The 46,170-nt window shown below is 65.8% G+C and carries 41 protein-coding genes, 1 pseudogene and 1 riboswitch; of the genes and pseudogenes, 21 read left to right on the top strand and 21 right to left on the bottom strand.

Annotated elements, in window-relative coordinates; all coding sequences use genetic code 11:
* The first annotated feature begins 121 nt into the window (after nt 1-121).
* The gene (locus ACWIVK_RS05675) at nt 122-319 is read left to right on the top strand and encodes a hypothetical protein (protein ID WP_448575606.1); all 198 of its coding nucleotides are present in this window, start codon (nt 122-124) and stop codon (nt 317-319) included.
* Nucleotides 320-562: 243 nt separating this feature from the next.
* Here the strand turns inward: ACWIVK_RS05675 and ACWIVK_RS05670 are convergent, their stop codons facing one another.
* Nucleotides 563-1,606: a TIGR03557 family F420-dependent LLM class oxidoreductase gene (locus ACWIVK_RS05670; RefSeq protein ID WP_448575605.1), complete on the bottom strand. Its 1,044-nt coding sequence runs from the start codon at nt 1,604-1,606 to the stop codon at nt 563-565.
* Nucleotides 1,607-1,700: 94 nt separating this feature from the next.
* Between ACWIVK_RS05670 and ACWIVK_RS05665 the strand changes: the two genes are divergently transcribed.
* Nucleotides 1,701-2,894, top strand: coding sequence for a trans-sulfuration enzyme family protein (locus ACWIVK_RS05665; protein WP_448575604.1), 1,194 nt, complete (start codon nt 1,701-1,703; stop codon nt 2,892-2,894).
* A gap of 4 nt (nt 2,895-2,898) precedes the next feature.
* Here the strand turns inward: ACWIVK_RS05665 and ACWIVK_RS05660 are convergent, their stop codons facing one another.
* From ACWIVK_RS05660 to ACWIVK_RS05635, 6 genes are all read right to left on the bottom strand, one after another.
* On the bottom strand, nt 2,899-4,311 hold the full coding sequence (locus ACWIVK_RS05660) for a DUF4129 domain-containing protein (protein WP_448575603.1): 1,413 nt from the start codon (nt 4,309-4,311) through the stop codon (nt 2,899-2,901).
* Nucleotides 4,295-5,533 carry a DUF58 domain-containing protein gene (locus ACWIVK_RS05655; RefSeq protein WP_448575602.1) on the bottom strand — a complete coding sequence of 413 codons (1,239 nt, stop codon included), beginning with the start codon at nt 5,531-5,533 and terminating at the stop codon, nt 4,295-4,297. Before ACWIVK_RS05655 ends, ACWIVK_RS05660 begins: the two co-directional genes overlap by 17 nt.
* Nucleotides 5,534-5,535: 2 nt before the next feature.
* Nucleotides 5,536-6,540 carry an AAA family ATPase gene (locus ACWIVK_RS05650; protein WP_448575601.1) on the bottom strand — a complete coding sequence of 335 codons (1,005 nt, stop codon included), beginning with the start codon at nt 6,538-6,540 and terminating at the stop codon, nt 5,536-5,538.
* Complete coding sequence (locus ACWIVK_RS05645) at nt 6,512-6,949, bottom strand: HEAT repeat domain-containing protein (RefSeq protein WP_448575600.1); 438 nt, start codon at nt 6,947-6,949, stop codon at nt 6,512-6,514. Before ACWIVK_RS05645 ends, ACWIVK_RS05650 begins: the two co-directional genes overlap by 29 nt.
* 10 nt (nt 6,950-6,959) lie before the next feature.
* On the bottom strand, nt 6,960-7,949 hold the full coding sequence (locus tag ACWIVK_RS05640) for a hypothetical protein (protein WP_448575599.1): 990 nt from the start codon (nt 7,947-7,949) through the stop codon (nt 6,960-6,962).
* A 40-nt stretch (nt 7,950-7,989) separates the two neighbouring features.
* Nucleotides 7,990-8,067, bottom strand: a riboswitch (Fluoride riboswitch).
* 313 nt (nt 8,068-8,380) lie between these two features.
* On the bottom strand, nt 8,381-9,277 hold the full coding sequence (locus ACWIVK_RS05635; RefSeq protein ID WP_448575598.1) for an amidohydrolase family protein: 897 nt from the start codon (nt 9,275-9,277) through the stop codon (nt 8,381-8,383).
* 470 nt (nt 9,278-9,747) lie between these two features.
* On the opposite strand from ACWIVK_RS05635, the gene ACWIVK_RS05630 reads away from it, so the two are divergent.
* Entirely contained in the window at nt 9,748-10,005 is a 258-nt protein-coding gene (locus tag ACWIVK_RS05630; protein ID WP_448575597.1) for a hypothetical protein, read from the top strand.
* Here ACWIVK_RS05630 and ACWIVK_RS05625 read toward each other — a convergent pair.
* The 4 genes and pseudogenes from ACWIVK_RS05625 to ACWIVK_RS05610 all read right to left on the bottom strand — a co-directional run.
* Complete coding sequence (locus tag ACWIVK_RS05625) at nt 9,978-10,649, bottom strand: hypothetical protein (protein ID WP_448575596.1); 672 nt, start codon at nt 10,647-10,649, stop codon at nt 9,978-9,980. The genes ACWIVK_RS05630 and ACWIVK_RS05625 overlap by 28 nt on opposite strands.
* Nucleotides 10,650-10,652: 3 nt before the next feature.
* Nucleotides 10,653-12,893 carry an amylo-alpha-1,6-glucosidase gene (locus tag ACWIVK_RS05620; RefSeq protein ID WP_448575595.1) on the bottom strand — a complete coding sequence of 747 codons (2,241 nt, stop codon included), beginning with the start codon at nt 12,891-12,893 and terminating at the stop codon, nt 10,653-10,655.
* Between the two features lie 63 nt (nt 12,894-12,956).
* The gene (locus tag ACWIVK_RS05615; RefSeq protein WP_448575594.1) at nt 12,957-14,306 is read right to left on the bottom strand and encodes a glutamine synthetase family protein; all 1,350 of its coding nucleotides are present in this window, start codon (nt 14,304-14,306) and stop codon (nt 12,957-12,959) included.
* A gap of 445 nt (nt 14,307-14,751) precedes the next feature.
* Nucleotides 14,752-15,168, bottom strand: a pseudogene (locus ACWIVK_RS05610) (DedA family protein); the annotation flags it as partial.
* Nucleotides 15,169-15,518: 350 nt separating this feature from the next.
* Here ACWIVK_RS05610 and ACWIVK_RS05605 point away from each other — a divergent pair.
* A complete protein-coding gene (locus tag ACWIVK_RS05605) occupies nt 15,519-15,977 on the top strand; it encodes a RidA family protein (RefSeq protein WP_448575593.1) in 459 nt (152 codons plus the stop codon).
* A gap of 6 nt (nt 15,978-15,983) precedes the next feature.
* Here ACWIVK_RS05605 and ACWIVK_RS05600 read toward each other — a convergent pair whose 3' ends face one another.
* From ACWIVK_RS05600 to ACWIVK_RS05590, 3 genes are read right to left on the bottom strand one after another with little or no spacing between them, the layout of a single operon-like run.
* Complete coding sequence (locus ACWIVK_RS05600) at nt 15,984-16,337, bottom strand: hypothetical protein (protein WP_448575592.1); 354 nt, start codon at nt 16,335-16,337, stop codon at nt 15,984-15,986.
* Nucleotides 16,338-16,339: 2 nt separating this feature from the next.
* The gene (locus ACWIVK_RS05595; protein WP_448575591.1) at nt 16,340-18,148 is read right to left on the bottom strand and encodes an aldehyde ferredoxin oxidoreductase family protein; all 1,809 of its coding nucleotides are present in this window, start codon (nt 18,146-18,148) and stop codon (nt 16,340-16,342) included.
* A gap of 3 nt (nt 18,149-18,151) precedes the next feature.
* Nucleotides 18,152-18,433 carry a MoaD/ThiS family protein gene (locus ACWIVK_RS05590; protein WP_448575590.1) on the bottom strand — a complete coding sequence of 94 codons (282 nt, stop codon included), beginning with the start codon at nt 18,431-18,433 and terminating at the stop codon, nt 18,152-18,154.
* A 237-nt stretch (nt 18,434-18,670) separates the two neighbouring features.
* On the opposite strand from ACWIVK_RS05590, the gene ACWIVK_RS05585 reads away from it, so the two are divergent.
* Entirely contained in the window at nt 18,671-19,603 is a 933-nt protein-coding gene (locus tag ACWIVK_RS05585; protein WP_448575589.1) for a DMT family transporter, read from the top strand.
* A 163-nt stretch (nt 19,604-19,766) separates the two neighbouring features.
* On the opposite strand, the gene ACWIVK_RS05580 is transcribed toward ACWIVK_RS05585, so the two are convergent.
* Both ACWIVK_RS05580 and ACWIVK_RS05575 read right to left on the bottom strand, forming a co-directional pair.
* Nucleotides 19,767-21,050: a PQQ-dependent sugar dehydrogenase gene (locus tag ACWIVK_RS05580; protein ID WP_448575588.1), complete on the bottom strand. Its 1,284-nt coding sequence runs from the start codon at nt 21,048-21,050 to the stop codon at nt 19,767-19,769.
* Nucleotides 21,051-21,065: 15 nt separating this feature from the next.
* Nucleotides 21,066-22,328, bottom strand: coding sequence for a M20 metallopeptidase family protein (locus ACWIVK_RS05575; protein ID WP_448575587.1), 1,263 nt, complete (start codon nt 22,326-22,328; stop codon nt 21,066-21,068).
* A 1,190-nt stretch (nt 22,329-23,518) separates the two neighbouring features.
* Between ACWIVK_RS05575 and ACWIVK_RS05570 the strand changes: the two genes are divergently transcribed.
* From ACWIVK_RS05570 to ACWIVK_RS05495, 16 genes are all read left to right on the top strand, one after another.
* Nucleotides 23,519-23,824: a hypothetical protein gene (locus ACWIVK_RS05570; RefSeq protein WP_448575586.1), complete on the top strand. Its 306-nt coding sequence runs from the start codon at nt 23,519-23,521 to the stop codon at nt 23,822-23,824.
* 370 nt (nt 23,825-24,194) lie between these two features.
* Nucleotides 24,195-24,650 (top strand): flagellar basal body rod protein FlgC, encoded by a 456-nt coding sequence (gene flgC, locus ACWIVK_RS05565; RefSeq protein ID WP_448575585.1) that lies wholly within the window; start codon nt 24,195-24,197, stop codon nt 24,648-24,650.
* A 30-nt stretch (nt 24,651-24,680) separates the two neighbouring features.
* Nucleotides 24,681-24,980, top strand: coding sequence for a flagellar hook-basal body complex protein FliE (gene fliE, locus ACWIVK_RS05560; protein WP_448575584.1), 300 nt, complete (start codon nt 24,681-24,683; stop codon nt 24,978-24,980).
* A 26-nt stretch (nt 24,981-25,006) separates the two neighbouring features.
* The gene (gene fliF / locus ACWIVK_RS05555) at nt 25,007-26,599 is read left to right on the top strand and encodes a flagellar basal-body MS-ring/collar protein FliF (RefSeq protein WP_448575583.1); all 1,593 of its coding nucleotides are present in this window, start codon (nt 25,007-25,009) and stop codon (nt 26,597-26,599) included.
* 7 nt (nt 26,600-26,606) lie between these two features.
* Nucleotides 26,607-27,641 carry a flagellar motor switch protein FliG gene (gene fliG, locus ACWIVK_RS05550; protein ID WP_287416019.1) on the top strand — a complete coding sequence of 345 codons (1,035 nt, stop codon included), beginning with the start codon at nt 26,607-26,609 and terminating at the stop codon, nt 27,639-27,641.
* Nucleotides 27,634-28,329, top strand: coding sequence for a FliH/SctL family protein (locus ACWIVK_RS05545; protein ID WP_448575582.1), 696 nt, complete (start codon nt 27,634-27,636; stop codon nt 28,327-28,329). The genes fliG and ACWIVK_RS05545 overlap by 8 nt, the downstream gene beginning before the upstream one ends.
* A complete protein-coding gene (locus ACWIVK_RS05540) occupies nt 28,319-29,671 on the top strand; it encodes a FliI/YscN family ATPase (protein ID WP_448575581.1) in 1,353 nt (450 codons plus the stop codon). Before ACWIVK_RS05545 ends, ACWIVK_RS05540 begins: the two co-directional genes overlap by 11 nt.
* A gap of 47 nt (nt 29,672-29,718) precedes the next feature.
* A complete protein-coding gene (locus tag ACWIVK_RS05535; protein ID WP_448575580.1) occupies nt 29,719-30,162 on the top strand; it encodes a flagellar FliJ family protein in 444 nt (147 codons plus the stop codon).
* A 10-nt stretch (nt 30,163-30,172) separates the two neighbouring features.
* The gene (locus tag ACWIVK_RS05530) at nt 30,173-31,156 is read left to right on the top strand and encodes a peptidoglycan DD-metalloendopeptidase family protein (protein WP_448575579.1); all 984 of its coding nucleotides are present in this window, start codon (nt 30,173-30,175) and stop codon (nt 31,154-31,156) included.
* A gap of 10 nt (nt 31,157-31,166) precedes the next feature.
* The gene (gene flgB / locus ACWIVK_RS05525; RefSeq protein ID WP_448575578.1) at nt 31,167-31,583 is read left to right on the top strand and encodes a flagellar basal body rod protein FlgB; all 417 of its coding nucleotides are present in this window, start codon (nt 31,167-31,169) and stop codon (nt 31,581-31,583) included.
* Between the two features lie 25 nt (nt 31,584-31,608).
* The gene (locus ACWIVK_RS05520; protein ID WP_448575577.1) at nt 31,609-33,015 is read left to right on the top strand and encodes a flagellar hook-length control protein FliK; all 1,407 of its coding nucleotides are present in this window, start codon (nt 31,609-31,611) and stop codon (nt 33,013-33,015) included.
* A 16-nt stretch (nt 33,016-33,031) separates the two neighbouring features.
* Complete coding sequence (locus ACWIVK_RS05515) at nt 33,032-33,487, top strand: flagellar hook capping FlgD N-terminal domain-containing protein (protein ID WP_448575576.1); 456 nt, start codon at nt 33,032-33,034, stop codon at nt 33,485-33,487.
* A 92-nt stretch (nt 33,488-33,579) separates the two neighbouring features.
* Nucleotides 33,580-34,851 carry a flagellar hook protein FlgE gene (locus ACWIVK_RS05510; RefSeq protein WP_448575575.1) on the top strand — a complete coding sequence of 424 codons (1,272 nt, stop codon included), beginning with the start codon at nt 33,580-33,582 and terminating at the stop codon, nt 34,849-34,851.
* 86 nt (nt 34,852-34,937) lie between these two features.
* Nucleotides 34,938-37,634: a right-handed parallel beta-helix repeat-containing protein gene (locus ACWIVK_RS05505; protein ID WP_448575574.1), complete on the top strand. Its 2,697-nt coding sequence runs from the start codon at nt 34,938-34,940 to the stop codon at nt 37,632-37,634.
* Nucleotides 37,635-37,637: 3 nt separating this feature from the next.
* Complete coding sequence (locus ACWIVK_RS05500; RefSeq protein ID WP_448575573.1) at nt 37,638-38,300, top strand: class F sortase; 663 nt, start codon at nt 37,638-37,640, stop codon at nt 38,298-38,300.
* 531 nt (nt 38,301-38,831) lie between these two features.
* Nucleotides 38,832-39,764 carry an NAD(P)-dependent oxidoreductase gene (locus ACWIVK_RS05495; RefSeq protein WP_448575572.1) on the top strand — a complete coding sequence of 311 codons (933 nt, stop codon included), beginning with the start codon at nt 38,832-38,834 and terminating at the stop codon, nt 39,762-39,764.
* A 3-nt stretch (nt 39,765-39,767) separates the two neighbouring features.
* On the opposite strand, the gene ACWIVK_RS05490 is transcribed toward ACWIVK_RS05495, so the two are convergent.
* From ACWIVK_RS05490 to ACWIVK_RS05470, 5 genes are all read right to left on the bottom strand, one after another.
* Nucleotides 39,768-40,481, bottom strand: coding sequence for an ABC transporter ATP-binding protein (locus ACWIVK_RS05490; protein ID WP_012643207.1), 714 nt, complete (start codon nt 40,479-40,481; stop codon nt 39,768-39,770).
* Nucleotides 40,468-41,295 carry an ABC transporter ATP-binding protein gene (locus ACWIVK_RS05485; protein WP_448575571.1) on the bottom strand — a complete coding sequence of 276 codons (828 nt, stop codon included), beginning with the start codon at nt 41,293-41,295 and terminating at the stop codon, nt 40,468-40,470. The genes ACWIVK_RS05490 and ACWIVK_RS05485 overlap by 14 nt, the downstream gene beginning before the upstream one ends.
* Before the next feature lie 12 nt (nt 41,296-41,307).
* Nucleotides 41,308-42,981 carry a branched-chain amino acid ABC transporter permease gene (locus tag ACWIVK_RS05480; protein ID WP_448575570.1) on the bottom strand — a complete coding sequence of 558 codons (1,674 nt, stop codon included), beginning with the start codon at nt 42,979-42,981 and terminating at the stop codon, nt 41,308-41,310.
* On the bottom strand, nt 42,978-44,048 hold the full coding sequence (locus ACWIVK_RS05475) for a branched-chain amino acid ABC transporter permease (RefSeq protein WP_448575569.1): 1,071 nt from the start codon (nt 44,046-44,048) through the stop codon (nt 42,978-42,980). The genes ACWIVK_RS05480 and ACWIVK_RS05475 overlap by 4 nt, the downstream gene beginning before the upstream one ends.
* Nucleotides 44,049-44,137: 89 nt before the next feature.
* A complete protein-coding gene (locus ACWIVK_RS05470) occupies nt 44,138-45,469 on the bottom strand; it encodes a branched-chain amino acid ABC transporter substrate-binding protein (protein WP_448575568.1) in 1,332 nt (443 codons plus the stop codon).
* Nucleotides 45,470-46,170 lie beyond the last annotated feature (701 nt).

Here is a 46,170-nt window from a genome sequence, read left to right as displayed (position 1 = left end):
GCGGGCCGTCCGGGTCGGAGGAAGACGCCGCGTAAGGTTGCGCACGGCACCTCCGCGCCCCCGGCCGGTCCGGGGGCGGCCGGTCAGGGAGCACCAGACCGGACGGAAAGGGGGTGAACCGATGCGCACGCTGATCCGCTACACGATTCTCAATCAGGATGGCCAGCCGGTGATCCGCGCAGTGCGGGTGGTCTATCCGACGACGGCGCGGGTGGCGCCTGTTCCCCAGGAGATCGGCCAGCAGAGGGAGACCGGTCAGTCGGGCGAGCACGCGCGGCGGATCGAGGCTGCTGAAGAGCGCCGCCCGAACGGTGCCTGATTGCCCAAGCCCGATCGATCGTCATCGCCGACCCCCGCGGGAGCGAGACCCGGCGGGGGTCGCTCGTTTTGGCGGGTAGCCGACGTCGGCCCAGTCTCATCCGGACAAGTGGAGAGCCAGTCCGCACGCTCCTGCATGAGACAGGGGCAAGCGGGTTCCCGCGTGGCGCGTGGGAACCCGTGCTGGAACGAGTGCCCGAGCAGCCTCGCCCGGGCGGTCGGGCCGGTCGCGCGGCGTTCTCTGCTAAAGGCCAGTTCGATCCAGAGACGGACTGGTAGCCTGGGCGACCGGGGCATCGGCTGGCCAGCGCAGGTGGGGGATCACGAACCGCCCGTAGGCGCGAATGAATTCCTCCTGGTTACGCCCGACATTGTGCACGTAGATCTCGGTGAACCCGAGATCGATGAGGTGTTGGAGGTACTCGCCGTGGCGATCCAGGTCGGACGCGATGAGGACGCGGCCCTGGAAGTGTTCCGGTCGGACCAACCGCGCCATCGCTTGGAAGTCTTCGGGGTTGCGAATGTCCCCCTTGGGGAAGGCCATGCCGCCATTGGGCCATTCGCGGAGGGCGTTTTCGATCGCTTGCTCATCGGTCTCGGCCCAGGAGACGTGGACTTGGATCATGCGAGGCATGCGCTTGGGATCCTTGCCGGCAGCGCGCGCTCCTTCCTCGAAGCGACTCAGGAGGAGGCGAAGCTTCTCGTCATTGGCTCCGGGAGTCAAGAGACCGTCGCAGAGCTGACCGGTCTTTTTGGCCATGTAGGGTCCAGCGGTACCCACGATGATCGGTGGCGGGACGTCGGGTCTCGTGTAGAGCTTGGCGCTTTCGACTTTGAAATAGGTTCCCTCGTGCCGAACGACGTTGCCAGTGAACAATTTTTGGATGACCTCGATGGCCTCGATCAACATGCGAATCCGCTCGGCCGGTTCCGGCCAGTAGCGGCCGACGATGTGCTCGTTGAGCGCCTCGCCAGCTCCGAGCCCGAGCCAGAAGCGCCCCGGAAACATCGCCTCGAGCGTGGCCGCAGCCTGCGCGACGATCGCCGGGTGGTACCGGAAGCCGATCGGCGGCGTGACACCGGTACCGAAGCGGAGGCGCGTCGTCACGCCGAGCGCACCGAGCCAGGCCCAGACGAAGCCGCTCTGGCCTTGCTCGGGTGTCCAGGGGTGAAAGTGGTCGGCAGCGAGGACGCTATCGAAACCCTCCTGTTCAGCGAGTTGGCACCAGCGCAGGAGATCGGAAGGGTGGAACTGCTCGAAACTGGCTGAGTACCCGAGGCGGCTCATCGAGTTCCCTCGCTTTCCGTTTCGCATCTACGATCCCAGCGGCAAAAGTATGCTGCGCCTCGGTGTTGGAAGCGAGAGCGAGAGGAGGCCGGCCATGCCTGAGCGGAAACCGGTAACCAGACCAGAAACGGTCTGCGCGCAGGCGGGACTGCACCAGCTGGAGAGCCGGACGGTACCGCTCGCGCCACCGATCTGGCAGACGAGCGCGTTTGCCTATCCGGATATGGAGACGATGGAGGAAATCGTCCGCGGTGAAGAGCCGGGGTTCATCTATGCCCGCTATGGGCTGCCGAACCACCGGCAGCTCGAGCTGGCACTGGCGAGTCTGGAAGGGGCCGAAGACGCGGTCGTCACCGCGAACGGCATGAGTGCGATCGCGGCGACGCTCTTCGCGCTCACCGTGCCCGGCGAGCGAGTGGTCGCCGACACGCACGTCTATCGCGGGACGAGACTGCTCTTGGAGCGAGACGTGGCGCGCTTTGGGGTGATCGTCGACTTCGTCGATTGCGGTGACCTCGAGGCGGTGGCGGACGCGCTGGAGCGTCCGGCTCGACTGCTGTGGGTGGACACGCTGACCAACCCGACCCTCCGGGTGCGCGATCTTCCGGGACTCGCGGCGCTTGCCCGAGCCGCCGGGACGCTCATGGTCGTCGACAACACGTTCGCCACGCCGGTGCATTGCCGACCGCTGTCCTGGGGAGCGACGCTGGTCGTGCACTCCACGACCAAGTCGATCGGTGGGCATCACGATGCCAGTGGCGGCGTCGTTGCCGGACCAGCGGCCGTGGTCGAGACGATCCGAGGACAGGTGGTCCGCTTCGGTGGACGCGGTGGAGCGTTCGACAGCTGGTTGATCCAGCGGGGTCTGGTCACGCTACCCATGCGGGCAGCGCAGAGCAGTCGGAGCGCGCTCCTGCTGGCGGAACACCTGGCAGCGCATCCGGCGGTGCAGGCGGTGCTCTATCCAGGGCTGCCCGGTCATCCGGAACACTGGCTGGCTGAACGGCTGTTGCGCGACGGCTTTGGGGCCGTGGTCGCTTTCGAACTCGCTGGTGGAGAGCCGGCTGTGCGGCGATTCGTGCGCGCTCTCCGCTTGGTGCGCTTCGCTGAAACGCTGGGTGGAGCCGTAACGGCCATCGTGCACCCAGCGACCACCTCGCACCGCTCATTGCCCCTGCGCGAGCGGGAGCGACTGGGGATCAGCGATGGGCTCCTGCGGCTCTCGGTCGGTCTGGAACATCCGGAGGAACTCTGGGAGGACGTCGAACGGGCATTGGGGCACGTGTGACGTTTCACGTCTCCTCAGCGAGCCGGCGCGCCAGTTCTCGCCAATCCTCGAGCGCTGCTGCGCGGTCGCGCGGATCCTCGCGCTCCGCATAGCGAGCGACGAGGTAGCGCGCGGTCAGGTCCTGGAGCGGCTGGGCGAGGTCGTGTCGGATGCTGGTGACACGATGAGCGAGTTCCAGCGGGGTCTCGCTGTCGCGGCGAACGAAGCCGCGCGCTGCCAACAGAACGAGCGCGGCGCGATATGCGCTGCGGACATCGTAGGGCAGGCCGGAAACGCGGCGTGCCAGGCGCGGTGCCGACCCAGACCAGCGAAGAGCAGGGAGAAAGTCGCGGACACTTCCGAGCGAGACGCGTTCGCGAAACTCACTCCCGCTGGTGGCGATCGGCTGCGATCGGAAACGCCGGAAGGCTCGCGCGATGAGCACGAGCAAGCCGAGCGCGAGGAGCAGGCCGGTGAGTGCCGCGAACCCCCGCTCGAGCCAGACGGGCAGGGCGAGGTGCGCGAGAGTCTCCCGGGGACGGAGGAGATCGGGCAGCGCCGGAAGCGAGGGCGGTGGACCTGGTTCGTGCTGACCAGCGATGGCCTGGACTATCCAGACGAGAAGACGCAACGCGGTCCAGATGAGGACCGCGAGGAGAACCGCCAGCGTCACCAGGACAGCGACGATGAGCGTGAGGAGCCAGGTGACCGGGCGCGCGAGGTGCGGCCACAGGGTCGGACCAGCCACCAGACTGGCCAGTGCAGCCAGGCAGACGATGCCGAGGGTGAGGATCGCTGACCAGGTTATCCAGCGGACCGAGCTGATCGTCGCCGGGTAAGCGAGGCGCACGGCCTCCGCTTGCACCAAGACAGCGGTGAGGAGCCTGACGGCGAGGAGCAGGGGGACACCGAGTTCGAGGCGGTGCCAGACTGCTTGCGCGGCGGCACCGCCGCTCGCTGCTGCGAGAATCGTTGCGCCGCCGGCTAACAGGAGATCACGTGTGATCGCCCATCGCAAATAGGTCCCCTGAAACGGGTGGGGCTCGCTCGCCAGGACGAGCGCGCGCCACCAGGCCAGAGCGCTGAGGATCGCCAAGCTGACTGCCGGTGCATCGAGGTCGAGCAAGCCATCGAAAAAGCCGGGAATCGCGGTGACCGATCGTCCACGCGCAGCCCACCAACCGAGCGTCCAAAGCAACCAGCCTCCGGAAGCCAGAAACCTGCTCCAAGAGGGGTCTCGGGTTCGGGCCAACACCAGGCGAGCGAGCCCGTAGCTGACCAGGCCTGTCGCGGCGAGCGAAAGCCAGCCCGGTACCGTGAGCGGATCAGCACCGGAGAGGACGGCCAGCCAGGCGACCAGTGGTGCCACAGCCAGTGCCTCGGCGGCGAGCGCGCTCGCCACCAGTGCGATGGTGAGCGGATCAGGTCGCGGGAGCACGGTCTCCCTCCAACTCGAAGATCGCGAGTCCTCGCCGCGGGACGAGGCCGGCCGAGGTCCCTACGGCGATCAGCGCGATACCGTACCCTTGTTGTCGGAGAGCCAGCAGCGTCCGGCGCAGATTTTCCGTGACGAGCGCGGTGACCAGCACGATCGTGACGCCACCGGTGAGCAGTCGCGCTTCAGCGCTGAGAAGCTGCTCGATGCGATGACCGGTATGCGGGACGAGCATGGCCAGCGCCTCGAGCAGACGCCGGAGCTGGTGCGGATGACGCCCTGGCCGGATACGAATGAACCGTTCGCCACCGACGAGGGGCGCATTGACCCAGAGCCCGACTTGATAGCCCTGCTCGATGCCCCAGGAGGCCAAGGAGGCGGTGAGCGAAATCGCCCACTCGAGTTCTCCGGGACGGATTCCTTCCCAGAAGTGCTCGAAGGTATTCACGTCCAGAAAGAGTGCCAAAACGGGTGCAGCGGAGCGCTCCAGTAAGCGCGTCTGCAGTTCCCCCAGACGAGCAGTCGCACGCCAGTGGATCTGGCGCGGAGAATCGCCGGGCTGGTAGGGACGAGCACCCTGGATGCGGAGAGGATCCTCGAGTAACGGGTGCAAGGGAGTCGCGTCCCCGAGCGGATGCTCAGCTGGTAGACCGAACGACTCGAGTGGTCGGATCTCCGGGTAGACGAGGAGCGTCCCGCCAGGCTCGATCTCCAGACGAGCGCGAGCCAAGCCGAAAGGATCGCCGGTCGTGAGGCGGGTCGGACCGAGGCGATAGAAGCCGCGTCGCGTCGCGCGTGCTGGATAGCGTCGTTGGACGCGTTGCGCGATCCCGACCGAGAGAAGCGTCCGCAGCACCTTGCGCTCCGGCTTGGGCGAGCGCTCGAGCTGCTCACCTTCGATGGCGAGTGCGGCTGGCAATTCCTCGACGACCTCGACCCAGGGAAGGGGTAGCGGTTTGGCGTTCTCCAGGACGAGGCTGAGCGTGACTGCTTCCCCGGGGAAGACGTAATTCGGCTGAAGCTGACGCCAGTAACGGACCCGGTAGAAGCCGAAGCGCAGCCAGAGCAGCCCCAGAGCGAGAACGAGGGTCACGGCGAAGGTGACGAGAGCCAGAATCGGCCGCCCGAGCGCGATGGCTGCACCACCGAGAACGACCGAGGCGAGGATGCCAGCGGGAAGAAGATCTTCGCGTTCGACCGGTACGACGGTCGGTGCGTCTTCCACTGTCACGCCCCTTCGATGACTTCCTCCACCGGAACCGGAACCTCGTCGAGGATCGCTCGCACGACGGATTCGGACGTGAGGCCGTGGAGTTCGGCGCGTGCGGTCAAACGGATGCGATGCGCGAGCACTGGTACGGCGACAGCACGCACGTCGTCCGGAATGACGTAGGAACGACCAGCGAGGAGAGCAGCTGCCTGCGCGCTGCGGGCGAGCGCGAGTGTCGCGCGCGGACTCGCACCGAGCTGGACGTCCTCGCGCTGCCGTGTCTGCCGCACGAGCGCGACGAGATAGTCGAGAACGGCTTGGCCCAGGAAGATACGCTGTGTCTCGCCGATGGCGGCAGCGAGTTCCTCTGGATCGGTGACCGGCTCGAGTTCGACCAGCGGATCGCCGATCAGGAAGCGGCGGACCATCGCTGCCTCGTCGTTTGCCGTCGGGTAGCCGAGACTGAGGCGCATCAGGAAGCGGTCGAGCTGGGCTTCCGGGAGGGGGAAAGTCCCTTCGAGCTCGATCGGGTTCTGCGTGGCTAGCACCAGGAAAGGAATGGGAAGGGAGTAGGTCTCGCGTTCGACCGTCACCTGTCGCTCCTCCATCGCTTCGAGGAGTGCGGCTTGCGTGCGCGGTGTTCCCCGATTGATCTCGTCGGCGAGGACGACGTTGGCGAAGACCGGTCCCGGATGGAACGCGAAGCTGCCTCGGCCGGGTTCGTAGACCAGCGAACCGGTGACATCAGCTGGCAACAGATCAGGCGTGAATTGGATACGGCGGAAGCTTCCACCGATCGCGCGGCAGAAGGTCCGCGCAAGCTTGGTCTTGCCGATCCCGGGGACATCCTCGAGGAGGACATGGCCGCCGGCCAGGACTGCTGTCAACAGCAGTTCGATCACGTCGCGCTTCCCGACGATCACACGCTCGATCGCATCGCGGATACGCAGGAGCAGCGAGTGCAGGACTTCCACTCGTTCGGTAGGGAGCGGCTCAAACGGGGGTCTCATCGGGTTGGTCACGCTCGGCCTCCTCTTCGAGCAGTCGAGCAGCTTCTGCACGCACGCTGCGTGACGGGTCGCGTTCGCGAGCGTCGCGCAAGATCGGAGCGGCTCGGACGGGATCGATGGCAGCCAGCGCGCGCAGAGCGGCGCGTCGGACGGGAACAGCCCCCTGGTGGGCGACTTCGACGAGTGCGGGTAACGCTCGAGTATCGCCGATGGACCCGAGCGCGTTGATGGCAGCGACCAGGACGTCGATCTCGTGTAAACGCCTGCGGAGTACCTCGATCAGCGCGGGTACCGCCAGCCGCGTCCGCCGCTGACCCAAAACCCAGGCGCACATTTCGGCAATATCCGGGCGTGGATGCTGGAGTCCTTCGATCAGGGCCATGTCGTAGGACGAGTCCTCAGGCTGATTCGGCGTCGTCATCGCGACGATCCTACACTGTCATGCACTGCGCCCGCTCGTGGGGTCCAGCTGCTGGAACGGTGCCGACGAGGCGCGCGATCGCGCGGAGCCAGCTTCCTCGTTGAGCCACGTTCAGGGTGCCGCGAAACCGATAGTCGTGAGCGGCGATGAAGGCCGACACATCGTCGAGCAGGGCGGCGAGTTCCTCATACCAGGGCACTGCCTGGTCGCTCGCGGCAGCATGGCCCAGGCAGACTTCGAGTGAGCAATCAGCCAGCGGTGATTGCCAGAGCGCCCGCAGCCAGCTCCAGCGCCGGTCCTGCCCTGGTGGTTCGGCCAGGCAGTGAGGGCAGACCGCGGGTAGAGCAGCGGGCCGAGGGACGTACCACGGACGACGGCCCACGTCATGCTGGAGGAGTTCCAAGGGTGACCAAGCCGCGCGTTCGTGCTCGGCCCGCTCGTGCCACGCTTTCCAAGGGAAATCACTGAGTAGTCCAGCCAGTGCCATCGCATGGGGGCGACAGAGGAGGCCCGGTTGCCGGTACACGAGCGATGGGTCTTGTTGGACGAGTTGGGTGGTCGCCGACAGGAGCGTTTTCTCGGCCTGCCCGAGCCATTCGCAGACTGGGCAGGGGGCGAGCGGACGGAGCCAGTGTGCGAGCCCGTTGCGAGCGGGGCCTGATCGGAAGGCAAGGCGCAGAAGCCGCTCGAGCAGGATCGCGACGCCGAGATGGCTGTGAACGGCTGCTCCTGCCGGAACGAGCGCCCACGCGTGTTCCCAGCAGAATCCGCGTGCCGCCGCGAGCCGATCGGCCGTGGCTGGATCGTTCACTCGTTCCCAGAGAATCGCTTCGAGCGCTCGGCGCTCCTTGCCTTCCAGCAAGCGGCACAGAGGGCACCCTGGTTCCCCGAACGACTCGTGTAGGGTGGCGGCCAGGTATCGGTCGGCCGTGGGGCGAGACGAGCGAACGAGGAAACGGCCGATTCGGGAGATGGTGTGGTTGCGCGGCACTTCTGCCATGATGCCCTCCTAACGTCAAAAAGCCTCTGCTGACCGGACTGGTCGAGCAGAGGCTATCAGCCGCATCGGGCGCTTCGGTGGCCCACGCCACCTGGCGAGCCTCATCGCCGTGCAGCACCGAGTATATCAGCGGAGCGGTTGGCTGTTCCAGCGAAGGGAACCGGCGAGGCGAACGTCGACCGCGTGCCGAGCGGTCTTCGCCTCGCAGCGGGCGTAGACCGTCAGAGCAGCGGGGCGACGCGGTCGCGCGTGTACCGACGCAGCCAGGGCGCGAACCGATGCGAGAGAACCTTTTGGCGCCGCGAGACCGCATGATTGCTCGGTACGGCCGTCAGGCCTACCGCGAGCCGAGAAACGCGCGAGCGGACGCGCCGAGGAGAAGAACGGCGCGATCTCGGTGCTTCGGTGCAGTCCGCTCTTTCCGCGACTGTTCAGGTGCGTTCCTGACCCTGGTTCGAGGCTGGTAGGGCGTTCTCGATGAGGTGCGCGAGACCGAGGAAGCGGGCCGCGTTATCGCGAAGGATCTTCGGGCGGACCGAGTCCTTGATGGGGAGTTCAGCGAACTCGCGCAGCCAACGATGAGGAGTGAGCATGGGAAAGTCCGAGCCGAAGAAGACCTTATCCTGAACCAACGAGTTCGCGTAGCGAATGACGCTTTCCGGAATGTACTTGGGTGCCCAGCCGGAGAGGTCCATGAAGACGTTCGGCTTGTGACGGAGGATCGCGAGTTGCTCTTCGTGCCAGGGCCAAGCCGGATGAGCCATGATGATGCGGAGTTCCGGGAAACGTGCGGCGATATCGTCGATGTACGGGATGGGGCGGCCGTATTCGAGGCGGATGCCAGCTCCGCCAGGCTGCCCGGCTCCAGCCATAGTGGTGCCGCTGTGAAAGAGAACGGCCAGGCCGAGTCGGGCACAAGTTTCCCAGAGAGGAAAAAAGCGGGGATCGTTCGGAGCGAAGTCTTGGACCGCCGGATGAAACTTGATCCCTTTGAGGCCGAGCGCAGCGCAGCGTTCGACCTCGATGATCGCAGCCTTCCCCTTCCAGGGATCGACCGAGCCGAATCCGATGTAGACATCTGGGTATTTGGCGACCCACTGGGCGATCTCCTCGTTGGAGGCCTTGAGTCCGGTGCGGGTTTCGTCGTCGATGTCGAAGATGACGGCCATGCCATTGAGTTCGCGATACATGTCGGCCATAGCGTCAGGATGATCGCTGAATCCTTCCTGGTTGGCGGGAACGTAGCGGTCGCGTTCCCATACTTTGGCATGGTCACCGGTTCGCACGTGCACATGGATGTCGATGATGTCGATTCGTCGAGTCGTCACAGTATTGTCCCCCTTCGTCGTGCCCACGACTCCGCGCGCCTTCGGGCCATGCCTCTGGCACTGGCAGTTCCTCACCTGCTCAGTCAGCGGCAGTCCGAGACGCTCTCCGACACTGGACGGCGCTGACCCGCTCGCACGCTGTTCATCGCGGCCGAACCGAACAGCAGCGAGCCCCGTCACCGACCGGTCCCCGTCACTTTAGCATCAATGTGTGACGGACTCAAGGAAACCTGATCGGCCGTTGCGCGCGGCCGGCGTGCATGTAGACGGGTCGGCGCAGGGCGGCGGCTCCTCTTCCGTTGGGAGTGGCCACCACTGTTCCGGTAAATGAGTGGTCGACCAGATGCGCCCCATGCCAGCGCGGTGAGTGCAGTTTCGCGTGCTCACCCTATCACAGGACAGTTGACGGTCACTGTGTCGGCTGAGAAAATGTCTCTATACATCGACCCCCACCGCGAGGAGGTCCTGTCATGGATGCTCGCCAGGTCGAGCTGGTTCTGGCTCATCTCTGTCGAAAGGGACTCTTCGGCGACGTGCGCGCCTGGTGCGAATCGCGGTTCGACTGCGTCTACGTCGTCACGTGTCCGGATTGTGGCCACCGGTTCGTGTTGGACGAGACGGAGTTTCAGGAGCTGCTCGAACGGAGCAAGGCGCTCCAGGTGTGCGGTGTCTTGCCGACCGCGATCGACGTGCGTGTGTCTCAGCCGCGGCTCCCCTTCTCTGGCTGATCGGTAACTGATCCGGAGCCGTTCGTAGTCTGGCTGCGCGTCTCCAGTTTCCCCAGAGAGTGCAAATACAAGGCGACGACGGCATCGGCGATCGCCGATGCGAGTTCGGTGGGTTCTCCTTCCACGAGGACGATCTGCCGAGCGGATGTCCGACCCCGGTAGGCGGGGGCGTTCGCCGGGTGGCAAATGATGCCCGTGAATGTTGCCGGGTCGAGACGCTGGCGCATGGCGGCCAATGCTGGCTCGTCTGGCACGAGGTCGAGCAGGAAGGTTTTGAGATGGGGGCGAGTCAGTTGGCCGACCCAATAGGAGAGTTCTTCGCTGACTCCCAGTTCGACCAATGCGAGGTCGGCAGTCGCGAGCGTGCGGCCGAGCCATTCGACGAGATCGGCCCCGGTGCGCTGCTCGACCGTTTGGTACTGGACATCGGGCCAGGCAGTCGCGAGTTCGCGCAAGGCAGCCGCGCCGCGGCGGCGGAGCGCGGCTACCGTGAGGGGGTTGGCGCGCTCCTCGAGCAGCACGGCTTCCTGCTGATGCCGGGCCAATGAGCGTGCCAGTAAGCGGAAGACGAGTGCGGGCGGGTGTTCGTCTACCGCGACGATCGACCGGACGAAGATGACCCAACGTAAACGAGGAAGTGACACTGGTTACCCCCGGAAATCATCGGATGAGCCAGCGAGAACGACAGTGATGTCGGGATCAGCCTCGACTTCGAGCGTGTAGCGGCCTGCCTGGCGCCGGACCACGAGGTCGAGCGTGGTGCCCGCGAAGCGGATTCCTCCGATCTCGACCTCAGTGAGCCAGTCGGGAAATGCCGGACGAAGGGTGAGACGACGCTCGGCAGCTCGTGCTTCGGCACCGAGCATGATGCGGAGGAGGAAAGGCATCGTGCCGGCAGCCCAGGCTTGTGGACTGCAGCTGACCGGATAGGAGATCGGAACCATGCACTCTGCCTCGTCGCGGCCGAAACCACAGAAGAGTTCAGGAAGGCGGTAGTACGGGAAACTGACCGCCACTTCGAGCAGATCGCTCGTGAGGCGGAGTGCCTCGCGGTGATAACCATAACGGCGCAAACCCGCAACGATGAGTGCATTGTCGTGTGGCCAGATACTGCCGTTGTGGTAGCTCATCGGGTTGTAGTGGGGCATGGTGCTGGCCAGCGTGCGGATCCCCCAACCCGAGTAGAGATCGGAGCGGAACAGTCGTTCCACGATGCGTGCCGCACGCTCGGGACCGACGATCTCGCTCCAAAGGCAGTGACCAGGATTAGAGGAAATGGCGGGAACGAGTCGCCCTAGCCCATCGATCGCCTGGCCGTAGAACTGGTCGGGCTCGCTCCAGAAGCGTTGCTCGAAGCGTGCGCGCAACTGCTCGGCTTCGGCACGCAAGCGGGCGACCAGCACCTGGTGCGATGGTTTCCCGAAACGCTGCAGGACAGCGGCCAGTGCTCGCTTCGCTTGGTACACGTAGCCTTGGACTTCGACCGCCGCGATCGGTGGAACGGGCTCGCGCCCGTCGGGAAAGAGCAAGGAGTTGTGGCTGTCCTTCCAATTCTGGTGGACGAGGCCGCGCGGCGAGACTCTCCCGTAGTCGATGAAGCCGTCACCATTGTGATCCCCATGCTGATCGATCCAGCGGAGGGCGGCCTCGACAGCCGGGAAGAGTTCGTCAAAGAGCGCAGGTGTTCCCACCCAATCCATAACTTCACAGAAAGTGACGATGAAGAGCGGCGTTGCATCGACCGTGCCGTAGTACGGGCTGTGCGGCGTCTCACCGAGACGAACCATCTCACCGAAACGCAGCTCGTGGAGGATCTTGCCCGGCTCTTCTTCTGTCCAGGGATCATGCTTGCGGCCTTGGTAGCGAGCGAGAAAGCGCAGTGTCTCCAGTGCGAGTTCCGGGGCGAAGAGCATCATTTGGAGACTGACGATCAGGCTGTCGCGTCCGAAGGGGGCCACGAACCAGGGGATACCCGCAGCGACGAGACGCCCACCCGGGAATGGCGTCAGGAGCGCGCGGAGGTCGTCGAGGCTGCGCTGGAGCACCCGGTCGAACAGTTCGTGATCGGTGCGTGCACGAGCGAAGGAATAGGTGGGTGGCTCGACCGGCTCGGTCAAGCGTGACACGTCTGGGACGCGAACGGCGATCCGACGTTCCAGGAGCTGGCGGGGAGCGATGCGGAGCGCGAGTCGCTCCCGGCCATGACTCGGGAGCCTCAAACGGAAGAGAACGAAGACACGGGGTGGATGAATCAATCCGGGGGCACGGATCAGTTGATCGTGGCCCGGCAGCAGCATGCGTGGGAGTGCGAGTTCGCTCAGGTGCGTGGTGCCTGGCTCGGTCGTGACCGTGTCCGGCTGGCGACTGAACACGATTTCGGTCTCGAGGAGGACGTCGTCAGGTGCGCGGTAGGCGAGCCGGAGCGAGTGATCCTGCTGCTGTGGAAGCAAGATGCGCCCGCGCGGGCGCTCGCGAGGGAAGCCGCGCACTTCGAAGATATCGAGGAAGTCTGCTGCGAAGACGAGTGCTAGCTCGACAGTGAGCTCGAAAGCATTGTAGTTTTCCAGAACCAGTTCCTCGTCCAGTACTCCGTGCCGGACACTGCGGCAGCGCCGCACGCTGATGGTGTGAGCGAGGATGTCCCGACCCTGTTCGTCCCGGAAAACCGCATTGCCGAACTCGAAGATGGCGGTATTGGTCCGTTCGGCCGAAGAATCGAACAGTTCTGGCTCCTCACCGTTGAGAAGCAGCCAGAGTTCGCTGAGAAAACGCGTGTCACGCGCATAGACGCCAGCGCCCGGTAAGGTGCGACGCAAGTCACCGCGCTCGTCGCTGACGACGAACAGCTCACCGTCCTTGAGAATGCGTGCGTCGCGAGCCAGTCCCATGCGACCGTCCGTAGCCGGTTCCCTGTCTCACTGGGCCAAGTGTACAGATGGCGCAGCCGGAACCTAGATGAGTTCGCCGTACTCCTCCCACTCGTAGGGATCGATGCGGCGGAGCCACTCCGGTGTGCCGTAATCGGGGCAGCGTCGACGGCACTTTTCCGCATCCCAGCGCTTGACGGCGACGTAGGTCTCGACGAACGGTCGGCCGAGCAAGTCACAAAGCGTGCGATCGGCTTCCAAGGCATCGAGCGCTTCGTCGAGCGAGCGAGGGAGCGGTGGCAACCCCTCGAGCCAGCCGACATCTTTCTGAATCGGCGCCGGGGGACGAAGGCGACGCTGGATCCCGTCCCATCCAGCGGCCAGCGACGCGGCGAGGGCGATGTAGGGATTGGCCGCGGCTCCGCCGAGCCGGTTCTCGATGCGCGCTTTGGCTCCATGGGCGTCAGCCGGAATGCGGAAGGCAGCCGATCGGTTGTCGTAGCCCCAGCAGATGCTCGTGGGCGCGAAAAGACCGGGCTGATACCGCTTGTAGTCATTGGGTGTGGGGGAGAAGAACGCGATGAGAGCTCGTGCATGATGGAAAAGCCCACCGAGGAAATGCCAGGCCAGTTCGGAGAGGCCATAGTCCCCTTCGGGGTCGGCGAAAAGATTCTCGCCCGTGCGGCAATCGACGAGGCTATGGTGCAAGTGGGTGCCGGATGCTGCTTGGTCGATGAACGGTTTGGTCATGAATGGGGCCAAGTATCCGTGCTTGCGCGACACCTCCTTGACAGTGGTGCGGAAAGAGAAAGCCTGATCGGCCGCGGTAAGCCCGTCGGCTGGGCTGAAGGTGATCTCGAACTGGCCGGGTGCGTTTTCCACGCTCAGCGTCGACACGACGATTCCGTGTGCCGCGAGCGCCTCGAGGAGTTCATCGCGCCAGGCAGGGTCGAAGTTGTTGCGGACCGTCGAGCAGATCTGCTTGTCGCGGAAGACGGGCTCGCGTGTCGCGGCGACGAGCAAGTAGAACTCGTACTCGAAACCGCTGCGCGGCGTCCAGCCCTGCGAACGATAGAGGTCGACGATGCGCCGACAAACGACCCGAGGATCCTCCGGAGCAGGAGCATCATCGCGGTAGAGGTCACCGATCACGCGGGCTTCCCCTGGCGCGTGGGGAAGCACCACCAGCGTGTCGAGATCCGGCTTGAGGAGATAGTCAGGGGGCGGAAGGCGCTCCTCCAGCGGAATGTCCCATCCAGAGGCATCTTGGAGGAGCATCCCTCCATAAAAGTTGATGCCCTGCGCCCCGTAGAGGGGAAACTTGTCGAGCGGCACACTTTTTGAGCGGGCGATACCATGGGTATCGGCCATTTCGATGCGTACCCAACGCACACCAGCCGCTCGCAATAACCGTGTCACGGTCGCGATCTCCATAACCGCCTCCTACCATCCCATGACCTCGCCAGTATAGCTGGTTCTCGATCCGACTCGGCAAGAGAACAGGGGAATGGTGCTCTCGGGCTCGTCCCGCAGAGCGCTGCGAAGGCGCCAGAGGACCGAGTGGGCTCATCGCTCTTGCAGTGCGACGCTCCTCTGCTCGAGTCTCCGCGTCTCGTGCATTGACTGGACTTTCGGGGATACGGCGACGTGCGGTCGTGCTCCTTCGCGGGCAGAGGGTCACCAGCGCGAGCGGGATGGGGGAGGATCGCCGGCCACTCGCGCCGAAGAGAAGGGTCGTGGGCGCGAGTGAGGCGAGCACGAGAGCGACGGCGATCGGCAAAAGGTATCGGTCGATACTCGGAATGACGTTGCCCAACCAGTACCCGGCGCGCGTGAAGCCGACCGCCCAGAGCGCCGCCCAGAGCAGGTTGAAGGCGACGAACCGTTGGTACGGCATGCGGCCGATCCCCGCGACGATCGGTGTCCGAGTCCGGACGATGGGTACGAAGCGGGCCAGCGTGACTGCCTTTCCTCCATGAGGGAGGAAAGAGCGCTCAGTTGGTTCGAGAGAGCGCTGCTCGACGAGGCGCGAGTCCCGGTGCTGAAAAAGTGCCCGCCCGACCCGCAAACCGACGGCGTAGCCGGCTCGGTCGCCTGCGACAGCGGCAGCGAAGCAGGCGAGGACGAGCCAGCGGATATGGAGGTAACCCTGAGCAGCGAGCAGCCCAGCTGCGAAGAGGAGAGAGTCACTTGCCAGGAACAACCCGATGAGGAGACCGCTTTCGGTAAACACGACGGCTGCCACACCGAGGAGACCAATGGTGCGGATGAGACTGGCCAAATCGAGGTGAACCATCCTGCGCCCTTTCCCTTCGGCCGGATCGTAGCGGAGGCACCGAGGCTCGTGCTCGGCACTGGTCGTCGAGAAGGGTCGCGACGAAGGCGATGCACATTGCTCGGCAGGGGCCGCGCCAGCAGTAGCCTGCCCGTCTCCGAACCAGACAGAAGGTCTGGTCGCGCGGCGAGCTCGGACCTCACCCTGTGCGATCGCGTTCTCGGAGAGCAGCGTCGTTCTGCGGGCGGACAGACACGGTGCTGCGGCATCTCGTGCAGGCCTGGTTGGCGCGATCTCCTGCGGAATCCGGCGGGTGGAGAGGCGTATCATACGGGACGAGCGGTCGTACCGTAGCGGGAAGGGAGCGGAACGTGGAGATCGAGCGGAGACTCGCGGAACTCGGGATCGAGCTGCCACCGGTGCCGAAGCCAGCGGGCAATTACGTACACGCCGTACGGACCGGAAGCCTGCTCTTTCTAGCGGGCAAGGGGCCGTGGAATCCCGACGGGACAGTTCCGACCGGCAAGGTGGGTCGGGACGTGTCCGTCGAGGAGGCGTATCGCCATGCTCGCTCGGTCGGTCTCGTGCTCCTCGCTGTCCTCAAGCAGGAACTCGGCGATCTCGACCGAGTGAAGCGCATCGTGAAGGTGCTGGGGATGGTGAATGCCGATCCCGACTTCGGTCAGCATCCGGAAGTGATCAATGGGTGCTCGGACCTGTTCGTCGACGTGTTCGGTGAGCGCGGTCGGCATGCCCGCTCGGCGGTGGGGATGGGCTCACTGCCGAGAGGGATCACAGTGGAGATCGAAGCCATCGTCGAGGTCGAGTGAGGGCGCTCAGCTCGTCGCTTCGCGGGAGGCCGAGGACTCCTCCCTCGTACCGTCCTCGGCCTCCTCTTGCGAGACCTGCTCTTCGACCTCTTCGAGCGTGGCTGGCGCTTCCTGGCTCTCGGTACTGACGAGTTGGCGGACGAAGAGGAGTTCGCGCCGGCGCAGGTCCCACAGTCGTTCGAGTTCCAGATCGATTTCGGCGATGCGGCGGATGACCTGCTCGCGCTCGAAGAGCAGCTCCGGCAAGGTTTGCAGCAAACGGCGTCGTTCTTCAGCGAGTTCTTCGATCCGGGCCAGGACCGGAGAGGGGAGGCGGATGCGCTCGAGTTCGAGCCACAGCAGTTCGTCGTTGTCGAACATCGCTACGATCCGATCGAAAGGGAGTCGAGCAACGGTTGCAATCCGAGATCGCGCAGGCGCTCCGGCGGAATCGACCCCTCGGGCGTCCAGCCGCGTACACGGTAGTATGCCCTGATGAGTCTGTCCAGTTCGGCTGGATCGATACCCTCTGGTCCGAGCAGTCGCGGGGGAAGCGTGTCGTCGGAGCGGGTCCAGCCTTGGCGCAGGTTGAAGAGTTTTTTGAGCGTGACGATGCGCTCGCCGGTCCGCTGCAGTTCGTCCGCGTCATAGGAAAGGCCGGTCACGAGCCGGACGAGACTGGCCGCTTCGACGAAGAAATCTTCGAAGCAGTGTCGGAGGAACTTGCAGAGAGGCAGGGCATCGAGGACGGCCGAGCGATCCTCGCTCCGGGCGGTCGCTTGCGCGATCCGCTCGGCCAAAGCCGGGGCGTCTTCGGAGAAATCGATCTCGTAGGCAGACGTTCGGTTGTGACATGCGCCGCGCGGTGTGACCGCAAAACCGAGCGCCATGGCGCGCAACCGTTTGGGGTGGTAACCGGGAAGCTCGAGCCCTTTGACGTGCATCGCCCAGGTCTCACTGCCATGGCCGACGATCGTAGCAGCCCGCCGCGATCCTTCTGCCAGGAGATCGCCGAGCGGCTCGCGGCGCTCACCGATCGCTTCCAGCGTGCGCAAGAGGCTGGCACCATCGCCGAAACGAGGCCACTCGTCCGGTGAGCCCGGCAAGGGGACACCCCGCTCGACGCATTCCATCGCCCAAGCGATCGTGCCCCCAGCGCTGATGGCGTCCATCCCGTAGCGGTCGCAGAGTGCTGCCGCCCGCAGGACGACGTTCGGATCTTCGATACCGCAGAGCGAGCCGAGGGCGAACAGTGTCTCGTACTCGAGTCGCACCGTGGTCGCGGGCCCGTCGTCACTGGTTCGGAAATGATGCTCGCAGCCGACCGTACACGCTGCGCATGCCTGCCGATCGGTCCGGTGTTGGGCAGCGAGTCTCTCTCCGGAGAGCGCCTCAGCCGCGGGGAAGGATCCAGCTTGGAAGTTGCGGGTGGGGAGAACACCGAGCCGACTGAAAAAGGCGAGATTGGCCACCGTACCGAGTTCGCGATACTTGGCGGTCTCAGGGCCGAGACTGCGATTGGCCAACTGGCGCGCCGCTCGATGGACTCCGGCTGGATCAGCGACCGCTGGGAATTTGCCGGTCCCGCGCACGCCGATCGCCTTGATCCGTTTGGCTCCGAGAACGGCTCCTGGCCCGGTACGACCAGCCAGGCGCCCGTCGTTGACGACTGCCGCATAGCGGACGAGTCGCTCACCAGCACGGCCGATCGCGGCCACTCTAATGTCGCGGCCGAGCTCGCTGCGCAGGCTGGCTGCTGTCTCCTCGGGGTCGCGTCCGAGCAGATGTTCGGCCGGAAGCAGGCGAACCTGATCGTCCTCGACGAAGAGGACCGACCAGCGCGGTGCGCGGCCCACGACGACCAGGGCATCGAAGCCGGTCCGGCGCAGGACGAGTGCCAGATAACTGGAGGTGAGGGAATCGCCGATGTAGCCGGTCTGCGGAGACGTCGTCGCGATCGCGAGCTTGCTCGATGTCGTGAGTCCGGTACCGATGAACGGGCCAGCCGCGAGAACGAAGGGATTTTCTGGTGCCAAGGGATCGACCCGCGGTGGCGCGAAGCGCAGGAGAAGCCAGCTGGCGAGCCCGGTACCACCGAGAACAGCTGCACTGACGGCTGGCGGGATGGGAAACGGTTCAGCCGTGCCAGTCGAGACATCGACGAGGAGTGCACGACCGTGGATCGCCTGCATCGTTCAGCCTCCGGCCTGGGCAGCGACGAGGAGGATCTCCCTGGCTGATTCCAATGCCGTCGCGGGGTCGCGCGTGAAGCGACCATCGACGACGAAGACGTAGCCGCGGTTGAGCCAACCGGTCGCGGGATCGATGACAGGGCCAGCGAGTCGAGGACACGCGGCGACGAGTGCGCGGGCGATTTCGGCCAATGTGGTGCCCGCGACTTCCAACGTGCGCTGACCGGCGATGACTGCCGGAAGGCCGTACAGCTCGACCCGATGGCAAGTGGTTTCGCGCGTCATCGTGGAGACGTCGCTCCGATCCTCGTGGCCGCCCACGGGTGGAAGTATGGACCCTCGATCGACCGGTCGCAAGGAGACCGAGTTCTCGGCTGCTGTGGCGAGCGAGTGCGGTCCAGCTATCGGGGAAGCTGATCACGATCGTCCTCTGGTGTCTCCGACCGAGCCGTTTGGCTAGGAGGAACAGTTCACTGGTCAACTACGTCCGGCTGGTGGAGAATGCGGGTAGGGAGTCGGCGCATGAGTGTGGCGACAGGGCGGCGCTGGGTCGATGGAGAGGCCTTCCTCGCTGTGCTCATCTGGGGAGCATCGTTCCCGATCGTCAAACACGGTGTCGATTCGTTCGGTCCGCTCGCTTTCGCAGTCGTTCGGCTGATCGTCGCGATCGCGTGTCTTCTCTTGTGGTTGCGCTGGCGTGGTGAGTCATTGCGGATCGAGCGAGCCGATTGGCCGCGTCTCGCGGTAGCGGGTTTTGGGGCGATGGGGCTCTTCCAGATCGTGTTCCTCGTGGGCATGCGTCATACGACAGCGACGCACAGCGCGCTTTTTCTGAACACGAGCCCGCTCTGGGCGCTCCCGATCTCCTGGCTCGTCGAGCGGCAACGACCTCGCCTCGGGGGGATCGTCGGAGCGGTTCTGGGATTCGCGGGTGTGGTGGCGATGATCGGTCGTCCCGAGGGGGAAGCGCGCGCGACGTTGTGGGGAGATCTCTTGACGCTCGGCGCGGCACTCTGCTGGGTCGGGGTGACGTTGATCCCGCGGCCGCTGGTGCGGCGGTACGGGGCAGTGCCGATCACGGCGTGGATGCTCATTGCGAGCTTGGTCGTGGTGAGCCTCGTCGGGTTCCCGGAAACGATCGAGAGCCTGCGCGAAATACCTGGTTGGGGTGCCTGGGGGGCACTCCTCTATACGGGAATTCTGGCGATGGTGGGGGCGAACGTGTTCTGGCAACGAGCTGTTCAACGGCTCGGGGCTGCCACGACGCTGGTCTACTATTACCTGCAGCCAGGAATCGCGCTAGTACTCGGTGCAGTGTTCGTTGGAGAACGGGTCCGGGTGACGCAAGTCATCGGCATCATGGCAGTGTTCGTGGGTGTCCTGCTCGCCCAGCGGGCAGCGCTCCAGGAGGACGAGCCCCGAATCGCTGCGCCGGCGACCCGCCGTTCACCATGATCTGCGTCAGGGCGAGGGTCAGCACCGCAGGGACTCGCCACGGCTGCTGGAAAGCGAACGGGAAAACGCTCGCTGCGCAGATCCCCGGTGAGGGACCGCTGCAACCGGTGGAAAGCTCCTCGGAGGACGGGAGGACTGCTGTTGGCTCGTCGCGAAGAGTGCGTCAAGCTGGCGCGATGCGGATGAGGCGGTCATCGCCGGCACGTGGGTTCCCGCGGCCGTCACGGTTGCTGGTCAGGAGGTAGATCGCTCCGTCAGGCCCCTCGACGACGGTGCGGAGCCGGCCGAACTCTCCCTGATAGAGCGCCTCGAGCTGGATAGCAGATCGTCCGTCCGGCGCGAGGACGAGGCGCCAAAGCGCTTGACTGCGCAAGCCGGCGAAGAGCAAGTTTCCTTCCCACTGCGGAATGGATCCAGCACGCACGAACGTGGCTCCGCTCGGGGCCCAGGTGGTCTGGCCGCTCTGCGCGACCGGTGGGACGGCGTCGGGTAGCGGACGCCGGACGAGATCGGCGACGACGAAGGGCCAGCCATAGTTTTTCCCGGGTTCGATCAGATTGACCTCGTCATGCGCAGCGAGGCCGAGATCGCCGGTCGGCCCGTGCTCGGTCGCGTAGAGCCGGCCATCGCTTGTCCAGGCCAGGCCCTGCGGGTTGCGATGACCGTAAGACCAGACGGGAGACCCCGGGAAGGGATTGTCCGGTGGGATCGAGCCGTCCGGCTCGAGTCGCAGGATCTTCCCGGCCAGCGAGGCGAGGTCCTGCGCTGCTTCCGGGTCGCGGGCATCACCGGTCGTGACGTAGAGTTTGCCGTCTGGACCGAAAGCGATTCGCCCTCCGTCATGGATAGTGGCCCCAGGAATGCGATCGAGGATCACCTCGGGTTCGACCAACTGATCATCGACGAGTCGATAGCGGACGATCCGATTCCAAAGCTGGTCCGTCTGGTAGGTGTAGTAGAGGTAAACCCAACCCGTACGAGAGAAGTCGGGGTGGAACGCGAGCCCCAAGAGACCGCCTTCACCGACCGCGGCGACCGGTAACGTCAGCGCAGGCTGAGTGCGGAGCTGACCGTTCACGACGAGCCGAACTCGGCCCGGTCGCTCGGTCAACACGAGACGCCCATCGGGGGCGAAGGCCACTTCCCACGGCGCCTCGAGTCCAGTGACGAGCGTCTCGACCCGGAGCGCGACCGGTCCGGTGGGGGATGGTGCACCGGTCGGGCTCGGTGGTGGCGCAGTGACAGTCGTGGGAGACGGTGACGCGGGGCTGGGCGCGAGAACGGGCGACAGTGGGCGCGACGCTGGAGGAGAAGGAGTGGCAGTGGGTGGCCCGCTCTCCCATCGCTGGATACCTACGTTGCAGGCTGGCAGGAGCAGCGAGAAGAGGAGGAGGCTCCGTCGCGTCAGACGCCGCTTGCCGTACGGTGGTCGACCGGAGCGATGCATCGTCGTTCCCTCGCGTCAGACTGCACCGAGATAGCGTAGGGCGATCGCGGTGAGAAGTCGGACCCCGACGGCGAGCGCGTCTTCGTCCAGGTCGAAGCGCGGATGGTGCGGCGGGTAGACGATGCCGCGCTCCGGGTTCGCAACGCCCAGACTGATCATGCAGACCGGGACATGCTGGGCGACGAAGGCGAAGTCTTCCCCAGCCATGAGCGGTTCGCGATCGTAGACACGCTCGGAACCGAGAAGCTCCGTCGCCACTTGACGTGCCAGTGCTGTGAGCGTGGGATCGTTGTACATGGCTGGATACCCGCGGAGGTAAACGGTTTCCGCCTCCGCACGCATGGCGCGGGCGATGCCGCTGGCGAGTTCGGCGATGCGCTGCTCGAGATGATCGCGGACCGCAGGAGAATAGGTGCGGACCGTTCCCTCGAGAACAGCGTGATCAGGAATGATGTTGGTCGCGGTTCCGGCGTGGAATTTGCCGACCGTAACGACGGCAGACTCGAGAGGGTTCGTCTCCCGGCTGACGAGCGTCTGGAGTGCGACGACGATCTGCGCAGCGACCACGATCGGATCGACGGTGGTCTGTGGTTTGGCGGCATGACCGCCGACACCGCGCACCACGATGCGGAAAGTGTCGGCCGCTGCGGTCGCTGGTCCAGGTGACACGGCGACCTCACCCGCGCGGTGAGTGCTGTCGACGTGGAGTGCAAAGGCGGCATCGACTGGCGGATCTTCGAGGATCCCATCGGCGATCATCGCCGCTGCACCGCCGGGTCCTTCCTCGGCAGGCTGGAACATCAGCTTGACCGTGCCAGCGAAGCGATCGCGCAGGCTATTCAGGAGCTCGGCGACACCGAGCAGGATGGTGGTGTGTGCATCGTGACCGCAGGCGTGCATCACTCCGGGGCGAGTCGATCGATACGGTACCTCGTTCTGTTCGTCGATGGGGAGGGCATCCATGTCGGCGCGCAAAAGGACGGTTCTTCCAGGGCCACGCTCACCGCGGATGATGGCCAGCACCCCGTGCCCTCCGGTGGTGGGTCCTGGTTGGATACCAGCTGCCCGGAGAGCTTCGGCTGACATGAAGAGCGGTCGGCCGTCACCACCCAGTCCAGTCCGGTGCTCGATGCCGAGTTCGCGGAGGTGACCAGCGACGAGGCGTGCCGTGTTGGTTTCCTGCAACGAGAGCTCGGGGTGCATGTGGAGATAGCGGCGCGTCTCGCGCAACCAGGCATCGAGTTCCGGAGTCACTCGGATCAGCTCGTCCCAGGTCATCGCCGTCTCCTTCCGATCGTTCGCCTGCCTGATCGTACCACTCGCGAGCGTGCTCGCCGCTATGCCAGGGGTGGTCGCCGTGCCGAGTGCTCCGGGTGAGCGCTGACGGGAGCGTATCAGCAGGGTGATCGGGAGAACGCTCGCTCTCTGACCCAGTCGGTTTCTCTTCGCGGTGCGGGATGAGCGTCTGGCCGAAGACGGAACGCCACCGTCTACCCGCGTGCGACCCGGTCGCCAGTGAGGTCGGCCGCACGACCCTGACTCGAGCGGCAACCAGTCACCTCGATCGCTCGCTGGTTACTGGCGTCGGAGAATGCCGGTGGGTCGTGCTCGCTCCTCGGTCTGCCGGTGCATGCGGAGCGGGTGCCGATGCGCGGGAGCAGGCGCCTCGCTCGTCCGTGGACACGCTCGTCTGCGCTGATGCGAGGCGCTCGCGCGGTGTTGGGCGGAGTGGCGGACGCCGCTGTGCAACGACGGACGAAGAGCAGGTGCGTCGAAACGCGGCCCGCGAGCAGCATCGTCATCGATCCGAGGGCGAGACGCCACGAAGCGCTGGTGCGGAGCCGCGCGGCACATCGTTCGTCTCCCTCATCGGAACGCTGGGCGATCGAGCGAGATCCGGCTGGGGCGAGCACCTTGCCGGTCGTGCCCGGCGACTCTTGTAGCGATCCGGTCGGCGATATCATGACTCGGTCGTGCGGGTGGCCTCCTGGTCGGACGGATCTCCTGGCGACGCGTCCGGACGATGAGTCAGGGAAGGCCGTCGAGCAGGCGAGGTCGCTCGTTGCGCGCCGAAAGCCTGACAATTTTCGTCGATCGCATGGTGCGTTGCGACGCCAAGCTGGCGGTCGGTGGAGCGGCGCGTGGTACGCTGAGATCGGGGTGATCGGACTCGTCTGCTCGATGCTTTCGATCCTGTACGGCGGCCGCATGATCACCGCAGTGCCGGTGCGCCTGTCGTCGCTCTCGTGGGGCGTGGTGTCGATCCTGGCGGAGATCGTCGGACGGGTGGTCCGCGACGATCCGCTCGCCAGGTACTGGCTGGGTGCAGGGAGGCTGTGGTTGCTCGCGGACAGTTCGGCCGCGTTCGTCGCGAGGATGGCAGATTCTTCCGGTCGTAGCGGGGTGTTCGGGGTCTTGCGGTCCTGCGGCGAGCGTCATGGCGCAGCAGGGATGAGGAGGTACCCCGGATGTACATCGGACGTTTTCCCTATGGACGGTATGACCGGCCCCCTCAACCGGACCTCACGCTCGAGGATTTGTGGCGCGTCTACGTGCTGGTCCCGCGGGAGGACGGGTCGGGCAACGAGAACCTGACCGTCGCGGAGATGAGCGATCGCCAGTTCCGCGAGTGGATCGTGGCCAAGGCAGCGCTCCATGGGGTCTCCTTGATTCCTCCGCTGGGGCGGATCGGACTGGAAACGCGGCTCCGCTTGCTCAACTATCTGATTCACCGGGGAGTCCGCATCTATTTGATCGACAAACCGTCCGCCTGACTCCCGATCGATCGTCGAATCAGCTCTGGCTCGGTGGACCGGTAACCGGCGTTCCATCATGGCGCTGAGTCAGCCGGGCGGGTTCGCCATTCGGTGGGCGGCGATACCCGGGGGATGCCCTGTGTGTCGCAGGTGTCGATCAACGAGCGGACTCTGGCCGCTCGGTCGCCTTGCACGTGCTGGCGCTGTGCGGGGCGTTCTGGCCGTTGCTTCGCGATGAGCGCACGTTCGACTCTCCCCGCGAGTACCAGGACTGCCTGGACTTCTGTCCCGCCCGAGCTTCCGACCGACAGGATATCGGCAGCTGGGGTGCCCCTGCGTAGTGTTGGTCATGCGAGAGCGCTGTTCGGGACGAGAGGGAAGGGCGGCGATGGGAATCCTCGAGACGATGCGCGTCAGTCTCTCGGCGCTCACCGCGCAACGCGTGCGGATGGACGTCACGGCGTCGAACTTGGCGAATGTGGATACGACGCGGACACCGCAAGGCGGACCGTATTTGCGGCGGCAGGTCGTTTTCGCGACCGAGCAGCCGAGTCCGTTCGCTCGGCTCGTGCAAACGAGGACGGGGCTGATCGAGACGAACCCGCGCGTGGCACGTGGGGTGCAGGTGGCTGGGATCGTCGTCGATCGCCGTGCGGTGCGGGAAGTCTATGACCCGACTCATCCCGACGCGGACGCCAACGGGATCGTGCGGTATCCGGATATCGATGTGGTGAGCGAGATGACCAACCTGATGGCGGCCACGCGGGCCTACGAGGCCAACGTCACGGTCCTCGATGCCTTGAAGGCGATGGCGATGCGTGCTTTGAGCATCGGGCGTGCCTGAGCCGGTCGGCGGTAAGGGAGGGAGGTCGACGTGAGCATCGCGCCGATTCCACCGATCTCCGCAGCGATCGCGCCGGTCGGGACGGCAGCTGCGTCGCAGCCAGCAACTGGCCCGTCGTTCGGGGTCGTTCTCGAGCGCGCACTCGGTTCCTTGAACCAACAGATCAACGAAGCGGATCGACTGGCACTCGCCTTGGCGGCTGGGGAAGACGTGGATCTTCACGAGGTCATGCTCGCCTTGGAGACAGCGTCGATCGGTTTGCAGGCAGCGCTGCAGATCCGCAACCGGGCATTGGAAGCCTATCGTGAAGTGATGTCGATGCCGATCTGAGGAATCGAAGGGTACAGGCGAGAGCGATGCTGCGGCGGTTCGCTCCGTATTGGGAGAGCGTCAGAGAGCGCTGGGATGGCCTGAGCCAGAACCGGCGCGTGGCGATCGTCGCCGTCGCTCTCGCGGCGCTGTTCACGGTGGCGCTCCTCCTGCTCCTCCAGCCGCCGCAGCAATATGCGCCGCTCTATACGGGCCTTTCGGCCGATGATGCCGCGGCGATCATCGATCAACTCCGTCAACAAGGAGTGCCGTACAGGCTGAGCAACGACGGGACGACGATCAGTGTTCCGGTGGAGCAGGTCGCCAAGCTTCGCCTCGCTTTGGCAGCGCAGGGGCTGCCGAAGAGCGGGACGATCGGCTTCGAACTGTTCGATCGTTCCTCTTTTGGTGTGACCGATTTCCAGCAGCGAGTCAATTACCAGCGGGCACTGGAAGGGGAACTGGCGCGGACCATCAGCCAGCTGGATGGTGTCCGGTCGGCGCGAGTCCATCTGGTCATCCCGGAAGAGTCGCTCTTCAGCGAGCAGCAACAACCGACGACGGCTGCAGTCGTGCTGCAGCTGAAGCCGGGTAACCGGCTGACGGACGAGCAAGTACGCGGGGTGGTGCATCTCGTTTCGGCCTCGGTTCCTGGTCTGCAGCCGGAGCATGTCACCGTGGTCGACGAGAGCGGGAACGCACTCTGGTCGGGTGGTGGAGTCGCTGCTGCTGGTGGCATGAGCGATCACTTGAAAGCCCAGCGTGCCTTCGAGACCGCGATGGCGACCCAGCTCCAGACCATCGTGGCACGCGTGGTGGGAAACAACAACGCGGCGGTGCAGGTCAGCGCGAGCTTCGACTGGGACCAGCGCCAGGTCGATAGCGAGATCTACAGCCCTAACGGGACGCAACCGCAGGTACGGAGCCAGCAGGAACGCGTCCAGACGAGCGAGGGGACGGCGACTGGGCCGATCGGCGTACCGGGAGTCGACAGCAACGTCGATACCTACCAGGAAGGTGCGGCACAACAGAATCAGCAGCGGAGCGAACTCCGGGAGACCACGGTCAACTATGAACTTTCGCGCCAGGTCGAGCGCGTCGTCCAGGCACCGGGCAAAGTGCAGCGGTTGTCGGTGGCGGTGGTACTCAACAGCGCTGCGGTCGATCCAGCGGTGGCCGAACAGGTCCGTGACCTCGTTGCGGCGGCGGCTGGCATCGTCCCGGAGCGAGGCGATCAGGTGACCGTGAGTGTCGTGCCGTTCACGACGGCGACGGCCGAGGAGAGCGCGGCGCAGCCGGCCTTGATGGATCGGTTGCTGGAGGCGGCGCGGCTCGGTGCGATCGTCCTGATCCCGCTGCTCGCGTTGCTCATCGCGTGGCGGGTCCTCGCCGCGCAGCGGTCAGCACTGCCTCCGGTCCCGCGCTACGAGGTGGCGACTGAGGTCTTGCCGGGCGCGGTGGTGGGTGCGGCTGCGCCGTCCGCGACAGGCGGTGGAGTGGCCGGCTTGCCTGGCCAGGCCGAGGCAGCACTGAAACCGCCGAGCGGGCCTCCGCCGACACTGCGGGAATTGCAGGAGTTGGCGAAGAAGGATCCGGCGACGGTCGCACACGTGGTCCGGGCCTGGTTGAACGAGGAGTGAAACGGCGATGACGGCGCAACCGTCTCTCCGCCAAGCGAACCAGGCGCAGCCGCTCAAGGGGGCGGCAAAGGCAGCGGCACTGCTCATGGCGTTGGGGCCCGACTTCTCCGCCAAGGTGCTGCAGCACCTGCAAGAGCACGAGATCGAGGCGATCACCGTGAAGGTGGCGACGATGCCTCGCCTGAGCGAGGAGGAGGTCCGTCAAGTCCTCGACGAGGCGCACGAAATGGCAGTCGTCCACCGGTATCTCGCAGTCGGCGGGATCGAATACGCGCGGGAGATGCTAGCCCGAGCGATGGGACTGGAACGGGCGAACGCGCTGATCGATCGTGTGGTGACGATGAATCCACCGGCACCGTTCGAGTTCCTGCGCAAGTCGGATCCGCGCCAAATGGCGATGTTTCTCCAGAACGAACATCCGCAGACGATCGCCTTGATCCTGTCGCATCTGCCGCCTGTGCAGGCGGCCGCGGTGATCAGTCATCTCAACGAGGACTTGCAAGCTGAGGTCGCGCGGCGCATCGCGACGATCGATCGTACCCCCGCGGAGATCGTCAAGCGGGTCGAAGAGATCATGCGGCGGCGGATGTCCTCTCTCCTCACGCAGGATTCGCGGACCGTCGGTGGTGTCGCTCACCTGGTCGCGATCTTGAGCAAGGTCGATCGCAGTACCGAGAAGCACATTCTGGAGCGCTTGACCGAAGTCGATCCGATGCTGGCCGAAGAGGTCCGCAAGCTGATGTTCACCTTCGACGATTTGATCCTCCTGGACGATCGCTCGCTGCAACGCGTGCTGCGCGAAGTGGACATGCGCGATCTGGCATTGGCCCTGAAGGCAGCACGCGACGAACTCAAGGAGAAGATTTTCCGCAACATGTCGCAGCGGGCAGCCGAACTGTTGCGCGAGGAGATCAGCTACCTGGGGCCAGTGCGCATCCGGGCGGTCGAGGAAGCGCAGCAGCGGATCGTTTCGATCGTGCGGCGACTCGAGGAGGCGGAAGAGATCGTGATCTCGCGAGGCGAGGAGGCGATCCTTGGCTAGCGCTCGGGTGGTCAAGCGTCGCGAAGCATCGACTGCGGGCGATACGCTGGTCGTCCCGCAGCCCTCACTGCACGATCGCGAGCTGGCCGTGCGGCTCCTCGCGGAAGCGGAAGAGCGAGCGGCGGCGATCGTGGCAGCGGCTGAGGAGGAGGCGCGAGCGATCCGAGCTGCGGTGGAAGCCGAACTCGAGTCGTTGCAGCAGCAGCTATGGGAGGCTGCACTGGTCGAGGCTCGGCGGCAGGTGGAGGCAGAACTCGCCGCCGAGCAGCGGGAGCTGCTCGGCCAGTTCCGAGCACTGGTGGAGCGCGCGGTGCTGCGGGAGGAAGATATCCGGCAGGCCATGGCACGCGTGCTGGTGGAACTGAGTGTCCTCGTCGCTGAGACGATCCTCCGGCGCGAGATCGAGCGCGATGGGGAGTTGCTCGGTCGGCTCGCGCAGGCGGCACTCGAGCATGCGCCGAGTGCCCCGGTGACGCACCTGATGGTGCATCCCGAAGACGTGGAGCGAGCGCGCGAGTGGTTAGCGCGGGCATGGAACGGGCGCCCGCCGGTCGAGGTGGTCGGTGACCCGCACGTCGATCGCGGCAGCTGTGTCCTCGGAACACCGGTCGGCTTCGTCGATGCGCGGATTTCGACGCAGCTCGAGGCAGTGCGACGCGCCCTCTCGGAGGTGGCCGATGACCTTTGAAACGGTACTCGACCATTTCCGCGACCGCTTGCGCGACTTCCAGCCGATCCGGCGCGAGGGGCGCGTCGTCCGCGGCATCGGGTTGACGGTCGAGGCGATCGGACTGGATCTGGAGATCGGGGACCTGTGCCACATCTTCCCCAGTCTCGCCGAAGAGGGACGGTTAGCGGCTGAAGTCGTCGGTTTCCATGACGAGCGGCTGGTGCTGGTTCCGCTCGCGGAACTGCGCGGGGTGCGACATGGCAGCCGGGTCGTTCGAGCACCCGAAGCCTTGCACGTGCCGGTCGGGCCCGAACTCCTGGGGCGCGTGATCGACGGGCTCGGTCGACCGATCGACGGCAAGGGTCCGCTGCGCTGTCGGCGGCGCTTGCGGATCGGTGGTGCACCGCCGAGTCCCTTGCAGCGGGCACCGATCCGCGACATCTTGCCGACGGGCGTCCGGACGATCGACGCACTCTTGACGTGCGGGCGCGGGCAGCGCCTCGGCATCTTCGCTGGCTCAGGCGTCGGGAAGAGCACGCTCCTCGGCATGATCAGCCGCAACGCGGTGTGCGACGTGCGGGTGATCGCCCTGATCGGCGAACGAGGACGAGAGGTTCAGGAGTTCATCGAGCGAGACCTCGGCCCTGCCGGGCTGGAGCGAGCCGTCGTCGTGGTCTCCACCTCGGATCAACCAGCCTTGATGCGCATCAAGGCAGCCTGGACGGCGACCCTGATCGCCGAGTACTTCCGCGACTGTGGCACGAGCGTAGTGCTGATGATGGATTCGGTGACACGTTTGGCGATGGCGCAACGGGAGGTCGGGCTGGCTGCTGGTGAGCCACCGGCCACGCGTGGCTACCCGCCCTCGGTTTTCGCCCTGTTGCCGCGGCTGCTGGAGCGGGCGGGCAATGCCGAACAGGGCAGCATCACGGCCTTCTATACCGTGCTGGTCGAGGGTGACGACCTCAACGAACCGATCAGCGATACCGTACGGGGCATCCTGGACGGTCACATCGTGCTCGCACGCACGCTCGCCGATCGTGGGCACTATCCGGCGATCGATGTCCTGGCCAGCGTGAGCCGGCTCATGCCGATCCTGGTCACACCAGAACATCGAGCGCTGGCGAGCGAGGTCCGCGAGCTCTTGGCCGCCTACGAGAGCGCGCGGGACTTGATCGATATCGGTGCCTATGTCCACGGAACGAACCCGACCGTCGATCGAGCGCTCGGTCTCATGCCGGAGATCCGGGGCTTCCTGCAGCAGAAACCGGAAGAGCGCGCGACTTTCGCCGAGACCATCGCCTGGTTGGAGCGACTGCTGCGGGGAGAACGGATCGCAGCGGCAACGAGCGCAGTCTGAGGAGGTGAGGTCGCGTGGTGCGATTGCTGCGGCAACGAGCCCAGCGAATGGAGCGCTTACTCGAGCACCGGCAGAGCCTGGTCGAGGAGGCGCAGCGGCAGCTGGCCGAGCAGCAGCGGTGGGTGGCAGCCTGCGAGGCAGTCCTGGCACAGCTCGCGGCATCGCAGCGCGCGCTGGCGGCCGGGCTGGCGCAGCTGGCCAACCGCGCGGTGGACGCTGAGGTGCTGGCTGGCGCGGAAAGGTACGAATCCTGGCTCGAGCGGCGGCGCGCGGAGGAGGAAGCGCGACTCGAACAGGCCAAGCGCCAAGCGGAATTAGCTCGTGCCAGGTTGATCGCCCAGCGGCGAGAGACCAAGAAGCTGGAGCTGGTGCGGGCGCGTTGGTTGAGCGAAGCGCAGCGGCTCGAGCGAGCCGCTGAAGCGGCGCTCCTGGACGAGCTCGCGACGGTACGGGCCGCCCGGCGCCTGCTGACCGACGAGCGGACCAGGTGAGGAGCGGGTCGTGGCGGGTCTGACGATTCCACCCGAAATCATCGCCAGCATGCCGGTCCGCTTCGGTATCCGCTCGCCGCAGCTGAGTGGCTCGTCCGGAGCGAGCAGCCAGTTTTGGGCGCTCTTGGCCCAGCGCGGTGTCGTCCCCGCTGCGTCTCCGGCGACCGGCGATCCACTGGCGCAGTTGCGCGGTACCTGGCCAGTGAGCGGCACGGTGACGTCGACCTACGGACCGCGGTCGCTGCTGCCGGGTGAGACGTTCCATTCGGGGATCGATATCGCGGTTCCCGAGGGGACGCCAGTGCGCGCGACGGGCGATGGTACCGTGCGCTTCGTCGGGAACACGGACGGGTATGGGTTGCGGATCGAAGTCGATCACGGGAACGGCGTGACGACGCTCTATGCGCATCTCAGTGCGGCTGACGTGCGGCCCGGGCAGCGAGTGCAGCGTGGCCAGGTGATCGGCAAGTCCGGCAACACCGGTCTTTCGACCGGGCCGCACCTGCACTACGAGATCCGGCAGAACGGGCGCACGGTCGATCCCTGGCCGCTGCTGCGTGCTGCGCCGACCGGATCGGCACAAGGGATCGCGCGGATCTTGGCTCTTCCCTATGGTCAGGCGATCGTCCAGGCGGCGCAGCGGTACGGGTTGGATCCTGCGCTGCTCGCGGCGATGGTCAAGATCGAGAGCGGTTTCGATCCGCGGGCCGTTTCGCCAGCGGGAGCCAAGGGACTGCTCCAGCTGATGGACACGACCGCCGCGATGCTCGGGGTGCGCGATCCTTTCGACCCGACGCAAAACCTGGACGGTGGTGCCCGCTACTTCCGCCAACTCTTGGAGCGGTTCGGCGGCGATGTCGCGCTCGCGCTGGCCGCGTACAACGCCGGACCGGGGGCAGTCGAGCGCGCAGGCGGGATTCCGCCCTATCCGGAGACGCAGCGGTACGTGAACGCGGTGCTCGCGACCTGGCGCGCATTGGGCGGCACAGGATGAGAGGTGCACGATGGCTGGAACGATCGATCCGATCGGTGTGTTGGCACGGACGCTCGATGCGCTCGCCTTGCGGCAGCAGGTGACGGCGAGCAACGTCGCCAATGCCGAAACCCCCGGATTCCGTGGTCAAGCGGTCCGGTTCGAGGACGTTCTCCAGGCGATGTTGAACGGCTCGTTCACCCGCTTGCCCTTGGTGCGGACCGATCCACGGCACATCGCCACGACACCGAGTTCGCCCAGTGCCCTGCGGCCGGAAGTCGTCGCGCTCACCGGCACGCGCTATCGACCGGACGGCAACAATGTGGACATCGAACGCGAGATGGGTCTCCTGGCGGAGACGACGCTCCGCTACAGCGCGGTGAGCGAAGTCCTGGCGCGGCGCCTGGCCATGCTGCGGGCCATGGCGAGCGGTGGTCAGGGTAGCTGAGTGCCTCGAGCGGGGAGGTGCGGTGATGGTCTTGCCGGTCGAGTCGACACTGAGCGGGGTGCACGAGCGAGCTGGCCCACAACGCAGCGAGCTCGGCGGCGATGCGCAGGCCTTCTTGGCGATCCTCGCGGCGCTGCTCGGACTGATGCCGGCTGGGGGAGAAGCGCCGGGGAACGGGACGATGCCCGGCGAGGCGAGCGCGGCCGAGGGCAGGACGCGCGAACCGGCGCACCGGTCAGAAGAGTCGGTTACGCCGGACATCGTTCCGCTCGGTGTGGCGCAGGCTGGGCTGGCGCTGGCCGGAGCAACGAGCTCGGACGGGCAGCTGGGGGGTCAGCCCACGGGAGAGCGGCTCTCCGCTGCGCTCTCGGCGGAGACCGTCTTGGATGCTGGGACGATGTCGGCCGGGCTCGGTGTCCTGACCGGGCTCGTCGGCACGCCGCTGGCCGACGATCCCCAGCCGAGTGCGATGATCGATCAGGCAGGAGCTGCTCCACCGTCAGCGAGTCCGCTCGAGGGCCCGGCAGCCGGTTGGGCGGCAGCGTTGGGTGTACCGTCGAGCGGAGCAGGACGAGCGGTCGATGGCGGAACCCAGACTGGACAGCAACATGTCGTGAGCGATGGCCTCCTGGGGCACTCTGCTCGGAGCGCGGGCAAACTCGTCGCGGTCGACGAGGCTGGCCGGGTTGCCGCGCAGCGGATCGTGCTGGGGAACGAACCGGCGCGAGGAGCCGACGCTGCCGGGGCTGCCGCTTATCGAGCCAGCGAGGTAGTCCGGAGCGAACCGGCCGGGGCGCGCGTCTGGGTCGAGGGGCAGGAGTCGGATAGTCGAGGCTCGGAGCTGACGGTATCGGCCGCGCGGCGCGGGCGGAGCGACGACCGGCCGGCGCTCGTGGGAGCCCTCCTGGTCAGCGACACCGGTGGCAGCCGACCGGGTATGGCTGGGCCGGTCCTGACTGGCGAGGAAGCGGCAGCGAGCGCGGTCGGTCAGGTACAGGAACGTGTGGCGCAGGCGATCGCGCATGGTACGCGGCAGATCCGCGTCCGGTTGGAGCCGCCTGATCTGGGAGTGGTCGACGTGCGTATCCGCGAGTCGGCGGGGCGGCTGGAGGTGACGCTGGCGGCCAGCCAGCCGGAGGTGCGGCAGGCGCTGGAAGCCGGACGGGAGAGCCTCCGCGCGTTCCTCGCGGCCGGAGGGCTCACGGTGCAGCGGGTGGAGGTGCAGCCGCTGGCGACGGCGAGTGGGCAGCACGGGATCGGCGGTGGTCAATCCGGAATGGGCTGGCCGGGCGGACACCAGGGAACCTCGAGCGATCCCGGTTGGGGACGTCCCGATCGGACAGTTCTGGACCAGCGACTGCTGGAAGGGGGCTCTCGACGACGCGCGCTCGAGGAGTCGGAGTCGAGCGGTCTCGTGGACACGTGGGCTTGAGCAGCGAGGTGGAGCGATGAGCGTCGGCAGTGTGAGCGACTCGATCGGTCCGTTCGGTACGAACCCAGTATCGGCCGGTAGCGGTGCGGGGCCCGGTGGTCGATTGGACAAGCAGGCGTTCCTGATGCTCCTGGTGGCTCAGCTCAAGAACCAGGACCCGATGAATCCGATGCAGGACCGGGAGTTCATCGCGCAGCTCGCCCAGCTGAACACGCTGGAACAGCTGCAGCAGTTGAACGAGACGGTGACGGCGATGGCGCAGCATGCGGCGCTTGGACAGGTGGCTGGGTATCTGGGCCGAGTGGTGAGTGGTCTGGACCGGACGAGCGGCGCGCTGGTGACCGGCACCGTGGTGCGTGTGACCATCCTGGACGGTGTCGCGGTGCTCGAGCTCTCCGGTGGGCAGCGAATCGACGTGCGCGACGTGGTCAGCATCGAGGTAGCCGAAGGTGATCCGGGTAACGGAGCGTGAGCAAGTGAGCGCGGGGCGGGGGCCCGCGGCGCTCGCGGACTCGAGCAGGACGGAAAACGGCCGATAAGAAGAATGACGAAGGAGGACGAGCCATGATGCGATCGATGTTCTCGGCGATCTCCGGCTTGCGGGCGCACCAGACCTGGATGGACGTGATCGGCAACAACATCGCCAACGTCAACACCACCGGTTTCAAAGTCGGTCGCGTGCGCTTTACCGACATCCTGAGCCAGCTCGTGCGCGGGGCGAGCGGGCCGACCGAGACGCGAGGCGGGATCAATCCGCTGCAGATCGGCTTGGGCGCGGTGGTCAGCGCGGTGGATACGATCCACACGCAAGGTGCCTTGCAGCTGACCGGCAAGCCGAGCGACCTGGCGATCCAGGGGGACGGGTTCTTCGTGGTGAGCGATGGCTCGCAGACGTTGTACACGCGGGACGGGGCCTTCGATATCGGTTCGGACTTGCGCCTGGTCAACCCCTCGAACGGCTTCTACGTGCTCGGCTGGCAAGCGGACGCCAACGGCAATGTCGACACAGCCGGTCCAGTGGGACCGATCACCATCCCGATCGGCCAACAACTCGATGCCGTCCCCACGACGCAGATTACGGTGCAGGGGAACCTGGACGCGAACCAGGACACTGCCGCGGCGACGCCACACTACGTGACGAAAGTGAGCATCACCGATTCGTTGGGTAAGCGACACGAGTTCTACATCCTTTTCGAGAAGACCGCGGCCAATACCTGGAACTACACGGTGCAAGAGGATGACCCGAGGACGAGCGCGACCGAAGATGATACGGAGTTCACGCTCGGTGGTACGACGTCCGGGACGCTCGTTTTCGATCCGGACGGAAATCTCGATCTCGCCGCCTCGACCATCGGTGCAGTGGATCTCGATGCGACTGCTGGCGGCGCGAGTTCGATCACGGTCACGCCGGACTTTTCGCGCCTGACGCAGCTTGCGGCACCGTATTCGGCGAACGCGGCGGCCAACGGTGCGCCGGCTGGCTCGCTGACCACCTTCACGGTGAGCCAGTCCGGCCAGGTGCTGGGGATCTATTCGAATGGGGTCACCAAGGTGATCGGGCAGATCGCGCTGGCCCTCTTCACCAATCCGGGTGGGCTGATGAAAGTGGGTGGCAACGCCTATCTGCCGACGGTCAACTCGGGCGAGCCGATCGTCGGGCCGGCCGATTCCGGGGGGCGCGGCAAGATCGCCAGCGGCTATCTCGAGATGTCCAACGTCGACCTGGCACAGGAGTTCACCAGCATGATCATGGCCCAGCGCGGCTTCCAGGCGAACTCGCGGGTGATCACCACGAGCGACGAGGTGCTCCAAGAGTTGGTCAACCTGCGGCGCTGATGCTGGGACAGCCGGGCGCGAGCGAAGCGCCTCTGCTCGGGGGCGGGCGCTTCCGCTGATGCGTCGCGGGAGGGGAGGTCGGGTCGGTGCGCTGGACAGGTGGGGTGGTCGCGCTGCTTGCGGGCTCGCTCGCGCTGGCGGCAGCTGGCGGCGCACTGGTCTACGTGCCGGCGACCGGTGCGGCCGAGGTGACGATCACCGTTGCCGGCACGAGCGACGGGACGGGCAGCTGCAGTGGCAGCGGGACGACGCGCAGCTGCCCGACGTTGCGCGCGGCGGTCATCCTCGCGAACTCGCTGAGCGACCCGGTCACCATCCAGCTGCAGGACGGACGCTATGAACTGTCCATTCCACCGGCGACGGATGACACGGCCGAGAGTGGCGACTTGGACGTGACCAAGCGCGGCGGCGCCTTGCGCGTGCTCGGGAGAAGCGAGACGACCATCGTCGGCGTTTGGCCGGCGGAGGATCAGGCCGACCGGTTGTTCGACGTGGGAGCGGGCACGACACTGATCGTGGAGAAGGTGACGCTCAGCGGCGGTCGGGCAGTGCATGACGATGCCCGCGACCACAAGGGCGGCGCGATCTGGGTGGGTGGCGCGCTCCAGCTGGCTGACGTGACGTTTCAGGAGAACGTGGCTGCCGGTGACGGTGGTGCGGTGTACGTCGCGCCGTCCGGAACCTTGTCCGTGCTGTCCGACCGGAGGGTCGCGTTCGCGCGCAATCGCGCCGGTGATTCGGCGGACGCCGACGAAGCCAACGGCGGTGCGCTAGCGGTCGCGGGTACAGCGGTGCTGGACGGGGTAGCCGTGTTGCACGGCAACGAGGCGACCGGTGCGGGCGGCGCCGTGTGGGTCTCCGGGGGGCGCCTGGTGTTGGGGAGCCGGGTCACGCTCGGCGGCGGCGCGGCGAGCGACGTCAATCGCGCCAGAGACGGCGGTGCCCTGGCGGTCGAGGGCGGCCAGGTGGAACTCCAGGGGACGCTGGTGCGCGGCAATCAGGCCGGCAACGGTACGCCGTCCGACGAGGCTGGTCGCGGCGGTGGCATCTGGGTGGCGCGTGGCCAGGTGACGCTGCGTCAGGTGAAGGTCGTGGCGAACCGGGCGGTCCGCGGCGGGGGAATCGCGTCCGACGAGGGGATCGTAACCCTGTTGGACAGCGAAGTGCGCGAGAATCGGGCCGAGCTGGATGGGGGTGGCATCGCTCTGCTCGGGAAGGGGACGGCGCAGATCGTCGGTGGAACGATCGGTACCAATACGGCGGTGGAAGGTGATGGGGGCGGGATCCTCAACGCGGGGACACTGGCGCTCTCGCGCACGGTCATCGAAGGAAACCGAGCCGAGGCTGGCGCGGGCGGCGGGATCTCGAGCAGTGGGACGCTCGATCTGAGTTCGCCCGAAACGGTGATCGTGCGCGACAACCGTGCTCGACTGGGAGGCGGTCTGGCGAGCACCGGTACCGGTCGCTTGCGCAGTTTGGTGGTGCAGAACAACGCGGCCACCCAAGACGGGGGCGGGATCTGGAACCAGGGAGACCTGCTCCTCGACGGAGCGACCGTCGAGGCGAACCGTTCCGAGGCAGCTGGTGGTGGCATCTACCACACCGGCAGCAAGACGCTGACGCTGCAGGGGAACACCGTGGTGCGCGGTAACCAGGCGGCGCTGGACGGTGGTGGCATCGCCGCGCTGGGCAAGGCGAGCCTGAACGGCGCAACGGTGGTCGGGAACGTGGCTGGTGGGTCGGGTGGAGGGTTGGCGGCGCGCGGCCAGGTCGACCTCCAGCGCGTGCAGTTGATCGACAACCAGGCCACGAACGACGGTGGCGGGCTCGTGGTCGAAGGAACCGCCAAGGTGACGATCGCGGATAGCGCGATCCGACGCAGCAGCGCGGGACAGCTCGGCGGCGGAATCGCCGTGCGATCCGGTGGGCAGCTCACCATGACCGCGAGTTCGGTCACCGAGAACCAGACGGCCTCCTATGGGGGTGGGATCGCCGTATTGGGAGCAGTGGGCCTGACTAACGTGACGGTGAGCACCAATGTGAGTCAACAGCGCGGCGGTGGCCTTTGGGTGGGGCCGCAGGGGACGGCGAGTCTGCAATTCGTGACCGTGGCCGCGAACGCGGCAGCGGCTGGCGGCGCACTGTACAACGATGGAGGTGGGGTCACGCTGCGCGGGACGCTCCTGGCGGCCAGCCCAGGCGGCGGCAATTGCGGCGGGCTGGCACCGAGTTCCCAAGGGAGCAACCTGGAGGATCGTGACAGCTGTGGGTTGCGTGGTGCTGGAGACCTGATCGATACAGATCCCACTTTACAGCCCCTCCGAGTGGATCCGGTCGGCGGCACGCTCTACCATGCACTCGGCCTCGGCTCGCCCGCTCTCGATGCAGCTGGGACGCAGGGATGCCCGAACGAGGACCAGGTTCGTACCAAACGACCACAAGGTCCGGCCTGCGATATCGGAGCCTGGGAGTTGCCGGTTCCGGAGGCGACGCCGCTCCCGACAGTCAGCCCGACCGGTACGCCAGCTGGTACGCCCGGAGCAGGGCCAGGGCCGACGATCACCCCGACTGCCCGACCGGTGTTCGGTCCGGCGACGCCGATCACCGGTCCTGGCCCGACGCCGACTCCGACGATCGGTCTGCCGGCGACCGGGTCGGCCAGGCCGAATCCGGTCGCTCGCACGCTGGGAGTCGGTTTGCTCGTTCTAGGGGTAGCTGGGATGATGGCCGGTGGCGTCGGGCTGATGCGGGGGCGGCGAAGCCATGCTGCGCGCGCGAGGTAGCTCATGCGCTCGGCGGGGCTGGTCCTGCTTCTCGCTGCGGCGGCGTGGGTCCTCGGTGCGGGGATCGGTCTCCTGGCTGGAACGTCGTTGCTCGACGATCCTCGGCTGACCCCGACGGTGCGCCCGCGTGTCGTCGCCGTGACACCGACCGCAACGCCCACGACGGAAGCGAATCCTGTCCCGAACCGTTCGGTGGTTTCACCTCCGAGCGAGCCGATCTCGATCGGCCGTATCCGGATCCCGGCGATCGGGGTGGATGCGCCGGTCGTCCCGAAAGGGTTGGACAGCGAGCGCCGGATGGAGGCCCCGGACCGCCCGGACGAAGTAGCCTGGTACGACTTCACGGCGTTACCCGGGCAAGGCAGCAACGTCGTGCTCGCTGGGCACGTCGATTTTGCCGGTGTGGGACCGGCGGTGTTCTGGGATCTCTGGCGTGTCCGCGTCGGTGACCTGGTCGAGTTGGAGCTAGCGGATGGGCGCGTGAGCCGGTATCGCGTGACGGGGTTGGAAACGGTCGAGGAAAGGCAGGCACCGGTCGAACGGATCGTCGGGCCGACCGGGGAGGAACGGCTGACACTGATCACGTGCGCGGGGAACTACAACCCGGCGACTGGCCGGTACGACCAGCGCTTGATCGTCATCGCGATGCCTCTCGCCAATCGATGAGGCTACCGATTCGTACAGGAGTCCTGTCGCGCTACCGAGCCTCGGGTGATCGAGCGTTCTGTGATACAGCTACCCCGCACTACCTCCGTGGGGATCGACTCGCCTAGTGCACGGTGCGGAGCGAGTTACCTGCTCCCGTGAGCACCGTAAGACCGCTGGAGCAGGTGAACAGCGCGACGTCGCGGCTGCACCGAGCTCCGACGCGGTGGGGCGTGCGAGAAGCTGGCGGTCGCCGCGGAAGATCGACACGTCGAGCGCGCAGACCGAATGCGGAGAATTCGCGACCGTGCGACGCGTCTGGGTCGGGTGGTCGGGGAACTCAGGAGGAAGCGACGCAGCGGCCGCGTTGCCGCCCGGGCGGGCGGGGTGGTCGTGGCGAAGCCGGCGTTGCGAACTCCTGCAGCGTTGCATGAGTGTACGGCACGGTTGCATCACGCGCCGATATGAGACGAGCGGCGGATGCTTGTCGTCGTTTGCCGTGCTCCGGCATGATGGAAAGCGCGAGGGTCGGAGAAAAGGGAAGGAGCGAGGATGAACGAGAAACCGACGCTCGGTCTCGTCGGGTTAGGGAGCCTGGGGCGGGCGTTGGCGCTACGCTTGCTGGACGCGGGATACCGGCTGCTCGTGAACGACCGTCGCTGGGAGGTGGCACAGGCATTGGAACTGCACGGGGCGACAGCGATTCCGACGCCGCTTCTGTTGGCTGAAGAAGTCGACATTTTTCTGACCTGTTTGCCGGGGGACGAGGAACTGTTCGAGGTTTATATCGGTCCAGAGGGGGCGCTCGAGCACTTGCGGCCAGGGGCGACGGTGATCGACCTCAGTACCGCCTCACCGATGATGATGCAACGGATCGATCGAGAGGCGCGGCTGCGCCAGATCGACGTGGTCGATGCGCCGGTCGGAGGGGGGCCAGCTGAGGCCAGCAGCGGCCAGTTGACGCTGATGGTCGGAGCCGAGCCGGCGGTGTTCGAGCGGGTGTTGCCGCTTCTCGGAGCATTGGGGCAAGAGATCTATCTGGTCGGCCTACCCGGCATGGGGAAGGTGGTCAAGCTGATCGACCAGTTGCTCGCCGGGGTGAACTTGGTCGTCATCGGGGAGGCATTGGCGTTAGCAGCCAATGCCGGGGCCGATCTCGCGACCGTCTACGAGGCGCTGCGCTCGAGTACCGGCGGTTGGAAGCTGTGGCGGGACGTGGTGCCGGAACTCTTGCAGGAAAGTGGTGAAGTGGTCTTTCGACTGGAGCTGATCAAGCGCGACATGGAACTCGCGATGCGGCTCGGGAACGACGTGGGATCGCCGGTTCCGATGACAGCGCTCGCCCATCAGTTCTATGTGGCTGCGATGGCGCGGGGTTGGGGGCAGCTCTCGGCATACGAGGTCGCGCGGTTGGTCGGTCGGCTGGCGAATGTGAGCTTCAGCTCGAGCAGCGCGCGTGGCGGCGATCTTCTGGCTGCGGAGTGACGCTCAGGCCGCACCGAGATAGGCGGCTTGAACGCGCGGATCGGCGGCGAGTTCGGCCGCTGGGCCGCTCAAGACGATGCGGCCAGTCTCCAAGACATACCCACGATGTGCCACTTCCAGCGCCATGCGGGCATTCTGTTCGACGAGCAGAATCGTCGTCCCATCGCGATTGAGCCGTTGGATCACCTCGAAGATGCTCTCGACGAGAACCGGAGCGAGTCCCATAGACGGCTCGTCGAGGAGCAGGATGCGTGGCTGCATCATGAGCGCACGACCGATGGCGAGCATCTGTTGCTCACCGCCGGAGAGGGTGCCCCCCGCCTGGTGACGTCGTTCGGCGAGGCGAGGGAAGAGGCTGAAGACGTACTCCTGGCGACGGGCGATCTCGGCGCGGTCGCGCACGGTAAAGGCGCCGAGGCGGAGATTTTCCTCCACGCTGAGGCGCGGGAAGATGCGGCGTCCCTCCGGCACGTGACCGACGCCCAAGGCGACGATCTCGTGCGGCTTGCGATGGGTGAGATCGACATCCTGCAAAAGGATACGTCCGGCGGAGGGGCGGACGAGGCCGGAGATCGCGCGGAGCGTCGAGGTCTTGCCAGCGCCGTTGGCACCGAGGAGGGTGACGATCTCGCCGGACTCGACAGTCAGCGAGATCCCCTTGAGGGCTTGGATCGGCCCGTAATGGACATGGACACGCTGAAGCTCAAGTAGTGGCATGGGGTCGTGCCTCTCCGTCCTGCATCGGCAAGCTCGTTCCGAGTCCGCTGGCAGCCCCGCGCCCGAGGTAGGCCTCGATGACGCGTGGATCGCGACGGACAGCGTCGGGTGGCCCTTCCGCGATCTTTTCCCCGAAGTCGAGCACCGTCACCAGATCGCTGATGTTCATGACGACCTTCATGTCGTGCTCGATCAAGAGAATGGTCAAGCCGCGCTCGTCGCGCAGCCGGCGGATGAGCTGGATCATTTCGTCGGTTTCTTGTGGGTTCATCCCGGCAGTGGGCTCGTCGAGGAGCAGCAACTGCGGTCGGAGCGCGAGGGCGCGGGCGATCTCGAGTCGTCGCTGATCGCCGTACGGCAGGTTGGCCGCCGTGAGGAACTCTTTGCCAGCGAGGCCGACATACGCCAAGAGGTCGCGAGCCTCGCGCTCAGCTGCTCGCTCGGCCTGCCAGTAGCGGGCGGTGCGGACGACGGCATCGATCAACGAGTAGCGGACATGGGGATGCAGGCCGATGAGCACATTGTCGAGAACGGAGAGATGTTTGAAGAGTCGAATATTCTGATAGGTGCGAGCGATACCGAGCTGGGCCACGAGATCGGGGCGGAGTCCGGTGATCGACGATCCGGCGAAGAGGATGTCACCGCCATCGGGCCGGAGGAAGCCGGTGATGCAGTTGAAGAGGGTGGTCTTGCCAGCGCCGTTCGGGCCGATGACACTGTGGATCGAGCGCTCCGTGACCGCCAAGTCGACATCGCGGAGCGCGACGAGACCGCCGAAGCGCTTCGTGAGGTGACGAGTTTCCAACAGGGCCACGAGCTTGCCTCCTCAGCTGCGACCCGGAGCGATCTCGGCTGGGGCGATCTCGCGTGCTTCCTCGACGGCCTCCTCGAGTTCGCGTCGGTGGATGCGCTCGGGGAGGAGTCCGGCTGGTCGGAAGAGCATCATCGCGATCAGGACGATACCATAGACGAGCAGGCGGTATTCCTGGAACTCGCGGAGGAGTTCAGGGATACCGACCAGTGCGAGAGCCCCGACGACGACCCCGGGCAAACTTCCCATGCCGCCGAGTACCAAGAGCGCGACGACGTTGATGCTGACCAAGAGCGAGAAGCTGGCGGGGACGACCGAACCAACGAGCGACGCGAAGAGCGCACCGCTCAATCCTCCGAAGGAGGCACCGATCGCGAATGCCGAAAGTTTCGCAGTGACGCGGTTGATCCCCATGGCTTGAGCGACGAACTCGTCCTCGCGGATCGCGAACCAGGCGCGGCCTAGACGCGAGTCGCGCAGGCGAATGGAGAGGAACCAAGCGAGGAGACAAGAGAGGAGGACCAGGACATAGAACTCTTGGGGGCTGTCGATGCGGAAAGAGCCGATTTCTGGTCGCGCGATGCGGGTGACTCCCTGTGCGCCACCGAGATAGGGCTTGAGCCAATCAGAGAGGACGAGGAGACGGACGATCTCGCCGAACCCGAGTGTGGCGATCGCCAGGTAATCGCCGCGCATGCGCAGGACCGGGAGGCCGACCAGCAGACCGGCCAAGACCGTGAGCAGGATCGCGATCGGTAGTGCGACCCAGAAATCGAGCGTGAAGCGCTGCCCGATCTCCGGAGAGGTCAGTACGGCCATGGTATACGCGCCGACCGCGAAGAACGCCACGTAGCCCAGATCGAGGAGACCGGCGAAGCCGAGCACGAGGTTCAGCCCGAGGCCCATGAGGATGTAGAAGCCGACGAAATCGGCCACGTTGCTGAGGAAAAGTCCGGCCCAGAGGGGAACGCTGGCCAGGAGGAGGATCACCACTAAGCGTGTCAGCGGGACTCGGATCGGTGACGGGACGCGTTCGACGAGCCGCCTGGCTCCTGCCCGGCCGGGGAGCGCCCAGCGGAGAGCGAACAGGAGAAAAAAGAGCGTGAAGACGATCACGGCGCCGATCACGCTGAGTCCGGCTGGTCCATAGAGGAAGCTGACGAGTCGGCTCGGCAGGATGGGACCGAGCACGTCGCGCAGCAGACCGAGCAGGAGCGTCGCCAGAGTGGCAGAGACGCTGACACGTCCCCAGGGAGCAGGAGCAGCACCGACTACGCCCGAGATGATGCCGGCGACAGCGGCGATCAGGAGCATCCGAAGAACACCGGCAAGCGAGACGCCAGCACCGAAGGTCAGAACGCGGGCGAGTTCGGGTGTCGCGTTCAGGAAGATCTGGCGCAGATTGAACTGCGTCACGATCAACGCCAGGACGAGGACGAGCAGACCAGTGGTAAGTGCGGAGAGCGCTCCCCAAGCGACGCGCTGGAGAGAGCCGGCGTAACGACGCCCCGTGGCGTGCGCGACCAGGGCGAAGAGGGCAACGAGCAAGGCGTAGCTGAAGGTGACGGTTTCCCCGATGAGCCGGCGCTGGGCAAAGGCGGGAATCAAACCGACCAAACTGAGGTGCCAGACGGCGAGACCGCCGACAAGGCCGATGAAGAGGGCACGCCGGAGTGCTGCCAGGCTCATACCCGTTCCTCCCCACCCAGCCGCTCACCGAGGATGCCAGTCGGCCGGAAAATGAGGATCAAGACGAGAATCGTGAACGCGATCACGTCCTTGAGCTGGTGCGCGGCGCGGATGCCGTAGCCGTCGAAGAAGAGGCTCGGCCCGACGGATTCGATGACGCCGAGCACCAGACCACCGATGGCTGCACCGGGGAGGTTACCGATGCCCCCGAGCACCGCAGCCGTGAACGCCTTGATACCGGGCAGGAAGCCCATGAAGAACTGGACTTGGATGAAGACGAGCGCGTACAGGACGCCCGCGATACCAGCCATGAAGCCGCCGACGGCGAAGGTCGTGACGATGGCGCGATCGACGTCGATGCCCATGAGCGCAGCTGCTTCGCGATCCTCGGCGACCGCGCGGATGGCCAATCCAGCTCTGGTCCGCTGCAAGAACAGCACGAGCAACAAGAGCGTGATCGCGACGCCGACGAAGACGGCGATCTGGGTCTTCTGGAAGACCCAGAGCTTGCCCTGGAGGACAGGGATAGCTGGGTAAGCGCGCACGCCCGAGCCGAAGAGTCCGCGGAAGGTGTATTGGAGGAAGAAGGAGGCGCCGACCGCGGTGATCAGCGGCACGAGGCGGGGAGCGCCGCGGAGCGGGCGATAGGCGATGCGCTCGACGAGGACTGCGATGGTCATGGAGACGAGGCCGCTGAAGAGGAGCATGGCGATGAGACTGATCCACGGGTGAGCCTTGAGGAAGCCGCTGCGGTTCAGGTAGTCGGCGAGGAAGAAGGTGGTCATGGCACCACTCATGAAGACCTCGCCGTGCGCGAAATTGATCATGCGCAGGACGCCATAGACCATAGTGTAGCCGAGGGCGATCAGGGCGTAGATCGAACCCTGAGCGACACCGAAGACGATGAAATCGCGCCACTGGGCAGCCGTGTAGTGCCCGGCTCGCAGCGTCAAAACGGAGCCGACGAAGACGATGCCGAGCAGAACAGCCCCGATCGTCCAGACGATGAGCTGGGATGCCTCGAGCCGGCGACTACTGAGGAACGAGCGCGGTGTCGCGATGGCCACTATCTGCTCCTCGCTCCGTTCAGCTTCCTGTTACAGGAAGAGCGCCGGGTCGGGCTCATCCCGACCCGGCGCCGACTTGCCCGAGTTACTCATGGATAGATCTTGCGGATGGCGCTGTCCGGCCAGTTGGCCGTATCGGTGCTGAAGACTTCGTAGACGGCGATCTTGGGATCGGCGCAGTCGCCGTTCGGGTCACAGGTCAGGTTCCCAGTCAGACCAGCGAAGTTCTTGGTCTGATACAGCGCGTCGCGGAGCGCCTTGCGCGGGATGTAGAGCGTTCCGTCCGGTGCCTGGACGGCCACCTTCTTGATCGCTTCCACGATCATCATGGTCGCGTCGTAGGCATGGGCGTGGAAGCCCGCGACCGGCTTGGTGCCGTACTTCTGTTGATACTTTTGGACGAATTCCTGGTACTTGGGGCCGAGGACGGTCAGATCCGGACCGCTGAGATACATGCCGACAGCGGCCTGGCCAGCGTTTTGCACGGTCTGGGGCTCGAGCAGGCCGTCAGCGCTCATCAGCTTGACGTTCTCCAGCCCGCTGATCTCCTTGGCCTGGATCGTGATGAAGGAGCCAGCCGGGTTGAAGATCGGATAGTAGATCAGCTCGGGTTGCTGGGTGGCGATGCGGGTGAGGACCGGGCGCATATCGGTGTCGTCCGGGCTGATGGCCTCCTGGGCGACGACCGTTCCCCCGAGCTTCTGGACGTTCTCAGCGAAGACGTTGGCCAGCTGCTCAGCGTAGAGGCTGCCGTCGTGGATCGTCGCGACCCGCTTGAGGCCGAGCTTGTTCACGACGAATTCGGCAGCTACTCGACCCTGGACCTTGTCGTTATGGGCGACGCGGAGGTAGGCCTCGACGTGCTTGGCTGGATCGGTGAGATCCGGTGCGGTGTTGGACGGTGAGACCATCACCAGGCCAGCCTGGTCGATGATCGGGGCGCCGACGCGAGCCTCGGAGGAGCAGGAGGAACCGACGATCGCGACGATGCGTGGATTCGCAGCGAGACGAGTCGCGGCAGCCTGCCCGCCCTCCGGATTGCAGCCGGAGTCCTCGCCGACGAGCTCGATCTTGTGGCCGAGGAGTTGCCCACCGAGATCATCGATGGCGATTTCGATTCCTCGCTTGGAGTCCTCGCCGAGTTGGGCCGTGCCGCCGGAGACGGTCAGCATCCAAGCCAGGACGATCGGTTCACCCGGCTTGATCTCGAGGACACCGATCGGATCGGTGGGCTTGGTCACCTGGGCTTGGGGCGTAGGCTGTGCCGCTGGAGTCGGTGAGGCGGCCGGAGCAGCCGCTGGCGTCGGGCTGGGCTGGGCAGCGGGAGCGGGAGTCGGTGTCGGCTCCGCTCGCTGGCAGGCGGCGAGAACGAACACCAGTGAGAGCAGCACCATGGTGAACAGTCGTGCCGGTCGTTGCATCGATCCTCCTCCTCGACAGTCCGACCAAAACACGCAACACCCGGACATGCCGAAAGCGGCGTCCGTGTAGACACATTCTCACACAGATCTGGTCGCGTCGTCAAGCGGTCATCCTGTTCACGGTGCAGGGTGGCCGGTGCCTTCGCGTCGACACGGTGCACCAAGCGGAAAGATCGGCACGATGCGACGCAGTCGCCGAACTGCGTCAGGGTGGCCGGAGAATTCTCCTGCGGTGAAGGACTCGGTGTCGTCAGGGCCACAACGAGCGTGCCCTGCCCGAACCGTCGCGGCACAGCGCGGCGTTGGGGCGCGGGCAGACGCCATCCGCGTGACAGCCCGAGCAGAGGCTCGCCGCGCCGATCGTCGTCGGTGACGTCCATGACCGTCTGGCGGACACAGTGCGGGGGCGAAGAGTGCGAGCGGGTCGAGCGTTCCGTGACCGCTGCGATCCAAATGTGCGCTGGCTGGGAGATCGACAGCACAGGGAAACTCGCATCGGATACAGGGCGTAGGGATCGAGTGAGACAGAAAACCGCTGCGAAGTCTTGACACCCGTTCGCTCTGCACATTACAGTGAAGCCGTACCCCGGTTGAGTATCGCGGAGGAGGAGCGATGACTTCGGTTGCGCAGCTGGATGACGTCACTCGCCGCGATCTGGTCGAGCGCCTGCGTCGTATCGAAGGACAAGCGCGGGGGATCG

The sequence above is a fragment of the Thermomicrobium sp. genome, from assembly GCF_053493975.1.
The sequence above is the reverse complement of the archived record's forward strand: the minus strand, read 5'-3'. Positions and strand labels throughout refer to the sequence as shown.

Coding starts and splice junctions, on each gene's coding strand:
- ACWIVK_RS05675 (WP_448575606.1), top strand. CDS start 122: ATGCGCACGCTGATCCGCTACACGATTCTCAATCAGGATGGCCAGCCG.
- ACWIVK_RS05670 (WP_448575605.1), bottom strand. CDS start 1,606: ATGAGCCGCCTCGGGTACTCAGCCAGTTTCGAGCAGTTCCACCCTTCC.
- ACWIVK_RS05665 (WP_448575604.1), top strand. CDS start 1,701: ATGCCTGAGCGGAAACCGGTAACCAGACCAGAAACGGTCTGCGCGCAG.
- ACWIVK_RS05645 (WP_448575600.1), bottom strand. CDS start 6,949: ATGACGACGCCGAATCAGCCTGAGGACTCGTCCTACGACATGGCCCTG.
- ACWIVK_RS05640 (WP_448575599.1), bottom strand. CDS start 7,949: ATGGCAGAAGTGCCGCGCAACCACACCATCTCCCGAATCGGCCGTTTC.
- ACWIVK_RS05630 (WP_448575597.1), top strand. CDS start 9,748: ATGGATGCTCGCCAGGTCGAGCTGGTTCTGGCTCATCTCTGTCGAAAG.
- ACWIVK_RS05620 (WP_448575595.1), bottom strand. CDS start 12,893: ATGGGACTGGCTCGCGACGCACGCATTCTCAAGGACGGTGAGCTGTTC.
- ACWIVK_RS05615 (WP_448575594.1), bottom strand. CDS start 14,306: ATGGAGATCGCGACCGTGACACGGTTATTGCGAGCGGCTGGTGTGCGT.
- ACWIVK_RS05600 (WP_448575592.1), bottom strand. CDS start 16,337: ATGTTCGACAACGACGAACTGCTGTGGCTCGAACTCGAGCGCATCCGC.
- ACWIVK_RS05595 (WP_448575591.1), bottom strand. CDS start 18,148: ATGCAGGCGATCCACGGTCGTGCACTCCTCGTCGATGTCTCGACTGGC.
- ACWIVK_RS05590 (WP_448575590.1), bottom strand. CDS start 18,433: ATGACGCGCGAAACCACTTGCCATCGGGTCGAGCTGTACGGCCTTCCG.
- ACWIVK_RS05585 (WP_448575589.1), top strand. CDS start 18,671: ATGAGTGTGGCGACAGGGCGGCGCTGGGTCGATGGAGAGGCCTTCCTC.
- ACWIVK_RS05580 (WP_448575588.1), bottom strand. CDS start 21,050: ATGCATCGCTCCGGTCGACCACCGTACGGCAAGCGGCGTCTGACGCGA.
- ACWIVK_RS05575 (WP_448575587.1), bottom strand. CDS start 22,328: ATGACCTGGGACGAGCTGATCCGAGTGACTCCGGAACTCGATGCCTGG.
- ACWIVK_RS05570 (WP_448575586.1), top strand. CDS start 23,519: ATGTACATCGGACGTTTTCCCTATGGACGGTATGACCGGCCCCCTCAA.
- flgC (WP_448575585.1), top strand. CDS start 24,195: ATGGGAATCCTCGAGACGATGCGCGTCAGTCTCTCGGCGCTCACCGCG.
- fliF (WP_448575583.1), top strand. CDS start 25,007: ATGCTGCGGCGGTTCGCTCCGTATTGGGAGAGCGTCAGAGAGCGCTGG.
- fliG (WP_287416019.1), top strand. CDS start 26,607: ATGACGGCGCAACCGTCTCTCCGCCAAGCGAACCAGGCGCAGCCGCTC.
- ACWIVK_RS05540 (WP_448575581.1), top strand. CDS start 28,319: ATGACCTTTGAAACGGTACTCGACCATTTCCGCGACCGCTTGCGCGAC.
- ACWIVK_RS05535 (WP_448575580.1), top strand. CDS start 29,719: ATGGAGCGCTTACTCGAGCACCGGCAGAGCCTGGTCGAGGAGGCGCAG.
- flgB (WP_448575578.1), top strand. CDS start 31,167: ATGGCTGGAACGATCGATCCGATCGGTGTGTTGGCACGGACGCTCGAT.
- ACWIVK_RS05520 (WP_448575577.1), top strand. CDS start 31,609: ATGGTCTTGCCGGTCGAGTCGACACTGAGCGGGGTGCACGAGCGAGCT.
- ACWIVK_RS05515 (WP_448575576.1), top strand. CDS start 33,032: ATGAGCGTCGGCAGTGTGAGCGACTCGATCGGTCCGTTCGGTACGAAC.
- ACWIVK_RS05510 (WP_448575575.1), top strand. CDS start 33,580: ATGATGCGATCGATGTTCTCGGCGATCTCCGGCTTGCGGGCGCACCAG.
- ACWIVK_RS05500 (WP_448575573.1), top strand. CDS start 37,638: ATGCGCTCGGCGGGGCTGGTCCTGCTTCTCGCTGCGGCGGCGTGGGTC.
- ACWIVK_RS05495 (WP_448575572.1), top strand. CDS start 38,832: ATGAACGAGAAACCGACGCTCGGTCTCGTCGGGTTAGGGAGCCTGGGG.
- ACWIVK_RS05490 (WP_012643207.1), bottom strand. CDS start 40,481: ATGCCACTACTTGAGCTTCAGCGTGTCCATGTCCATTACGGGCCGATC.
- ACWIVK_RS05480 (WP_448575570.1), bottom strand. CDS start 42,981: ATGAGCCTGGCAGCACTCCGGCGTGCCCTCTTCATCGGCCTTGTCGGC.
- ACWIVK_RS05470 (WP_448575568.1), bottom strand. CDS start 45,469: ATGCAACGACCGGCACGACTGTTCACCATGGTGCTGCTCTCACTGGTG.